Here is a 42492-nt window from a genome sequence, read left to right as displayed (position 1 = left end):
CGGCCGTCGGCTCGGCAGTCGTGGGTGCGACGGTGGGCTCGGCGGTCGTGGGCCCGGCAGCCGTGGGCCCGGCAGCCGTGGACTCGGCAGCCGTGGACTCGGCAGTCGGGGGTCCGACAGTGGGCCCGACAGCCGTGGGCTCGACAGTGGGCCCGGCGGTCGTGGGCTCGGCCGCGGCCGGCGCGTGCGGCGCACCGGCGGAGGTCGCGCTGCCGCCGGGGCCCGCCGCCCCGGCCGCGGACGCGGTACCCGGGTCCCGGCGGACCGACTCCTCCCTCGCCCGGGAACTTGTCCCGGAGATCGTCGCGGCGTCGTCGGGCCGAGCTGCCGCACGGTTCGCCTCCGCCTGGATGGCGGCGGCGTGCTCGGCGGCCGCGCGGTGGGCGCGGGCGCGGGCCAGCAGGACGTCGGACTGCACGGGCAACGGCGCGGTGTCGGCCTCGCGCACGGCCACCGCCTCGGCCACGGTCTGCCGGCGCGGCTGCTCGGCGGGCGGCGCCTCGGCAGCAGCCGGGGCCTCGGCACCGACGGCGACGGGAACGACCTCCGGCGCGGGACGCGGAGCGGGCATCTCGCCGACGGACTCGCCGGTCCAGTCGGCGTGGGTCGGCTCGACCTCCGGTCGCGTCTCCTGGACCTTCCGGGACCGCGCCCTGCCGCGCGCCGCCCGGACCGCGACGATCACGAGGGCGATCACCAGGGCCGCGACCCCGATGCCGAGCGGCACGAGGACGTCAGCCGAGAAGGCCTGCTCCATGGACGCGCACGCTACGCCGATCTACATCACGGTGTGCAACCGTTCTATCCGGAGCGTGACCCCGAGGTCGACCGGTCCGAACTGGTCACGTCCTCGCTCGCCGAGGGCCGCCCGGAGACCGGCGACGAACCGCCGGCCCCCTTCCGCTCCCCGGTGGACGCGCCGTTGCGGGAGTCCTCGGACGCGCCTGACCTGGCGTTTCGCGTGGATCCGGCGCCCTCCGGTGGAGCCGGCTTCGGCCGGACCGCGCCCACCTTGACGGTCTCGGACGCCTCGTCGGCGGGCGCGGCGGCCACGGGCTCGGCCTTCGCCGCGGGCGTGTCACCCGGCGTGTCAGCCCTCGGCGTGCGTGCGGCGGCAGTCGAGTTTTCAGCCGATCCGGTGTCCCCGGATCGCTTCGTGGGCGACAGCGCCGAGACCGCGGAGACCGCAACCGTGCGGTCCGGTTCCACCTGCCGCGCAGACGGGCCGGGCTTCTCGGCGTCCTCTTCGGACGAGGCGAGCGGCACCATGGTGGTGGCCGGCTCGGCCTGCTCCCGCGACTCCGGCCGGCTCTCGCCGCGGGCCTCGGAGGCGGGACGGAACAGGTCCCCGGCGGCCGAGTCCGACCCGGCGCCCGACCCCGCGCCGGTCTCCGGGCGACGCACGGCGGTGGTCTCCTCGGCCTGCGACGGCGCGGCGCCCGGCAGCGGCTGGGCGGCGGCGCCGGCGGCCGGCCCCTCGGCGGGGGCGGCGGGCGCGGGCTTGGGACGCGGGCTGGGCCGGACGGGCCGCTCGCTCCGCGTCTCCTCGCCCGTCGGCGCGGCCGGGGTCCCACTCGAGCCGCTCGTGGTCGCGGCGGGCGGGGTCACGGCGAACCGGGCGGTCGGGGCACCGAGCAGGCCTTCCAGCTGCCCGCGCAGCCGCGTCAGCTCGGCCACGACGGCGTCGCGCTGGCGGCTCAGCTCGGCGAGCTCGGACCGCGCGCTCTCCTGCTCCTTGCGGACCGCCGCGGCCTCGGCCTCGGCGTCCCGGCGGGCGGCGGCGCGGATCTCCTCGGCCTCCTCCTCGGCGGCCTGCAGGATGCTCTGCATCCGCTCGGTGAAGGAGCCGATCATGTCCGGCGACTCGGGGCCGCCGGGGCGCGGGCGCGGCGTGGGACGCGGGCGGGGTCCCGGGGGCGGACCCGGCTGCGGACCCATCGGCGGCATCGGGCCGATCGGGCGCCGGCCCGGGCCCATCCCGGGCTGTGGACCCACGGCGGGGAAGGGATGGCTGCGTACGGCGTCGAGGTCCGCGCGCATGCGGGCCAGGACCCGCTGCAGGCGCGCCACGTGCTCGTCGACCTGCCTGCGGTCGTAGCCGCGGAGCACGACGTCGAACCGCGGGGCACCGAGCGAGCGCTCACCCCCGTCAGCCGTCATGTCCCGACCCTTTCCGTCGCCGCCCGACCACTCACCTCGCCGAGGGTAGGGAGATCCGTACTCGCGTTCAGATGCGTTCACCCTAACGGAGCACGACTCCACCCGGCCAGTCGACTTGCGACAGCAGGCCGTGGAGTACTCACCCTCGCCACCGTCCCACGGCCTCCGACGCGCCTACCATCGGGACCGTGGACACCTCGCTCAAGTCGACGCTGCACCGGCGCGGCCTGCGGATGACGCCCCAGCGCCAGCTCGTCCTCGACGCGGTCCGCGAGCTGGGCCACGCCACCCCCGAGCAGATCTGCCAGCAGGTGCAACGGGCGGCGCCGGCGGTGAACATCACCACCGTCTACCGCACGCTCGACCTCCTCGAGGAGTTGCGGCTGGTCCGGCACACCCATCTCGGACACGGTGCGCCCACCTACTCCGAGCGGGAGCACGAGCACGTCCACCTCGTGTGCCACCACTGCGGCGCGGTGTCCGAGGCGCCCACCGCCCTGATGGAGGCGCTGGCCGACCGGCTGCGGGGGCAGGAGGACTTCGAGCTCGACGTCACGCACGTGGCACTGTCGGGCCGCTGCGCGACCTGCCGGGAGGCCGACCGGAAGCTGGCCGAGGAGCTCGAGCAGAAGGAGACGCGCGCGTGAGCGAGGCCCCCGAGGACACGGCCGGGCAGCCGGACCCCGACGCCGCCGTACCCGCCCACCGCGGCGACCCGCTCGCCGAACAGCGGGCCATGGCCCGGTCGGCCGCCGTGGTCGACCGGTCGCACCGCGGCGTGATCGCGGTACCCGGCGAGGACCGGCTCAGCTGGCTGCACCTGCTGCTGAGCCAGCACGTCAGCGAGCTGCCCGAGGGCGCCGGCACCGAGGCGCTGATCCTCGACGCGCAGGGCCGGGTGCTGCAGCACGCCCTCGTGTCGCACGTCGACAGCACGGTGTGGCTCGACACCGAGCAGGCCGACCTGGCCGGGCTGCTGGCGTACCTGCAGAAGATGGTGTTCTGGTCGAAGGTCGAGCCGCGGGACGCGACCGGCGAGCTGGCCGTGCTGTCCCTGGTGGGGCCGGACACCGCGGCGGTGCTCGCCGCGGCCGGCCTCCCGGTGCCCGAAGACGCGTACGCGAGCGCCGCCCTGCCCGAAGGCGGAGGGTTCGTCCGCCGCATGCCGTGGCCCGGACCCGACGCGGCCGACGTGCTCGTCCCGCGCGCCGACCGGGAGACCTGGTGGACGCGGCTCACGGCCTCCGGGGCACGCCCGGCCGGGGTGATGGCCTTCGAGGCACTGCGGGTCGAGGCGCGGCGCCCTCGCGTGCACCTCGACACGGACGACCGGACCATCCCGCACGAGGTCGACTGGATCCCGTCGGCCGTGCACCTCACCAAGGGCTGCTACCGCGGTCAGGAGACGGTCGCGCGGGTGGCCAATCTCGGCCGGCCGCCGCGCCGGCTGGTGCTGCTGCACCTCGACGCCGGCGACGAGGAGCTGCCGGTGACCGGCGATCCGGTCCTCCGGGAGGGCCGCACCGTCGGCCGTGTGGGCAGTGTCACACAGCACCACGAGCTGGGTTCGGTCGCGCTCGCCCTGCTGAAGCGGTCGGTGCCCGCCGACGCCGCGCTCGTCGCCGGGACCGACGAGCGCGCGTCGCCCGCGGCCATCGACCCGGACTCCTACGTCGCCGACGACGGTGCGCCACCGCCCGGACGCGCGGCCCAGCTGCGGGTGCGCTAACCGTCCCGCTGCCGGAGGGCGACCCCGCCCCAGAACTCGCGCAGCCGCGCGTAGCACTCGGCGGCCTCGTCGAGCTCGCCCGCGCGCAGCAGCCGCAGCGCGCGCCGGACCTCGCCGGCGGAGTCGTCGGCGCGCAGCGCGGCGTCGTCGAGGAGGTCGACGAGCCCGCCGTAGTCCAGCTCGACGATCGAGGTCCGGTCGAACCGCTCGAGCCAGCCGCGGGTCTCGGCGAGCACCTCCGCGGGGCCCTCGTCGCCGACCGCGCCGCGCACCACGCGCTCGGCCTGCCCGGCCCGGCCGAGGGCCTTCGCGATCGGCACCCGCCACCAGACGCGGCGCTGCGCGTCCAGCCTGACCTGCCGTTCCTCGGCGTCGACCAGGGCGAACCACGGCAGCGGGACGGTCCACGCCGCGGTCACGACGTGGGCCGCGGAGTCGCCGAGCTCGGCCACCGCCCGCTCCGCGCGGCGCCGCGCCGCGGCCTCGGGGACCACGAGCGCCGCCGACCGCAGCACCGGGTCCTCCTCAGCCAGGAAGCCGAGCACGGCGGCTGCGGCGCGCGGGCGGGTGTCGAGCGGGCAGACGAACGGCTCGCCGCCCTCGCCGCCGAGGACCAGGACGTCGACCGGGACGCCCGACCCGCCGCCGGCGTCGCCCGGGAGGAGCCGGCCGAGCAGCGTCGCCCGCAGGCACAGCTCGCGCTCCCGGTGCCCCGCCCGGTCCGGCCGGACGGCCCCCCGTGCGAGCCCCGCCCGCACCGCGGCGCCGGACGGGCCGTCGAAGGCGCGCAACGGCTCGTAGACCCGCAGGTAGGAGAGGAACGGCGACGGCACGGTCCGAGATCCTTCCGCACCCGCCCGCGCCGCGGGTACGGGCTCCGTACCTCGGGTGCGATCGCTCGCCCGGGCGACGCGCACGGAACTCGGTCACACCATCGATGCCACGTCGCACGCTCCCGGTGTCGCACGGTACTGTGGAGCCCAGGACAGTGATGACACAGACGGGGCCGCCGAGACATCCGGCCGCCCCTTCCCTGTTGTAAGGGGGACCAGCCATGGGGCGCGGACGAGCCAAGGCCAAGCAGACGAAGGTGGCCCGAGCGCTCAAGTACAGCTCCCCCACGATGGATCTCGATGCGTTGCAGCGAGAGATCGGCAGTGGGACGGCGGTAACCGACGACGACGAGTCGTACGACGAGTACGCCGACCGCTACGGGTCGTACGACGACGACGAGGACGACGAGCGCCGCTAGGTCGGCCCCGACCGCCCACCGCCGGGGCGGGCTGTTCAGCACCACCGCACGACACCGACGCACCTCCCACCCGTTCCCGGACGGGTGGGAGGGCTGCGTCGGGCCGGTGGTGCCCTCTCTCAGGGTCCTGCGGGACGTGAGCCTCCCCACGGTCACCGGCGCCGTTCCCGGGCGGTGGACGCCGCGGGTACCGGTCACGCTCCGCCATGGACGGTTCCGCCGCAGGTCGGAGCGCCTGCGCGGGCCCGGGCCGACACGCCGACGGCCACGCCTCCCGACGGGCGGGCACCGATCTTCACCCGATAGCCTCACGCCGACGAGAAGGCGGTGAGTGATGCGCGGGAACCTGTTCGCGGTGGCGGTCGACCTCGTGGTGCTGACCGTGCGCGATGACCAGCTGCACGTGCTGCTCGTCCGGCGCGGCGAGCGGCCGTACGAGAGCCACTGGGCGTTGCCGGGTGGTTTCGTCCGGGCCGAGGAGGACCTCGGGGACACCGCGGCACGCGAGCTCGCCGCGCAGACCGGCGCGGCGACCCAGGGCGCGGTGCAGGGCCACCTCGAGCAGCTCGGCGGGTACGCGGCGCCGGACCGGGACCCGCGTGGCCGGGTGCTGAGCATGGGGTACCTGGCGCTGCTCCCCGACATCCCGGACCCCGAGCCCGCGAACGGCCCGACGGCGGCGTTCCTGCCCGTCGAGGACGTCTACGGCCTGGCCTTCGACCACGACGCGATCCTCGCGGACGGCGTGGAGCGGGCGCGGGCGAAGCTCGAGTACACGACCCTGGCCGCGGCCTTCTGCCCGCCGGAGTTCACCGTGACCGACCTGCGCCGGGTGTACGAGGCCGTGTGGCGCACCGAGATCGACCCGCGCAACTTCCAGCGCAAGGTCACCTCCACGCCGGGCTTCCTGATCCCGACGGCCACCCGCGTGACGGGCGGCCGGGGCCGGCCGCCGCAGCTCTTCCGCCGCGGCCCGGCCACCGCGCTGCACCCGCCGATGCTCCGCGAGCCCGCCGCCCTCGCCCACACCCACGCCTGACCGCCGCAGTAGGGATCCATAACGCGTCCGGAGCCCCGGTCGGGAACGCAGTAGGGATCCGTAACGCGCGGAGCCCCGTCCAGGAGCGCAGTTCGGATCTTCGACGCGCGCCGGAGAGCGGGCAGGACGTGCGCCGGGAAGCCCCGGGGGCGGTGGCGACCGGGTCGCTCAGAAGCGGGGGTGCTCGCCCACCAGCTGCACCCGGGTGCCGGCCTCGCCGGCGCCCTCGCCCTCGGCGCGCCGGACGTCGCCGAGCACCCAGGCCGGCACGTGCCGGGCGGTGAGGACGGCGAGGGCGCGGTCGACGTCGTCCGGCGGCAGCACCGCCACCATGCCGACGCCCATGTTGAAGGTCTTCTCCATCTCGGCGCGCTCGACCCGGCCGCGGCCCTGGATCAGCTTGAACACCTGGTCCGGCGTCCACGACCCGCGGTCGGCGACGGCGACGAGGCCCTTGGGCAGCACCCGCTCGAGGTTGCGCGCGAGCCCGCCGCCGGTGATGTGCGCGAAGGTCCGCACCCCGGTCTCGGCGGCCAGCGCCAGGCAGTCCCGCGCGTAGATCCGGGTGGGGGTGAGCAGCTCCTCGCCGAGGGTGTGGCCGAACTCCTCCACGTGCCCGTCGAGCGGCATCCGGGCGATGTCCAGCAGGACGTGACGGGCCAGCGAGTAGCCGTTGGAGTGCAGGCCGGAGGACTCCATCGCGATGAGCACGTCCCCGGGCCGGACCCGCTCCGGCCGCAGCATCGTCTCGGCCTCGACGATCCCGACGCCGGTGGCCGACAGGTCGTACCCGCCGGCCTCCATCAGCCCCGGGTGCTCCGCGGTCTCGCCGCCGAGCAGCGCGCACCCCGCCTGCTGGCAGCCCTCGGCGATGCCCTTGACGATCGTGGCGACCTGCGTGGGCACCAGCTTGCCGACGGCGATGTAGTCCTGCAGGAACAGCGGCTCCGCCCCGCAGACCACCAGGTCGTCGACCACCATCGCGACCAGGTCGAGGCCGATGGTGTCGTGCTTGTCCATCGCCTGCGCGATCGCGACCTTGGTGCCCACCCCGTCCGTCGACGCGGCCAGCACGGGCTCGGTGTACTTGCCGAGCTTCGGTGCGAACAGCCCGGCGAACCCGCCGATCCCGCCCATCACCTCGGGGCGGGTGGCCTTCTCGGCGTAGGGCCGGAGCTGCTCGACGGCCTCCTCACCCGCCTCGATGTCCACGCCCGCGGCGGCGTAGCTGGCACGCGGGTCCTGCTCGGGGGTCGACGGAGGGGTCGGCATGGGACGGGCTCTCGTTCCTTCGGGGGAGGTCTCGGACACGGGGGCACCCGCGTCCGCCGGATCGGCGAGGGTGTGCCGCTCCGGCCGCCCGGTCCGCTGGTGGCGTCCCGGGCCGGGACAGGCCTCAGGGCCTGTTCAGGGCTTCCGCAGCACCGTAGCCGACGGAGAGGGGCGCCGGGGTGTCCCGGCCGTTCTCCCGCAGCGGTCCGGGGTCGCCGGAGGCCGCACCCGCGGCGTCGAGCGCCGGGGCCTCGAGGAGGTGCTTGCCCAGCCGGGCCTCCTCGGGCAGCGGGATCGGGTACTCGCCGTCGAAGCAGGCGCAGCACAGCCGGCTGCGGGGCTGCTCGCTGGCGGCGACCATGTTGTCCACCGACACGTACGCGAGCGAGTCCGCGCCGATGGAGCGCCGCACGCCCTCGGTGTCCAGCCCGCTGGCGACGAGCTCCGCGCGGCTGGCGAAGTCGATGCCGTAGAAGCAGGGCCAGCGCACCGGCGGCGAGGCGATCCGGACGTGCACCTCGAGCGCCCCGGCCTCGCGCAGCATCCGGACGAGCGCGCGCTGGGTGTTGCCGCGGACGATCGAGTCGTCCACCACGACCAGGCGCTTGCCGCGGATGACGTCGCGCAGCGGGTTGAGCTTGAGCCGGATGCCGAGCTGGCGGATGGTCTGCGAGGGCTGGATGAAGGTCCGGCCGACGTAGGCGTTCTTGACCAGGCCCTGGCCGTAGGGGATGCCGGAGCCCTGGGCGTAGCCGATGGCGGCGGGGGTGCCGGACTCGGGGACCGGGATCACCAGGTCCGCCTCGACCGGGTCCTCCTCCGCGAGCCTGCGGCCGATCTCGACGCGCGCCGCGTGCACCGACCGGCCGGAGATCGTGGTGTCCGGGCGGGCCAGGTAGACGTACTCGAAGACGCAGCCCTTGGGCTCGGGCGCCGCGAAGTGCGCGCTGCGCATGCCGTCCGCGTCGATGGCGAGCAGCTCGCCCGGCTCGACCTCGCGGACCATCGACGCACCGACGATGTCCAGCGCGGCGGTCTCGCTGGCGACGACCCAGCCCCGCTCCAGCCGGCCCAGGACGAGCGGGCGGACGCCGTGCGGGTCGCGGGCGGCGTAGAGGGTGCTCTCGTCGGCGAACACGAAGGAGAAGGCGCCGCGCACGCGCGGCAGCAGCCGCATCGCGGCCTCCTCGACGCCGGTGTCGGCGGAGGTGGCGGCGAGCAGCTCGGCGACCAGGTCCGAGTCCGTGGTGGCCTGCACGGCGTCGCGGCCCTTGTCCTGCAGCTTCCCGACCTCGTCGCGCAGCTCCGCGGTGTTCACCAGGTTGCCGTTGTGGCCGAGGGCCAGGCCGCTGCCGGTGGCGGTGGTGCGGAAGACCGGCTGCGCGTTCTCCCAGGTCGTGGACCCGGTGGTGGAGTAGCGGCAGTGGCCGACGGCCAGGTGGCCGCGCAACGACGAGAGGGTCTGCTCGTCGAAGACCTGGCTGACCAGGCCCAGGTCCTTGAAGACGACCATCCGGCGGCCGTCCGAGACGGCGATGCCGGCGGCCTCCTGCCCGCGGTGCTGCAGGGCGTAGAGGCCGTAGTACGTCAGCTTGGCGACGTCCTCCCCGGGAGCCCAGACGCCGAAGACGCCGCACTCCTCCTTGGGGGAGTCGTCGAGCTGACGAGGGGTGGGTTCGTCGGAGTGGACGGGGGTCTCGTTCCGGCTGGAACTCAACGCACTCGCTCCTCGGGGCACTCGGTGTCGCAGGCTACTCGATCGTACGCCGCCGCAGGCCCGGAACCCATCCGGCGGGACCGGCGTCACCGAACCACCGGCCCTGACCCAGGTCACACCCGAGCCGCCGCAGCCGGTCCGCCTGCACGTCCGTCTCCACCCACTCGGCGGTGACCTCGAGGCCGAGCGCGTGCGCCATCGCCACCAGCGATCCGACGATGCTCTCGTCGACGGGGTCCGGCCGCTCGTGCCGGAGCCCGTCGATGAACGAGCCGTCGATCTTCAGCGCGTGCACCGGCAGCCGGCGCAGCCAGGCGAGGCTGGAGTAGCCGGTGCCGAAGTCGTCGAGCGCGAGCCGCACCCCCGCGGCGCGCAGCGCCGACAGGGCGTCCATGGAGGCGGGCTCGTCGCCCAGGACGGCCTGTTCGGTGATCTCCAGCTGCAACCGGTCCGGGGCCAGCCCGGTCTCCGCGAGCAGGCTCACGACCTCCTCCACGAAGCCCTGCTCCGGCAGCTGCACCGGGGAGACGTTGACGCTCACGTACGGCGCGTCGATCCCCAGCTCCTCCTGCCAGGACGCCGCCTGCCGGCACGCCTCGCCCAGCACCCACCGGCCGAGCGGCACGATCGCCCCGCTGCGCTCGGCGAGCTCGATGAACCGGCCCGGACCGAGCAGCCCCTGCTCCGGGTGCTCCCAGCGGACCAGGGCCTCGACGCCGCGCACCGAGCGGTCCGCCAGCCGCACCAACGGCTGGTAGGCCAGCCGGAACTGGTCCCCCTCGACCGCCCCGCGCAGGCCGGCGAGCAGCGCGAACCGGGCCGCCTCGCCCGCGTCGCGCTCGGGGTCGAACACCGCCCGGGTGCCGCCGCCCTGGCCCTTCGCCCAGGACAGCGCCACGCCCGCCGCGCGCTCCAGCTCCGACGGGCACTCGGCCGCGGTGCCGCCCTCCGCGATCCCGATGCTCGCCGTGACCCCGATCCACCGGCCCGCGACGTGGAACGGCGCCGCGAGCGCCTCCAGCAGCCGGTCCGCGACCGCGCACACCTCGCCGACGCCCTCGGGGTCGGTCAACAGCACGGCGAACTCGTCGCCCCCGGTGCGGGTGACCAGGTGCGGGCCGGCCGCGGTGCGCAGCCGGGCGGCCAGCGCCGCGAGCAGCGCGTCGCCGACGGCGTGCCCGTGGATCTCGTTGATCCGGCGGAAGTCGTCGACGTCGATCGCGCACAGCCCGACCCGGGTGGCCGAGCCGGCGAACGCCTGCCGCACGGCCTCCTCGGTGATGTCCCGGTTCGGCAGCCGGGTGAGCCGGTCCCGCGAGGAGGCCTCGACCAGCCGGGTGCGCAGCCGGTACCGCTCCGAGACGTCCTCGATCACGCCGATGAGGTGGCTGGGCCGGCCGGTGTCGTCCCGGATCAGCGAGCCGGTGACGTGCCCCCAGACGTACATCCCGGTCGGCCCCGCGAACCGGACGTCGATGCTCACCGTGTCCGGGGTGCCGGAGACCAGGCTGCGGTAGGCGGCGTCGAAGGCCTCGTAGTCGTCCGGGTGGACGAAGTCGGAGACCGGCCGCGGCAGGACCGGGCGCTCCAGCATGCCCAGCATCCGGCAGGCGGCCGGGTTGAGGTCGACGACCTGGCCGTCGAGCGTCGCGATGGCGATCCCGACCGGGCCCTGGGTGTAGATCGTGCGGTAGTGCGCCTCGCTCTCCGCGAGCGCCTTCTCGACGTCCCGGCGGGCCCGCAGCGTGGCCCGCATGAGGTCCTCCTGCGCCTGGTGGGCGCGGAAGCGCAGGGCGCCGGCGAACCCGGCGGCCAGCTCGTCGAGCGCGAGGGACAGCCGCTGCCGGTCCGTCGGGGAGGTCAGGCCGAGCGCGCCCGGCCCGGCCTCGCGCAGAAGCCGGACGGTGCCGGGCAGGACGTCCTCCGGCGCGGCCCCCACCAGGCCCGCCCGGTCCCCGCAGAAGCCCGACGCGGCCAGGTCGGCCCCGATCCCGCGCACGGCCAGCGGCCAGAAGGGCTCGGCCCGCAGCGCGGAGCCCAGCCGGGTGAGCAGCGTCGCGAGCACGCCCGCGTCCTCGACGGCGGCGTTCGGGAGGAGCTCGGCCCAGCGCTCGGCGAGCGAGCGGAGCTCCGGCCCGGGCTGCTCGCCGAGGATCCCGCCGAGCCCGCCGATCGCACCCGCGGCGGCCGTGCGCAGCAGTCCGGACGGCAGGTCGTCAGGGCTCGAGAGGTTACCCGCTGCCACCACGCAGCCACCTCCCGTCACCAGTCGGGCCCGTCCGTGTACCGATCGGGGCAATCTTCGACCTCGCGACGCCGTTTCGCCACCAGGATGGCGCAGGCATCGCCCGTTCGGGGACGCGACGGGCCTCCCGGACGGCGGTCCTCAGCGCAGCGGGAGCAGCGCACCGACCTCCGGGGCGCGTGACCCCGACGCGCTCACGGTGCCCGATCCGACGGCATCCGTCCAGTTCAGACGCCCCGTGGCGAGCGCGAGCCAGGTCCGGGCGTCCGTCTCGACGATGTTCGGCGGGGTGCCGCGGGTGTGTCGGGGCCCCTCGATGCACTGGATCGCCGCATAGGGCGGGATCCGGACCTCGACGCTCCGTCCGGGGGCGCGTTCGGCCAGGGCCGCCAGGGACTCCTTGACGGCCTCCTTGATCACGCCGCGTGGCGGGGCGGCGCCGCCCGCCAGCCACGCGTCGAGCAGGTCCGCCCCGCCCCCGGGGCCGGTCACAGGGTCTCGGCGCCCGCCCGCGCCTCGCGGTCGGCCTCGAAGAGCGCCGGCAGGGTGCCCTCCCACGCCGCGCGCAGCTCGGCGAGCGGCAGGACGGCGACGCCGGCGATCCCCAGCTCGGCGCCCGCCGGCTCGGCCGCGCCCACGACGCCGAGGCGCTCGGCCGGGACGCCGGCCTCGGCGGCCGCCGTGAGCAGGGCCCTGGCGGCCTGGGGGGCCACCGTGACGAGCACCCGGCCGGTGCTCTCGGAGAACAGCGCCACGAACGGGTCCACCGCCTGCGCGGCCGGCAGCGCGACGGACGCGCCGTGCCCGCCGATCAGCGCCGCCTCGACCAGGGCCTGGGCCAGGCCGCCGTCGGAGAGGTCGTGGCTGCCGGTGAGCACGCCGGCCTGCGCCACCAGCAGCTCCGCCAGCCGCTGCTCGTGCGCGAGGTCGACGGCCGGGGGCTCGCCGCCCAGGTGCCCGTGCGCGACGTGCGCCCACTCGCTGCCGCCCAGCTCGTCGGCCGTGGACCCGAGCAGGACGACGACGTCGCCCTCGCGGCGGAAGCCGGACGGGATGCGGGCGGCCACGTCGTCGATCACCCCGAGCACGCCCACCACGGGCGTCGGCAGGATCGCCTGGGTGCCGGTCTGGTTGTAGAAGCTCACGTTCCCGCCGGTGACCGGGATGCCGAGCTGCGCGCAGCCGTCGGCCAGCCCGCGGACGGCCTCGGAGAACTGCCACATGACGTGCGGGTCCTCCGGCGAGCCGAAGTTCAGGCAGTTGGTCACCGCGAGCGGCACGGCGCCGGAGGTGGCGACGTTCCGGTACGCCTCGGCCAGCGCGAGCTGCGCCCCCGCGTAGGGGTCCAGTGCGGCGAACCGGGCGTTGCAGTCGGTGGCCACGGCGATCCCGCGGCCGGTGGTCTCGTCGACGCGGACCACGCCGGCGTCGGCGGGCTGCGCGGCGGCGGTGTTGCCGCGGACGTAGCGGTCGTACTGGTCGGTGACCCACGCGCGGCTGCACAGGTTCGGCGAGGCCGCCATGCGCAGGATCTCGGCGCGCAGCTCCGACGGCGCCGAGGGCCGGGGCAGCGCGGCCGGCGAGTTCGCCACCAGCTCGTCCTGCCCCTTGCCCCGCAGGACCGGCCGCTCGTAGACGGGCCCGTCGTGCGCGACGGTCCGCGGCGGCACGTCGACCACGGTCTCGCCGTGGAAGTCGATGACCAGCCGGTCCCCGTCGGTGACCTCGCCGATCACGGTGGCGAGGGTGTCCCACCTGCGGCACACCGCCATGAACGCCTCGACGTTCTCCGGCTTCACGACCGCGCACATCCGCTCCTGCGACTCGCTGGAGAGGATCTCGGCCGGGGTCATGCCGGTGGCGCGCAGGGGGACGGCGTCGAGGTCGATGTGCATGCCGCCGTCGCCCGCGCTGGCCAGCTCGGAGGTGGCGCAGGAGAGGCCGGCGCCGCCGAGGTCCTGGATGCCGACGACCAGGCCGGCGTGGAACAGCTCCAGGCAGCACTCGATGAGGACCTTCTCGGTGAACGGGTCGCCCACCTGGACGCTCGGCAGCTTCTTGCGGCCGGTGCCCTCGCCGAAGGTCTCGCTGGCCAGCACGGACACGCCGCCGATGCCGTCGAGCCCGGTGCGCGCGCCGAACAGGATGATCTTGTTGCCGGTGCCGGACGCGAACGCCAGGTGCAGGTCCTCGGTCCGCATCGCGCCCACGCACAGGGCGTTGACCAGCGGGTTGCCGGCGTAGCTGGGGTCGAAGACGACCTCGCCGCCGACGTTGGGCAGACCCAGGCAGTTGCCGTAGCCACCGACCCCGGCGACCACGCCGGGCAGCACCCGGGCGGTGTCCGGGGCGTCGGCCGGGCCGAAGCGCAGCGGGTCGCCGACGGCGATCGGCCGCGCGCCCATCGCCATGATGTCCCGGACGATCCCGCCCACGCCGGTCGCCGCGCCCTGGTAGGGCTCCACGTACGACGGGTGGTTGTGCGACTCGACCTTGAACGTGACGGCCCAGCCGTCGCCGATGTCGACCACCCCGGCGTTCTCGCCGATGCCGGCGAGCATCCGCTCGCGCATGGCCTCGGTCGTGGTCTCGCCGAAGTAGCGCAGGTGGACCTTGGAGGACTTGTAGGAGCAGTGCTCGCTCCACATCACGGAGTACATGGCCAGCTCGGCGTCCGTGGGCCGGCGCCCCAGGATGTCCCGGATGCGGGCGTACTCGTCGTCCTTGAGGCCGAGCTCGCGGTACGGCTGCGCCTGGTCGGGCGTGGCCGCCGCGGCCGCGACGGTGTCGAGGGGGAGGTCGGTGACGGTGCGGGCGTCGAGCTCGGTCACGGGTACCAGCGTAAACGCCGCGGGAGACCACCTCCGCGAGCCGTCCGTCACCCCGCGCGGTCACGCGGTCCGTCCGAGCCGCGACCGGCCGGCGGTACCGGCCGTTCGGCCCAGTCCCCGGAGGCCCGGATCCCGGTACCGTCGCTCACGGGTGCGGGAGGAGGCCGGTCGTGTCGAAGGTCGTGCTGCGGGTCGCGCAGGTCGTCGGGGTGCTGGTGCTGGCGGGGATCGCGATCGGCGTGGCCGTCGGGCTGGTGCAGTGGCTGCTCGGGATCGCGCTGATCGTCGCGATCCCGGTGGGCGCCTACTGGATCTACAAGCAGGTCAGGGCGCGCAGGCAGCCCCCGGCACTGGCCGCGGGTGCGCCCGCGACGCTCGGCCGCGCCGCCCCCGCGGACCGGCGTGCCGAGCTGGAGGGGCGCGCGGTGATCGACGCCGCCGGCCGCTGCGGCTGGTGCGGCTCGGCGACGCTGCACAAGGACGAGTTCGGCTTCCCGACCACGCCGCTCAAGTACCACCGCGCCGAGATCGAGGCGATGCTCTGACCGGCGCGGCGGCGCCGCTCAGCTGCCGGGCAGCTTGACCACGCTGACGAAGAAGTGGTCGATCTGCTTGATGGCCTCGATGAAGCCGTCGAAGTCCACCGGCTTGGTCACGTAGGCGTTGGCGTGCAGCTGGTAGCTGCGCAGCACGTCCTCCTCCGCCTGGGACGTGGTGAGCACGATGACCGGGATGGAGCGCAGCTTCTCGTCCGCCTTGACCTCGGCGAGCACCTCGCGGCCGTCGCGGCGCGGGAGGTTGAGGTCGAGCAGGATCAGGTCCGGCCGCGGGCGGTCCTCGTACGGCGGCTCGTTGCGCAGGTAGGCCAGCGCCGCCGCGCCGTCGGTGACGACGTCGAGCCGGTTGTGCAGGTGCTCCTCGAAGGCCTCGCGGGTCATGAGGACGTCGCCCGGGTCGTCCTCGACCAGCAGGACGTTGACGATGCGGGCGGGGTCGGTGAGCGCTTCGCTCATCACGGGGACTCCTTGCTCGGGACCGCCCCGGCGAGGGCCGGGTCGGCGGGGGGCGGGTCGGCCGGGGACACCGGCAGGGTCAGGCGGATGGTGGTGCCGGGCTCCTCGGGCGCGCCGTGGTCGACCCAGATGCGGCCGCCGTGGAACTCGACGATCTTCTTCGCCAGGGCGAGGCCGATGCCGGTGCCGGCGTAGACCTCCCGGCCGTGCAGTCGCTGGAAGATCACGAAGATCTTGTCGGCGAACTCGGGCTCGATGCCGATGCCGTTGTCCGACACCCAGACCTCCCACTCGTCGCCGCGCCGGACGGCGCCGATGCGCACCACCGGCGGCACGTCCGTGCGGTGGAACTTCAGCCCGTTGCCGATCAGGTTCATCAGCAGCTGCTGGACGAGCGAGGGATCGCCGGGGACGGTCGGCAGGCCCTCGTCGATCACGACCTCGCCGCCGGTCTCCTCCACCGCGGAGGCGAGCTGCGCGGCGGCGGCCCGCGCGACCCGGCCGAGGTCGACGGGCTCGAAGCCGGTCGTCGTGCGGCCGACCCGGGAGAAGGCCAGCAGGTCGTTGATCAGCCGCTGCATGCGCTGGGCGCCGTCCACGGCGAACTCGATGTACTGGTCGGCCCGCTCGTCGAGCTTGCCGCCGTAGCGCCGCTGCAACAGCTGGCAGAAGCTGGAGACCTTGCGCAAGGGCTCCTGCAGGTCGTGGCTGGCGACGTAGGCGAACTGCTCCAGGTCGCGGTTGGACCGCTCGAGGTCGCGGGTCCGGTCGTCGAGCTTGGAGTTGGCCTCCTGCAGCTCGTCGACCTCGCGCTGGATGTGGGCGCGCATGGCCTCCACGTCGGCGCCGAGCGCCACGAGCTCGCGGGGCCCGCTGCCGAGGACGTGCGTGCTCACCCGCCCCTCGACGACCTGGCGGGTCTGCTCGGCCAGCCGGCGGATCGGCTTGAGGATGACCTTCCGCAGCCCGAGCGCGGCCAGCAGCAGGAACACCGCGGCCACGATCGTGATGGTGATGCCGACGACGGCCAGGAACGTGATCGCGCCGTCGAGCTGCTGCCGGGCGGTCTGCCGCTCGTCCCGCAGGTCGTCGACCAGGGCGCCGGAGGCGGCCCGGACCCGCTCGAACAGCAGGCGGCCCTGCTGGGCGTCCGGGGTGGGCGCACCCGCGCGGGCGGCGGCGATCGTGGGCTCGGCGTAGTCCCGGCGCCAGGTGTCCGCGGCCGTCTCGACCTCGGTCAGCGCGGTGCCGAGTCCCGCGCCGGGCAGGGTCCGCTCGAGCGGCTGCAGCTGCGCGACCGCGGCCGCCTCGGCCGCACGACCGTCGACGTAGGGGGCCAGGAACTCGTCGGCGGACAGGATGGTGAACCCGCGGACACCGATCTCCTGGTCCAGCAACGCCGACGACAGGTCCTGGCTGGCCGTGACGGCGGGCGCGACCTCGTCGTACAGCACGGTGCGGGCGTCGGCGATCCGGACGACGGCCCAGGCCCCGAGCGCGACGGCGAGCAGCGAGAGCAGCCCGAGGACCGTCGCGCCCACGGTGAACCACCGGCGCAGGGTCCAGCGCTGGGCGGCCTCCTCCAGCGCCGCGGAATCCAGGCGCAGCCGCATCGAGCCCCGGCGGCGGGGCGGTGCGGGGGCGCTCACGCCTCGGCCGCGAGGTCGGACAGCAGGAGCATGGCGACGTCGTCGGCGAGCGGACCGCCGTTGATCCGCTCGACGTGCTCGACCAGCCTGCCCGGAAGCTCGGACATCGGCGTGTCCCGCTCCTTCCCGAGCACCTCGACCAGCCCCTCCTGCCAGAGCAGCTCGTCCGGCCGGACGCCCCGCCCCTCGATCAGTCCGTCCGTGAACAGCAGCAACGCCCACCCCGGGGGCAGCTCCAGGACCTCCGGTTCCCACTTCGCGTCCCGCAGCACGCCGAGCGGCACACCGACCCGGGGGCGCAGCGACACCGGTTCGGGCCGCAGCGAGACGGGCGGCGGGTGACCGGCGGCCCGGATCAGCACCCGGTCGCGGCCCTCGGCGGTCCGGTCGATCCGCAGGGTGCAGACGGTGGTGAACAGGGTGCGCTCGTGCCGCTCGCTGACCAGCACCTCCTGCAGGTTCGGCAGGATCTGCGGCTCGTCGACCCCGGCCAGCACCAGCGCGCGCCAGGACACCCGCAGGAGGGCGCCGAGCGCCGCCTCGTCCGGCCCGTGGCCGGACACGTCGCCGATGATCGCGTGCACCGTGCCGGACGGGCTGCGGACCGCGTCGAAGAAGTCCCCGCCGATCACCGCGCGGGTCCGCCCCGAGCGGTAGAAGGAGCGGCCGTGGACCGAGCTGCCGTCGAGCAGCAGCGAGGGCAACAGGCCGCGCTCCAGGCGCACCGACTCCGCCGCCACGAGCTGCTCCTCGCGCAGCCGGACCATGCTGGCCTCGGCCCGCCGGCGCTCGACGGCGTAGCGGATCGCCCGGATCAGCACCGCGCCGTCGGCCTTGTTCTTGACCAGGTAGTCCTGGGCGCCGACCCCGACCGCGGCGATGCCGAGGTGCTCGTCGTCGAGCCCGGTGAGCACGCAGACCGCGGCCGACGGGTCCGCCTGGAGCACCTCGCGCAGCCCGTCGAGCCCGCTGACCCCGGGGAGGTTCAGGTCCAGAAGCACACAGTCGGCGGCCGGCAGCAGGTTCCGCTCGACCACGGCCCGCACCGACTCGGCCACGGTGACCCGGACGGACGGGTCGACCTCGGCGAGCAGTTCCTGCACGAGGAAGACGTCGCCCGGGTCGTCCTCGACCAGCAGGACCCGGTGGCCGGCGGCTCCGGGCAGGGGTCGGGTCACGAACGGCCTCTCGGTCGGTGGAGCGGACCGCCAGCCTAATGGGCCCGGGACGATCTCAGGCTGCGGGAGCACCCGCGAGCGCGCCCAGGACCGAGGTGAACAGACCGAGGCCCTGCTCGGAGGGTCCGGTGAGCAGGTCGATGGCGTGTTCCGGGTGCGGCATGAGGCCCACGACCCGGCCGTTCTCCGATGCGACGCCGGCGATGTCGGCGACCGAGCCGTTGGGGTTGCCGCCGACGTAGCGGAACACCACGCGGCCCTCGGCCTCCAGGGCCTTCAGCGTCTCGGGCGCCGCGACGAACCGGCCCTCGGCGTTCTTCACCGGGACGAGGATCTCCTCGCCCCGGACGAACCCGCGGGTCCAGGCGGTGTCGGCGTTCTCGACGCGGAGCTTCTGGTCCCGGCAGACGAAGTGCAGCTTCTCGTTGCGGGTCAGCGCGCCCGGCAGCAGGCCGGCCTCGCAGAGGATCTGGAAGCCGTTGCAGATGCCGAGCACGGGCAGCCCCTCGGCCGCGCCCGCGACGACCTCGCGCATGATCGGCGCGAGGCTCGCGATCGCCCCGGCCCGCAGGTAGTCGCCGTAGGAGAAGCCGCCGGGCACCACCACGGCGTCGACCCCGCGCAGGTCGTGGTCGCCGTGCCAGAGGGCGACGGGCTCGGCCCCGGCGTACCGGACCGCACGCGAGGCGTCGACGTCGTCGAGCGTGCCGGGGAAGGTGATGACCCCGATCCGCGTGCTCATACCCTCGTCACCGTCCAGTCCTCGATCACCGGGTTGGCCAGCAGGTCCGCGGCGATGCGGTGCAGGGTCTCGTCGTCGACCGAGTCGTCCACCTCGAGCTCGAAGTGCTTGCCCTGCCGCACCTCGATCCCGGACACGCCGATCCGGGTGAGGGCCCGCGAGACCGCCTGGCCCTGCACGTCCAGGATCTCGGGCTTGGGCATCACGTCCACGACCACTCTCGCCACGCCGTCAAGCCTACGGTGAACAGGGATGACGACGCCGCCCCGGCCGGGTGAGGCTGGTGACATGCGGCTGCTGGTGCTCGGCGGGACGGTGTTCCTCTCACGCGCGGTCGCGGCGGCCGCGGTGGGCGCGGGCCACGAGGTGGTGTGCGCGGCGCGCGGGCGTTCCGGGTCGGTGCCGGCGGGGGCGGAGCTGGTCGAGGTGGACCGCGACGTGTCGCACGCCCCCCTGCGCGGCAGCCGGTTCGACGCCGTCGTCGACGTCGCCACGATGTCGCTGCCGTGGGTGCGCGACGCGCTCGCCGCGGTCGACGCCGGGCACTGGACCTTCGTCTCCTCGATCAACGCCTACGCGGACACCGCGACCCGCGGGCAGACGGCCGCCGCTCCCCTGCTGGCCCCGCGCAGCGACGTGTCCGCCACCACCCCCGAGGACCCCGAGCTCTACGGCACGGTCAAGGTCGCCTGCGAGGAGGCGGTCCGGGCGGCGTACGGCGACCGGGCCCTGGTGGTGCGCGGCGGGCTGATGTGCGGGCCGGGCGACGTCTGGGACCGGTTCGGGTACTGGGCGGCGCGGTTCGCCCGCGGCGGGCGGGCCGTGGTGCCGGAGGTGCCGGGGCATCCCGCGCAGGTCGTCGACGTGCGGGACCTCGCGGAGTGGATCGTGCGCAGCGCCGAGCAGGGGCTCGGCGGGACGTTCGACGGCACCGCGCCGGGCACCACCCTGGCCGCCCTGCTCGACGAGGTGGCCGCGGCCGTCGGCGCACCCGACCTGGAGCTCGTCGGGCGCCCGGCCGAGGAGCTGGCCGCGGCGGGGGTGGGCATCTGGGCCGGACCGCGGTCGCTGCCGCTCTGGCTGCCGGAGTCCCACTGGGGGATCGTCGACCGGGACGTCTCCGCGACCCTCGCGGCCGGGTTCACCGCCCGCCCGCTCGCCGAGACCGCCCGGGCGGCGCTGGCGTGGGAGCGCGAGCTCGGCGCGGACCGGCCCCGGGTCGCGGGCCTCACCGCGGCCGAGGAGGCCGCCCTGCTGTAGCCCGCCCGTGCCCGCCGCCGCGGACGGGAGCAGGGTGGGGGCATGCAGCTCACGCACTACGGCCACGCCTGCGTGCTGGTCGACACCGGCTCCGCCCGCCTGCTGTTCGACCCCGGCGCCTTCTCCACCGGCTTCGAGCCGCTGACCGGGCTCGACGCGATCCTGGTGACCCACCAGCACTTCGACCACCTCGACGCCGACCGGCTCGCGGCGCTGCTGCGCGCCAACCCGGACGCCCGGCTGATCGTCGACGCCGGCACCGCCGAGCAGCTCGACGGCCCGCCCCACGAGACGACCGCGCCGGGCGCCGTGCTCGAGGTCGCCGGTGCGCGGGTCGAGGTCGTCGGGAACGGCGACCACGCGGTGATCCACCCCGACATCCCCCTCGTCCGCAACAACGGCTACCTCGTCGACGACACCCTGCTGCACCCCGGCGACGCCTACGTCCCGCTGCCCGAGGGCCGCGACCCCGTCGACACCCTGCTGCTGCCGACCGGCGCGCCGTGGCTCAAGGCCGGCGACGCCGTGGACTACCTGCGCGCGATGAGCCCACGCACCGCCGTGCCGATCCACGAGGCCGTGCTCGCGAACCCGGCGATGCACTACGGCCTGTTCACGAACCTCGCCCCCGCGCAGACCCGGGTCGCGGTGCTCGACCGCGAACGAGCGACGACCGTCTAGGAGAACCGCCCGGGGAGGCGGCGTGCTGCGCGATCATCACCCGCACCGGAACCCCGAGGAACGGAGCACGCGTGAGCCGCCACATCCAGGTCACCTTCGACGCCCGCGACCCGCGGGCGCTGTCCACCTTCTGGCGCGAGGTCCTGGGCTACGTGCACCCCGGCCCGCCCGGCGTCGAGCTCGCCGCGGGCGCCGATCCGCTGGCGGCCTGGGACGACTTCCTCGCCCGGATCGGTGTGCCCGAGGAGCAGCGCAACTCGCGCTCGGCGATCGAGGACCCGGACGGGCAGGGTCCCCGCCTCTTCTTCCAGCGGGTGCCGGAGGACAAGGTCGCCAAGAACCGCGTCCATCTCGACGTCCGGGCGGCTCCGGGCCTGCAGGGCGAGGAGCGGATGGCGGCGCTCGAGGCCGAGTGCGCGCGGCTCGTCGCGCTGGGGGCGACGCGGATCGGTCGCGCCGAGCCCGAGCCCCCGATGAGCGCGGGGTTCGTCGTGATGGCCGACCCCGAGGGCAACGAGTTCTGCCTGGACTGATCCGACCGGCCCCTTGACCTCGACCCGACTTCAGCTCCGAGGGTGGACGCGTCGACGGTCGGAGGAGGAGACGTGCTGGTCATCAGGGTGGAGGAGTTCGGCGGCCCCGAGGTGCTGCGGCCGGTGGAGGCACCGGACCCGGTCGCGGGACCGGGCGGGGTCGTGGTGGCGGTGGAGGCCGCGGGAGTGCTCACCCTCGACACGATCATCCGGCGCGGGGACGCCGGCCCGCGGTTCGCGACCCCGCTCCCCTACGTCCCGGGGCGCGGGGCGGCGGGCCGGGTCCGGGCGGTGGGCGAGGGCGTCGACCCGGGGTGGCTCGGGCGGCGGGTGCTGGCCGACGTCGAGGGCGGGGCGTACGCCGAGCAGCTCGCCGCGCCGCTGACCTCCGTCCTCCCGGTGCCCGACGGGCTCGACGCGGCCGAGGCGATGGTCATGCTGCACGACGGCGGCACCGCGCTGGCGCTGTTCGGCGACGTCGGCGTCCGGCCCGGCGAGCTCGTGCTGGTGCTGCCGGCGGCGGGAGGGGTGGGCAGCCTGCTCGTGCAGCTCGCCCGGGCGACGGGGGCGCGGGTGCTCGCGGCGGCGCGGGGCACGGAGAAGCTCGCGCTGGCCCGCTCGCTCGGCGCGGACCTCGCCGTGGACTACGGCGAGCCCGGCTGGGCCGACGCCGTCCGGCGGCGGGTCGGACAGGTCGACGTCGTGCTGGACGGGGTCGGCGGCGAGCTGGGCCGGGTCGCGTTCGGGCTGGTCGGCGAGGGCGGCCGCTACTCCAACTACGGCGTCGCGGGCGGCCCGCCGACCGAGGTGGACCCGGCGGAGGCGCGGTCCCGCGGGATCTCCGTGCGTGGGCTGGAGCAGCTCGCCGAGTTCGGCGGCGGCCGCCGGGCCCGCCAGGAGCGGATGCTGCGCGAGGCGGCGCGGGGCCGGATCCGGCCCGTCGTCGGCGGGCGGTTCCCGCTCGCCAAGGCCGCGGACGCGCACACCGCGTTGCAGAACCGTGAGGTCCTGGGCAAGGCCGTGCTGGTCCCCTGAGCCGCGAGTCGGCACTCCCGGGTCACCGAGTCACACCTCCCGGGACATCCCGAAAGGTGGCGTTCGGACGCCCGGGAGTGCCGACTCGCGCCGTGGGGTCTACTTCTGGGCGAACTCCAACCACGCGTACTCGCCGACGTAGCGCTCGAGCACGGTGGCGTCGATGTTGTCCTTCACCCACTGCCGGGCGGCGTCGTCGGCCGCCTCGGCGTCGGACTGCGACTCCCACGCGCTCGTCGAGACGATCTTCCCGTCCTGGACGATGCACCCGTAGGCGAGGAAGCCCGGCTGGGCCTTGAAGATCGGCAGCATCCCGGCCTTCGCCTTGTCGATCATCTCCTGCTCGTCACCGGCGAACGAGTAGATGACACAGCGGCCGTACGGCATGTCCCTCTCCCTTCTCTCCCGGAAGCCGGACAGGGTCCTCCCACGATCGGGGGAGCGCCAGGGCCCTCGGGCCTCGGGCTTCTCAGGCGGTGCGGGCGGCCGGGGCGGTGGCGGACAGCGCGGCGTACGTGGTGGGCCAGGCACCCTCGGCGAGCACCGCGTCGACCGTCCCCAGCACGGTGCGGACCCGGTCGGGCCGGCGGAGGTCCTTGGCGCGCACGCCGATCCGCGCCACCCCGGCCCGCCGGGCGATCCGCACGGCCTCGGCGTGCAGCAGCCGGCAGCGCCACGACTCCGCCCGCCGGCGCTCCTCACCGGACACCACGGCCTCCAGGCGGAAGCCGAGGGCGCGCGCCCGCAGGAGCACGCCGTCGTCGAACAGGTGGACGCCGCCCTCGTCGAGGCACATCCGGAAGCCCTGTCCGCGCACCGCCTCGACGGTGCCGGGCGAGGCGAGCCAGCGCGGCGCGGCGAACACGGCGGTGGTCAGGCCGAGCCCGGTCAGCGCGCGGCGGGCGGCGGTGAGCCGCAGCCCGGCCTCGTGCCGGGGCAGGGCGGCGAACTCGCCCTTGCGCCCGACGCCGCCGCGCCGGGCCGGGTCGGGGGTGTGGTCGTAGCCGTGCAGGGCGAGCGCGTCGGCCCCACGGGTCCGTCCACGCAGCCACGACACCAGTTCGGGCGACGGCGGCCCGTCCGGCGAGGCGGGCTGCACGAGGTGGGTCAGCGGGACGCCGCGCAGGTCCAGGTCGGCGGCCAGCGCGCGGGCGCGGGGCAGGGCGTCGCCCCGGGCGTCGGTGAGCCCGGAGAGCGAGACGACCAGTCGGGCGGGCATGCCCCGAAGGGAACGCGCCGGATGTGAACGTCCGGCGACCCCGGTGTGAGGACCGCGTGATGGTTCCCCGACGCGTGAAGAAGGGATTCGTGGCGCGTCGTGGAACCAGACTGCGGCGGAACCCGGCTCACGATCGCGTTATGGAACCAGACTGCGCAGAAGGCCGGGCCGACCCGTTCACGCCCAGGGCGTGCCGGTGATCCGCTCGTAGACCTCGGCGTACCGGGCCCGCACGGCCGCGACGACCTCCGGCGGCACCTCCGGCCCCGGCTCGGTCTTGTCCCAGCCCGTGGAGAGCGCCCACTCCCGCGCGTACTGCTTGTCGAAGCTGTACTGCGGGCGGCCGGGCTCCCACTGGTCGGCGGGCCAGAACCGGGAGGAGTCCGGGGTGAGCACCTCGTCGCCCAGCACGATGTCGTCCGTCGCGGGGTCGCGGCCGAACTCGAGCTTGGTGTCGGCGAGCAGGATCCCGTTCTTCTCGGTGACCTCCGCGCCCATCCGGTAGACCTCGAGCGTGAGGTCCCGGATCCGGGCGGCGGTCTCGGCGCCGACCAGGTCGACGACGTCCGCATAGGTGATGGCCTCGTCGTGCTGGCCCTGCGGCGCCTTCGACGACGGCGTGAAGATCGGTTCCGGCAGCCGGGACCCGTCCTCGAGCCCGGGCGGGAGCGCGACCCCGGAGACCGCCCCGGTGCGCCGGTAGTCCTTCAGCCCGGAGCCGGTGAGGTACCCGCGCGCGACGCACTCGACCGGCAGCATCTCCAGCCGCCGGCACCGCACGGCCCGCCCGGCGAGCTCCTCCGGGACGTCGGTGGAGCTCAGGACGTGGTGCGGCACCAGGTCCGCGACCTTGTCGAACCACCACAGCGACAGCGCGGTGAGGATCTTGCCCTTGTCCGGCACCGGCGTCGGGAGGATGACGTCGAACACCGACAGCCGGTCCGAGGCGACCAGCACGATGTCGCCCCGGTCGGAGTAGATGTCCCGGACCTTGCCGGAGTGCAGCAGCTTCACAGGATCGCTCCGGGCGTGTAGGCGGCGGCCTCGGGGTGCGCGTCGGTGATCTCCGCGACCTGCGCGACGACCGCGCCGACCTGAGCGGTCGCGGCGCCGGTGAAGGACAGCGGGTCCTTGAGCAGCCCGTCGAGCAGGCCGGCCGGCAGGCCGAGCCGGCGGTCCTCCTGCAGGCGCTGCAGCAGGTCGTTCTCCTGCTGGCCCTGCTCCCGCATCGCGAGCGCGACGCCGACCGCGTGCTCCTTGATCACCTCGTGTGCGGTCTCCCGACCCACCCCGGCCCGCACCGCCGCCATCAGCACCTTGGTGGTGGCGAGGAAGGGCAGGTAGCGGTCCAGCTCGCGGGCGATCACGGCCGGGTAGGCGCCGAACTCGTCGAGCACGGTCAGCGTGGTCTCGTACAGGCCGTCGAGGGCGAAGAAGGCGTCGGGCAGCGCGACCCGGCGGACGACCGAGCAGAACACGTCGCCCTCGTTCCACTGCGCGCCGGCCAGCTCGGCGGCCATCGACGCGGTGCCGCGCAGCACCACCTGCAGCCCGTTGATCCGCTCCGCGGAGCGGGTGTTCATCTTGTGCGGCATGGCGCTCGACCCGACCTGGCCGGGCTTGAAGCCCTCGGTCGCCAGCTCCTGGCCGGCCATCAGCCGGATCGTGGTGGCCAGCGACGACGGCGCCGCGCCCAGCTGCACGAGCAGCGAGCAGACGTCGTGGTCGAGCGAGCGCGGGTACACCTGCCCGACGCTGGTGAACACGCCCGCGAAGCCGAGGTGCTCGGCGACCCGCCGCTCGAGCTCGGCGAGCTTGGCCGCGTCCCCGTCGAGCAGGTCGAGCATGTCCTGCGCGGTGCCGACCGGGCCCTTGATGCCGCGCAGCGGGTAGCGCGCCCGCAGCTCCTCCAGCCGCCGGTACGCGACGAGCAGCTCGTCGGCCGCGGAGGCGAAGCGCTTGCCGAGCGTGGTGGCCTGGGCCGCGACGTTGTGGCTGCGGCCGGCCATGACCAGCTCGGCGTGCTCCGACGCCCGCCGGGCCAGCCGGGCCAGCACCGCGACCGTGCGGTCGCGGACCAGCTCCAGCGACAGCCGCATCTGCAGCTGCTCGACGTTCTCGGTGAGGTCGCGGCTGGTCAGGCCCTTGTGCACATGCTCGTGGCCGGCGAGGGCGTTGAACTCCTCGATGCGGGCCTTCACGTCGTGCCGGGTCACGCGCTCGCGCTCGGCGATCGAGGCCAGGTCGACCTGCTCGACCACACGCTCGTAGTCGGCGATCGCCTGCTCCGGCACGTCGACGCCCAGGTCGCGCTGCGCCTTCAGCACCGCGATCCACAGGCGGCGCTCCAGCACGATCTTGTACTCGGGCGACCAGATCCCGACCAGCTGCGGGCTGGCGTAGCGGGCGGCGAGGACGTTGGGGATGACCACGTTGTGCCAGCTTACGTCGCTACAGAACGCGCAGGAGCGCCGCCCGCGCGGTGGCCCGCGGATCCGGGTCGGCCTCGATCAGCGCGGACAGCACGGCCCCGTCGACGACCTCGACCACCCGCCGCAGCGCGGCAGCGTCGAGCGGGTGCCCGGCGCGGGCGAGGGCCTCGGTGAGCAGCGCGTCGAGCTCGACGCGCAGCGTGCGCATCAGCGGCGCGAGGTAGGGCCGCCGTCCCGCCCCCACCAGCTGCTCGTAGCGCAGCAGCACCGCGTCCAGCCCGCCCTTGCGGGACTCCCGGCCCAGCAGCTGGTCGAGCACCAGCTCGAGCGGGTCCGGCTCGGTGCCGGCGTCGAGCTCGGCGCGGCCGGCCGCGAGCTCCTGCCGGCTGGTGAGCTCGACCGCGGCCGTGACCAGCTCCTCCAGCGAGTCGAAGTAGTACGTGGTGGAGGCCAGCGGGAGCCCGGCCCGGTCGGCGACCGCCCGGTGCCGGACGGCGTCGAAGCCGCCCTCGCGCAGCAGCGCGCCGGCGGCCTCGGCGAGCGCCTGCCTGCGGCGCTCGCCCTTCTCCGTGGTCACGCGGCCAGTCTGCCCTGCCCGGTGCGGCTCACAGCCGAGGCCCGAGCGCCTCGGCCAGCGGCCGGACCCGGTCGGCGAAGGGGACGCCGCCGGAGTCCGCGGCGCCGCGCGAGGTCACCACGACGGTCCCGCCCGAGGCCGTCGGCACCTCGGCGCTCACCCAGCCGACCGCCGTGGCGGTCTGCGCGGGCGGCTCGCCGGGCGGGGTGTAGACGACGGTGAGCAGGCCGCTCCGCGGGCCGTCGGTCACCTCGAGGTTGACCTCCCGGCCGCCGCCGGGCCGGCACGCCATCGTGGTCGGGGCCGGTGTCGCGCCGGCCAGCTCGGGCAGCGCGGCGTCGACCAGCGCCCGCAGCTGCGGGTCCTGCGGGTCCACGCAGTCACCCGAGGTCGGGCCCGACGGGGCTCCCGACGGGGCCGACGGGGCCGGCACCGCGGCACGCGGGGCCGCCGCGTCCGCGGCCCCCGGGCCGGCCTGTTCCGGCGCCGCCGCCTCCGGGGCGGGCGCCGCGGCCGACGTCACCGCGGCCTCGTCACGGGTCAGCACGACCCCCGTCGTCACCCCGCCGGCCAGCAGGATCGCCGCGGCCGCGACGCCCCCGGCGACCAGCACCCGGCGGCGCCGCGCGACCCGCCGCGAGCCGGCGAGCACGTCCGCGTGGTCGAAGCCCGCCTCGGGCGCGTCCTGCACGGCGGCCCGGAAGGCGGCCGCCAGCCGGTCGTCCTCGTTCTCCATCCGGGTCACCTCCTCACCCCGTTCACCCGGCGGCCCGCAGGTCGTCGAGCGTGTCGCCCAGGATCGCCCGCAGTGCCGCCAGCCCGTGCGCGGTCTGGCTCTTCACCGTGCCCGTCGAGCAGCCCAGCGCCTCCGCCGTGGCCGCGACGTCGAGCCCCTCCAGGTAGCGGAGCACCAGGACCGCGCGCTGCCGCGCCGGAACCGCCCGCAACGCGTCGACCAGCGTGGTCCGGGTGGCGACACCGTCGGTCGTCGGGCCGGCGGCGGGCCGGTCCGGCGTGACGTCGACCGGGCGCTCGCGCCGCCACGGCCGGCGTGACTCGTCCACGACCGCGCGGACCAGGGTCCGCCGCACCCAGCCGTCGAGCGCCCGCGGGTCCCGGATCCGGTGCCAGTGTCGGTGCAGCGCCACGAACGCCGACTGCGCGTGGTCGTCGGCCCGGTGCCAGTCCCCGCACAGCAGGAAGGCCGTGCGGCGCACGGCGTCCCGGCGCGCGCGGAAGTACTCCGCGAACGCGCGCTCGGCGGCGTCGTCCACCCGGTGCCCTCCCTCCGTCACGACGGGGACGGTACGGACGGCGACCACGGTTGCACCCCGGGCGCGGACATCACCCGTTCGGCCCAGTGTCGTGACCGTTTCGTGACCCGGCGGGACGGTGCGTGGCGGCTACTGACAGAATCCCGACCCGATGAGGACCCCGACGCGATCCCGGCGCCCGGCGGCGAAGGCCGTCCCCTCGGCCTCCGCCCGGCGGGAGGCGGGCAGGCCGGATCCGGACGCGCCGATCGACCTCCGGTCGGACACCGTCACCCGGCCGACCCCCGAGATGCGCGCGGCGATGGCCGAGGCCGAGGTGGGCGACGACGTCCTCGACGGCGACCCCACGATGCGCGAGCTGGAGGATCGGGTCGCCGGGATCCTCGGCGCCTCGGCCGCGCTCTGGACCCCGAGCGGGTCGATGGGCAACCTCATCGCGCTGATGTCCCACCTGCAGCGCGGCGACTCTTTCCTCGCGCCACGCGGCGCGCACGTCCTGGACGCCGAGCTCGGCACCGCCGCGTGGCTGGCCGGCGGCATGCCCCAGCCGCTCGAGCACGACGCCGGGCCCGGCAAGGTCTCCGCCGGCGCGGTCCGGCTCGCGGCGAGCACCGCCGGGCCGTACTACACGTTGCGCACCCGCCTGCTGTGCCTGGAGAACACGCACAACGCCGCGGGCGGCACCGTCACCCGCCCCGAGGAGCACGCCACGGTCGCCGGCGCCGCCAAGGCCGCCGGGCTCGCCGTGCACCTCGACGGGGCGCGGCTCTGGCACGCGGCGGTGAGGCTCGGCGTGCCGCCGGGCGCGCTGACCGTCGGGTCGGACACCGTGCAGGTGTGCCTGTCGAAGGGCCTGGGTGCGCCCGTCGGGTCGGTCGTCGCCGGCTCCGTCGAGTTCGTCGAGGAGGCCCGGCGGTTGCGCAAGATGCTCGGCGGCGGGGTGCGCCAGGGCGGGGTGCTCGCCGCCGCGGGGCTGGTCGCGCTGGACCGGATCGACCGGCTGGCCGAGGACCACGCCCGCGCCGCCACGCTGGCCGCCGGCCTGCGCGAGCGCGGCTGGCGGGTGCAGGAGCCAGAGACGAACATCGTGCTGGTCGCCGTGGCCGACCTGTCCGGCACCCTCGCCCGGTTCGCCGAGTCCGGGGTGCGGGCCAGCGCCATGGCCGGGAAGGTCCGGCTGATGACCCACGCCGACCTCACCGACGCGGACGTCGGCGCGGCGCTGGATCGGATCGGCCCGCTCGAGCGGGCCGCTCGGCAGCCGGCCGCGTCGGCGCGTCGGGCCGCGCGCTGAGCCGGCGCACGTCCGGCACCGCCCCCGCGTGGCAGGCGCGGGACGCGCCGGCGAGGACGGTCAGCGGCCGGTCCGGCAACCGGCTCGGGCCGCCATGCGCGGCTCCTCGAGCTCCTGCGCCCGGGTCATCCGGCCACTATGACCGCTTCGCCACGAAGGGCCGCAACCGCTCGAGGGCCTCGACGATCGGCTCGGTGGCCCCGGCGAAGGACAGCCGCACGTACCGGTGCCCCTCCACGGGATCGAAGTCGACGCCCGGGGCGACCGCGATTCCGGTCTCGTCGAGCAGCTCGTAGGTCAGCCGCATCGAGTCCTCGGTGAGGTGCCCGACGTCCGCGTAGACGTAGAAGGCGCCGTCGGCGGGCGCGAGCCGCTCGATGCCCAGCTCGGGCAGCCCGCGCAGCAGCAGGTCCCGGTTCACGGCGTAGCGCTGCACGTGCGAGTCCGCCTCGGCGTAGGACTGCGGGGTGAAGGCCGAGACCGCGGCGTGCTGCGGGAGCGCGGGCGGGCAGACGGTGAGGTTGCCCGCGAGCCGGTCCACCGCGCGGCGCAGCCGCTCCGGCACCAACAGCCAGCCCAGTCGCCAGCCCGTCATCGAGAAGTACTTCGAGAAGGAGTTGACCACGATCGCCTCGCGCGAGGTCTCCCAGGCGCAGGCCGTGGCGGGCGAGCCCGCGTAGCCGATGCCGTGGTAGATCTCGTCGCTGACGAACTGGATCCCGCGCTCCTCGCAGTACCGCGCGAGCCCGGCCAGCTCCGCCGGGTCCAGCACGGTGCCCGTCGGGTTCGCCGGGCTGGCCACGATCAGGCCCTTCACCGGCTCGTCGAGCTCCTCCAGCATCGCCACCGTCGGCTGGAACCGGGTCCCCGGCCCACAGGGCAGCTCGACGACCTCGCAGCCCAGCGCGGTGAGGATGTTGCGGTAGCAGGGGTAGCCGGGGCGGGCCATCGCGACCCGGTCGCCGGCGTCGAACGCGGCGAGGAAGGCGAGCAGGAAGCCGCCGGACCCGGCGGTGGTCACGACGACGTCGTCGGGCTCCACGGCGAGGCCGTAGGCGTGCCCGTGGTGACCGGCGATGCCGGCGCGCAGCTCCGGGATGCCGAGGGCGACGGTGTAGCCGAGCACCTCGGTCTCCAGTGCCGCCGCGGCGGCGGCCCGGACGGGGGCGGGTGCGGGGGTGGACGGCTGCCCGGCGGAGAGGTTGATCAGGTCCCCGCGGGTGCGCTGCCGCTCGCCGGCCGCCGCCCAGACGTCCATGACGTGGAAGGGGGCGATGCCGGAGCGGGCCGAGGGGCCGGCCAGCGCGGGGTTCACGGAGGTCACGTCCCCGAGCCTACGAACCCGCGCGGTGCGGTGCCGCCGCCGGGACACCGCACCGCGGACGCGTCCACGACCTGCTCGTCGGTTGCGTTGACGGTCTCGCCGCGACCTGGGCCACGGTGGCGTGAAGCGAGGATCACCGCCCGGGGACGGAGATCTCGCCCTTCTCCGCCCGCAGCGCGATGTCGGTGCGGTGGTGCGAACCCGCGAGGTGGATGCCCTCCACCCGCCGGTAGGCGTCGGCGCGGGCGCCGGCGAGGTCCGGTCCGGTGCCCACCACGGACAGCACCCGCCCGCCCGCCGAGACCACCGCGCCGTCGTCCCGGCGGCGGGTGCCGGCGTGCAGCACACCCTCGGCCTCCGCCCCGGTGATGACGTCGCCCAGCCGCGGTGTGCCCGGGTACCCCTCGGCGGCCACGACGACCGTGACTGCCGCACCGTCGCTCCACTCCAGCGGGGCGTGGTCGGCGAGCGTGCCGGTGGCGACGGCGTGCAGCACCCCGCCGAGCGGGGTGCGCAGCAGCGCGAGCACGACCTGGGTCTCCGGGTCGCCGAAACGGCAGTTGAACTCGATGACCGCGGGGCCGTTCGAGGTCAGTGCGAGCCCGGCGTAGAGCAGCCCGCTGAAGGGCGTGCCGCGCCGCGCGAGCTCGTCCGCCACCGGCTGCACCACGCGCTCGACCAGCTCGTCGACCAGGCCCTCACCCGCCCACGGCAGCGGCGCGTAGGCCCCCATCCCGCCGGTGTTCGGTCCCGCGTCGCCGTCGCCGACCCGCTTGAAGTCCTGCGCGGGGACGAGCGGCACCACCGTCGTGCCGTCGACCAGGCAGAACAGGGAGGCCTCCGGGCCGTCGAGATAGGCCTCGAGCAGGACGGGGTGGCCCTCGTCGAGCAGGTGCATGGCGTGCGCCCGCGCGATCTCCAGGTCCTCGCTGACCACGACCCCCTTGCCGGCGGCCAGCCCGTCGTCCTTCACGACGTAGGGCGGGGCGAAGCCGGCCAGGGCGGCGTCGAGCTTCGCGGGGTTGTCGACCACGACCGACGTGGCCGTCGGCACGCCCGCGGCGGCCATGACGTCCTTGGCGAACTGCTTGGAGCCCTCGATGCGGGCGGCCGCGGCGCCGGGGCCGAACACCGGGATGCCCGCCTCGCGGACCGCGTCGGCGACGCCGGCCACCAGCGGCACCTCCGGCCCGATCACCACGAGGTCGGCCCGCCAGTCCCGGGCCAGCGCCACGACGGCGGCGCCGTCGCGCACGTCGAGCCCGTGCTGCTCGGCCACCGCGGCGGTGCCCGCGTTGCCGGGGGCGCAGGCCAGCGCCGTCACCTGGTGGTCCTGCGCCAGGGCGAGGACGAGGGCGTGTTCTCGGGCTCCGCTCCCGACGACCAGTACGCGCACGGGGCACGAGCCTAGACGGCGCGGCAGCCGGTCCCGTCCCGGCCGCATGATCCCGCTCACCCGTCCGGGGCACGGCGCGCCTGCCCGCCGGTAGCCTCGCGAACTCCGCCCGGCGTTCACGTGCTCGACGCCCGGCGGACGCGCCCCGGTCTTCCCGTCCCCGCAGGCTGGGCGCGAGCGTTTCCCGCCGAAAGGACACCTCCCCGTGCCCACCGCGCTGCTCACCGCTCCCGCGACGCACGTCCCCCTCGTGATCGCCCACCGCGGCGCCTCCGGCCACCGGCCCGAGCACACCCTCGCGGGCTACGAGCTGGCCGCCCGGATGGGCGCCGACTTCCTCGAGCCCGACCTCGTCAGCACGGCCGACGGCGTCCTCGTCGCCCGGCACGAGCCGATGATCGGCGCCACCACGGACGTCGCCGCGCACCCGGAGTTCGCGGACCGCCGCACCGTCCGCACCGTCGACGGGTTCACCGTCGAGGACTGGTTCGCCGACGACTTCACCCTCGCCGAGCTGCGCACCCTGCGGGCGGTCGAGCGGCTGCCGCTGCTGCGCCAGGGGAACACGGTCTACGACGGCCTGTTCCCGGTCCCCACCCTCGACGAGATCCTCGAGCTGCGCGCCCGGCTCTCGGTGGAGCTGGGCCGCGAGATCGGCGTCTACCCGGAGACCAAGAGCCCGACGTACTTCGCCGGGCGCGGGCTGCCCTGCGAGCCGGCGCTCGTCGCGGCGCTGCGGGCGCACGGGCTCGACCGGGCGGACTCCCCGGTGTTCGTGCAGTCCTTCGAGACCGCCAACCTGCGGGCCCTGCACGAGGAGATCCCGGTGCGGCTCATCCAGCTGCTCGACGACGTCGGCGCCCCCACCGACCTCGTCGCCGCCGGCGACCCGCGCACCTTCGCCGACCTCACCCGGCCCGCCGAGCTGGGCGCCATCGCCCGGTACGCCGCCGGCATCGGGCCCGCCAAGGAGCTGGTGATCCCGCCCGGCGGCGAGCCGACCCCGCTCGTGGCCGACGCGCACGCCGCGGGCCTGCTCGTGCACGTCTTCACGTTCCGCAACGAGAACTCGTTCCTGCCCGCCGGGATGCGCCGCGCGGGCCGCGAGGCCGACCACGGCGACGTGTTCGTCGAGTACCGCGCCTTCCTCGCGGCGGGCGTCGACGGCGTGTTCTCGGACTATCCCGACACCGCCGTGGCCGCGTTCAGCCTCTGAGGTGCTCGAGGACCACCTCGGTGGTGGCCTCGGGCCGTTCCTGGTGCGGGAAGTGCCCCGTCCCGGGCAGCACGTGGTGCACGAAGGGCCCGGTGACCCAGCGGGACGAGACCTGCGCCGTGCGCTCCAGCAGGCAGGGATCGTCCGCGCCGTGGACCTGCAGGACGGGCACCTCGGCGGGCCGGGCGACGGCGGCGGCGAAGCGACGGCCCTCCGCCCGGAACTGGGAGCGCAGGGCCCAGCGGTAGTACTCCAGGCAGCAGTGCGCGACCGTCGAGATCCGCATGGCCTCGCGGTTGCGCCGCGCGGCCTCGGCGAAGTCGGGGGTGCCCACCCAGTCCGGGCCCGACCAGGCGCGCATGATCCGCTCGACCCGCGCGCCGTCGTCCGCGCGCAGGGAGCGCTCGGGCCAGCGCGGGAGCTGGAAGCCGAGGGCGTAGCTCGCGGTGGCCCGGAGCTGGCCGCGCGGGTCTCGCACGGCCGATCCCCGGATGGCGAGCGGGTGGGGGGCGTCGAGCACGGTGAGCGTGCGGACGAGCCGCGGGTGCAGCGCGGTGAGCGTCCAGGCGATGATCCCGCCCCAGTCGTGCCCCACGACGTGCGCCTTCGGCTCCCCCAGCGCCCGGATCAGCCCGGCGACGTCGCCCGCGAGCGTCCACAGGTCGTAGCCGCGGGGCGGCTTGTCCGAGTCGCCGTAGCCGCGCAGGTCCACCGCCACCGCGCGGAACCCCGCGGCCGCCAGCGCGACCAGCTGGTGCCGCCAGGACCACCAGAACTCCGGGAAGCCGTGCAGCAGCACGACGAGCGGGCCCTGGCCGGCCTCCACGGTGTGCAGCCGGATCCCGTTGGCCGACACCGACCCGTGCCGCCAGGGCCCGGGGACCCGGACGGACGACGGCTCGGGCCGCGGAGCCTCCCGACCCATCCGGTTCAGCGTCCGGCTCAGCGGGTGGTGGCGTCCAGCTGGGGCGTCCCGTTCGACTGGGCCCTGCCCCGGTGCTGCAGCACCTCGGCCGTCTCCTTGAGCGAGGAGATGGTGCGCTCGGGCTTGCGGATCTTCTTCACCCGCAGGTAGCCGATCAGCGCCGCCAGGCCCGCCGCGACCAGCATGATGCCGAAGACGATGCCGAAGGCGGCGGCGCGGTTGAGCCAGATCGACAGCAGCTCGCCGATGGCGAAGAAGAAGAAGAACAGGCTGAACAGGGCGATCACCAGCGCGACGATGAAGAAGACGCTGCCCTGCACGCCCTTCTTGACCTCGGTCGTCACCTCGGCCTTGGCCAGCTCCACCTCGGAGCGGATCAGCGTCGAGACGTGCGTGGTGACGTCGCGCACGAGGGCGCCGATCGACTGCTCGCCGGAGCCGGGTGCGGGCTCCTTGGACAGCGGGATCGAGGGCAGCACGGGCGGAACGTCCGTGCCGCTGGAGCTGGTCGGGGTGGCCACCGCGGTCCCTCCTGCGTCGTCGAGCGGGTCCGCCGCACCGACGCGGGCCGGGCGGCGAGTGGTCATCGTGCCACGGCGACCTGCGCCGTGCCTGGGCGGATGCGCGGTCCACGGTGGCCTTCCCCGGATCGTGGACGCCGAACCCGAGATCACTCGTCGGGGCGGGCACGGAGCCGCTTGACGGCCCCGCGGCGGGCCTTCGCGTCGAGCCTGCGCCGCTGGGAGCCCTTCGTGGGCCGCGTCGGGCGCCGTGCGGGCGGGTCGGCCGCGGTCGCCGCGCGCAGCGCCTGGGCGAGCCGCTCGCGGGCCGCCTCGCGGTTGCGCAGCTGGCTGCGGTGCTCGCTCGCGACCACGGTCAGCACGCCGTCGACGAGCCGCCCGCCGAGCCGGGCCACGGCCCGTTCCCGCAGGTCCTCGGGCAGGCTGGGTGATCCCGCGACGTCGAACGACAGCTCGGCGCGCGAGTCGGTGGTGTTGACACCCTGCCCGCCCGGGCCGGAGGAGCGGGAGAACCGCCAGTGCAGCTCGCGCGCGGGCACGACGACCCCGCGGCGCACGAACACGCCGCCGTCGAACTCCCCACCCTCGGTCACGCAGGCAGGATGCCCCACCTCACCACCGAGCGAACGGCACTTTCGCTCACACCTGATCAGCGGGAGTGCCGTTCGCTCATGCGGTCAGTCCTCGCCCTTGCCCTCCTTGAGGCCGGTCTGGATCAGGTCCATGACCGCGGAGTCGGCCAGCGTCGAGACGTCGCCGATCTCGCGGTTCTCCGCGACGTCCCGCAGCAGCCGGCGCATGATCTTGCCGGAGCGCGTCTTCGGCAGCTCGTCGACGACCATGATCTGGCGCGGCTTGGCGATCGGGCCGATCTCCTTGGAGACGTGGTTGCGCAGGGCCGCGATGGCCTCCTCGCCCTTCGCCTCGTCCTGGGCCACGTTCCCGCGCAGGATGACGAACGCGACGATGCCCTGCCCGGTCGTCGGGTCCGAGGCGCCGACGACCGCGGCCTCGGCCACCGTCGGGTGGCTGACCAGCGCCGACTCGACCTCGGTGGTCGAGATGCGGTGGCCCGAGACGTTCATCACGTCGTCGACCCGGCCCAGCAGCCAGACCGCGCCGTCGTCGTCGTACTTGGCGCCGTCGCCGGCGAAGTAGTAGCCCTGCTCCTCGAAGCGCGACCAGTAGGTGTCGCGGTAGCGCTCCTCGTCGCCCCAGATCGTGCGCAGCATCGACGGCCACGGCTTGTCCAGCACCAGGTAGCCGCCCTGGCCGTTGCCGACCGGCGTGCCGTTCTCGTCCACGATGGTCGCGTTGACGCCGGGCAGCGGACGCATCGCCGAGCCGGGCTTGGCCGCCGTGACGCCGGGCAGCGGCGAGATCATGATCGCGCCGGTCTCGGTCTGCCACCAGGTGTCCACGATCGGGCAGCGGTCGCCGCCGACGACCTCGCGGTACCACATCCAGGCCTCGGGGTTGATCGGCTCCCCGACCGAGCCCAGGACCTTGAGCGAGGAGAGATCGTAGCGCTGGGGGATCTCCTTGCCCCACTTCATGAACGTGCGGATCAGCGTGGGCGCGGTGTAGTAGATCGTGACGCCGTACTTCTGCACGATCTCCCAGTGCCGGCCCTCGTGCGGGGTGTTCGGCGTGCCCTCGTACATCACCGACGTGGCGCCGTTGGCCAGCGGCCCGTAGACGATGTAGGAGTGCCCGGTGACCCAGCCGATGTCGGCGGTGCACCAGTAGACGCTCTCGCCGGGCTTGTGGTCGAACACCACGTTGTGGGTGTACGCGCACTGGGTCAGGTAGCCGCCCGAGGTGTGCAGGATGCCCTTCGGCTTCCCGGTGGTGCCCGAGGTGTAGAGGATGAACAGCGGGTGCTCGGAGTCGAAGTCCTCCGGCGTGTGCTGGTCCGAGGCGGCCTCGACGGCGTCGTGCCACCAGATGTCGCGGCCCTCGGTCCACGGCACGTCCGTCTCGGTCCGCCTGACCACCAGCACGTGCTCGATCGAGGTGCCCTCGACCGCCTGGTCGGTGTTCTCCTTCATCGGCGCCGGCTTGCCGCGGCGGAACTGCCCGTCGCTCGTGATGAGCACCTTGGCCTCGGCGTCCTCGATGCGGGCCTTGAGCGCGCCGGGGGAGAACCCGCCGAACACCACGCTGTGCAGCGCGCCGAGCCGCGCGCAGGCCAGCATGGAGAACACGGCCTCCGGGATCATCGGCAGCTGGATCGCCACCCGGTCGCCCGTGCCCACCCCCAGCTCCGCCAGCGCGTTCGCCGTCCTGCAGACCTCGCGCTGCAGGTCGGCGTAGGTGATCGTGCGGGTGTCGCCCGGCTCGCCCTCCCAGTGGAACGCGACCCGGTCCCCGTTGCCCGCCTCGACGTGCCGGTCCACGCAGTTGTAGGCGACGTTCAGCTTGCCGCCCACGAACCACTTCGCGAACGGCGCCTCCCAGTCGAGGACCCGTTCCCACCGCGTGCCCCAGGACAACCGGTCGGCCTGCTCGGCCCAGAAACCCTCGCGATCCGCATCCGCCCGCTCGTACCAGTCCGCCGTGGCGTTGGCCTGCGCCGCGAACTCCTCGCTCGGCGGGAAGCTCCGGCTCTCGGTCGAGAGGTTGTCGAGCGTCGCTCCGGACTCGGCCATGTTCTCGTGCCCTCCTCTAGCCGTGGCGCTTCGGCGCACCGGTGCTGAGCGACGGCGCGCACGTCAGGAGAAAACGTAGTGCTCCACATGCGCCTGCGCACCGTCAGTACGGAGAGGCCACCCCCCGGCCGGTCGGGAGTTCCCGGTGGCAGCATGGCCCGGTGCCCGCCCGAACCGACCCGTTGGCCCCGCTGACCGAGCTGCCGGGGGTGGCCGACGCCGTCGCCGCCGCCCGCGCGGCGCTCGTCCCGGTGCACAACCACCAGGTCAACCGGCGCGGCTGGCCCGCCACCTCGGCCGAGGCGGCGCTGCGGGGGGCCCGCGCGTCGGCGGCGCTCGACGGCGCCCCGCTCACCCCGGCCCGCGAGGACCACGTCACCGACCCGGTGCTGGCCGGCGCGGTCCGGGTGGCCGACGAGGCGACGAAGCTGCTCGCGGTGTGGAAGGGGGCGCCGCTGCAGGCGCTGGCCCGGCTGCACGTGCTGGCGGCGACCGACCTGATCCCCGTCGAGGAGCACGAGGCCCGGCTCGGGCGGCCCCGCGAGGGCGCGTCGGCGCGGTTGTCCCTGCTGGCCGACCTGGTGACGGGCGGAACCTCGGTGCCCGCGCCCGTCGTCGTCGCGGTGGTGCACGGGGAGCTGCTCGCGTTGCGCCCCTTCGGGACCGCGGACGGCGTCGTCGCCCGGGCGGCGGCCCGGCTCACCGCCGTCGCGACCGGGTTCGACCCCAAGTCGCTCGCCGTGCCGGAGGTCGGGCACCTGCGGCGGGCCCAGGAGTACCGCGCGGCCGCGGAGGGCTTCGCCGCGGGGACGCCCGAGGGGCTCCGGGAGTGGATCCTGCACTGCTGCCGCGCCTGGGAGGCCGGGGCGCGCGAAGGGATGTCGATCGCCGACGCCCGGGCCTGAGGACGGGAGGGCCCGAGAACGAGAGGGGGCGGTACCCCTCCGCCGTGACGGAAAGGGCACCGCCCACTCGCACGAAGCACCGGGGTCCAGGCGTGCACTACGTGTCGTGCTCCGGCCTCGGCGTCCGGCGTCCCGGTACGCAGGCCCACGACGACATGCCTCCCGCGGCGTGCTGTGCGTGGAGTGCCCGGCGGTCGTGCACGGAGCTCCGGGAGGGGAGATCGGGTGCTTCTCTGCCGCACCGACCTTGGCCTCGCGAAGGTCCGTGAGGCCATTCGTACCCCGTGGGCGGCGCCACTTCAAGGGGTCCCGCGAGGTGCACCGGTTCAGCTCCGCAGGGTGGCGACGACGGCCCTCCGACGGGACCCGGTCGGCGGATGCGCACCCCCGCCGCCGTCGGTCACAATGCCTCCGACCTGCGGAAACGGCTGCCCCGCTCGCGGGTCCGCTGCGCCCACCACCCGGCGCCCCCGGCTGCGGCGAGACCCAGCCCCGCGGCCGCCACCGCCAGCACGGGAGCCCGCGGACGGAGCCGCGCGCGCAGTGAGACCGGGGCCGCGAAGGTCAGGATCGGCCAGCCCCGCTGCTCCGCCTCGCGGCGCAGCGCGCGGTCCGGGTTGACCACCGTGGGACGGCCGACGGCGAGCAGCAGCGGCAGGTCGGTGATCGAGTCCGAGTAGGCCCGGCAGTCGGCGAGGTCGTAGCCGCCCTCGGCCGCGATCGCCCGCGCGGCGACCGCCTTCTCCTCGCCGTAGCAGTAGAAGTCGATCTCGCCCGTGTACCGGCCGTCGCGCACGGCCATGCGGGTGGCCACGCTCCGGTCGGCGCCGATCAGCGCGGCGACGGGCTCCACCACCTCCAGGCCCGAGGCGCTGAGCACCACCACCTCGTCGCCCGCGGCGTGGTGCTCGGAGATCAGCTCGGCCGCCTCCGCGTAGATCATCGGCTGGACGATCTCGTGCAGTGTCTCGGCCACGATGGACCGCACCTGGTCCACCTCCCAGCCGACGGCGAGAGCGGTGATGCGGCGGCGCAGCAGGTCCATCGTGTCCGCGTCGGCGCCGGCGAAGAGCAACAGGAGCTGGGCGTACGCGCTGCGCAGGACGGCCCGCCTGCTGATCAGCCCCTGCCGGCGGAAGGGCCGGGAGAAGGCGAGCGCGGAGGAGCCGGCGAGGATCGTCTTGTCGAGGTCGAAGAACGCGGCGGCCCGCCGCGGGGCCCGGGGAGCGGCCGTCGGCGCGACGGGGGCGGTCGGAGCGGGCACCGGGGAAGCCTGCCAGACCCGGGCCGTGGAACCCGAGCGGGCCGGGACGGCGCCGGTGGCCGGGCACGGAACGGGGCCCGGACATGGGACGGCCTCCGCCAGGGGGGATTGGCGGAGGCCGTCGGGCGGTTCAGCCCCGGGGGGTCGAGCTGAACCCGCTCGGACGCGGTCCGAGCCGACGACAACTGTAACCGCAAGTACGCCCCGGGGCCATGACTGTCTGCCGGGCGTTCGCCCGACGGCGGGAGGGCGACCGGCAGCTGCGGAACGGGCTGCCCGGGCACACCGCAGGTTCGGTGCGGGTGACGGTGGGAACACCCTCGGACGAGCATTTCCGACCCTGTCGTTCGGGCCCGTCACAGGACGTGCCGGGGTGCCGGACCGACCCTCGTCCCACGGCCTCGTCCGGGCGCCCACGCCCCCGCACGATCATGCCCCGGCACCCCGACGGGTCCCGAGGACGTCGGCCGTCCCGAGGCGATCTGTCCACACCCGACCCCGACGATCCACAGCGGTTCGATCGACCCGTCCGCCGGCCCCGCGAGGCCGCAGGCTCGACGCGGCCCGAGGAACGGGGAGCGGCGGAGGGAGCATGCGATGGGCGAGCGGACACTGGTGATGGTCGAGAACCCCGAACTCCTCGACGCCGTGCTCCGGCTGGCGGCGGCCGCCGGCTGCGAGGTGCACCGGGCGGTCGACGCGGCGGACGCGCGGCGGCACTGGGTCACGGCACCGTTCGTGCTGCTCGACGAGGAGTCGGCCCGGCGGTGCGTGCAGGCGGGGCTGCCGCGGCGCACCGACCTGATGCTGGTCGGCCTCGACCGCGCCTCGATCGAGGCGCTGGAGTGCGCGGTCGCCCTCGGTGCGGAGCAGGCCGTCGAGCTGCCGGCCGCGGAGACGCACCTGGTCGCGCGGCTCGCCGCGGCGGCGGAGCAGGGCGAGGCGAGCGGGACCGGCCGGGTGCTCGCCGTGGTCGGCGGGAAGGGCGGCGCGGGCGCGTCCGTGCTGGCCGCCGCCGTCGCCGTCGTCGCCGCCTCCGCGGGCGACCGCACGCTGCTGGTGGACTGCGATCCGCTCGGCGGCGGGCTCGACCTCGTGCTGGGGGCCGAGGAGGTCACGGGCCTGCGCTGGCCCGAGCTGACCATCACGGACGGCCGCGTGCCCGCCTCGGCCCTGCACGCCGCGCTGCCGGCGCCCGCGATCAGCCGGTCCGGCGCGGAGCTCGGCGTGCTGTCCTGCGCCCGCGCCGCGGCCGGGCCGTCCGCCGGTGCGGTCACCGCCGTGCTCGAGGCGGGGCGCCGGGCGGGCGAGACGGTGGTCTGCGACGTCCCGCGCTACCCGACCGACGCCGCCGTCGCGGCCCTCGACGCCGCCGACCTGACCGCGCTGGTCGTCCCGACCGACGTGCGCTCCTGCGCCGCCGCGGGGCGGGTCGCCGCGGTGCTGGCCGAGCAGACCCGCGAGATCGGGCTCGTGGTGCGCGGCCCCTCCCCCGGCGGGCTGGCCCCGTCGGACGTGGTCGCGGCGCTCGAGCTCCCGTTGCTCGCGGCGATGGCACCGGAGCGCGGCCTGGCCCGGGCCGTCGAGCAGGGCGTGCCGCCGGGCCGGAAGCGCGGGGCGCTCGGCACCGCCGCCCGCGAGCTGCTCACCGCGCTGGCCGGCGTCGGCGCGCCGGGCCTGCGGCGGGCCTCGTGAGCGCGCTGGTCGACCGCGTCCGCACCCGCCTCGCCGAGGACGGGCGCGAGCCGACCCCCGCCGCGGTCGCCGACGCAGTGCGGGCCGAGTCCGGCGGGGTCGCGTCGGACCTCGACGTCCTCGCGGCCCTCCGGGTGTTGCGCGAGGAGCTGGTCGGCGCGGGTCCGCTCGACCCGCTGCTCCGCGATCCCCGCACCACGGACGTGCTGGTCTCCGGCGGCGGCACGGTGCTGGTCGACCGCGGGGCCGGGCTCGAGGTCGCGCCGGTCCGGCTGCCGGACGAGCCGGCGGTCCGCCGGCTCGCCCAGCGTCTGGCCCTCGCTGCGGGCCGACGGCTCGACGACGCCAGCCCCTACGTCGACGGCTGGCTCGCCGGCGGTCCCGGCGGTCCCGGCGGTCCCGGCGCTTCCGGCGCGGCCCGCGGGGTGCGGCTGCACGCGGTGCTGGCGCCCGTCGCCGTCGACGGGACCTGCCTGTCGCTGCGTGTGCTCCGCCCCGCCGCGCACGACCTCGCCTCGCTGACCCGGCTCGGCACCCTCGAGCCCACCGCCGAGCAGCTCCTCCGGGCGGTCGTCGCCGCCCGGCTCGCCGTGCTCGTCTCGGGCGGCACCGGCTCCGGCAAGACCACCCTGCTCGCCGCCCTGCTCGGCGCCGTCGACCCGGCCGAGCGGATCCTCACCGTGGAGGACGCACAGGAGCTCCAGCCCCGCCACCCCCAGGTCGTCCGGCTCGTCGCCCGGCCGGCGAACATCGAGGGGGTCGGCGGGGTGAGCCTGCGCGACCTCCTGCGCCAGGCCCTGCGGATGCGGCCGGACCGGGTGGTCGTGGGCGAGGTGCGGGGCGGCGAGGTCTGTGACCTCCTCTCGGCGTTGAACACCGGGCACGACGGCGGCGCGGGCACCGTGCACGCGAACTCGGTGCGCGAGGTCCCGGCCCGGTTGGAGGCACTCGCCGCGCTCGGCGGGATGGAGCGGGCCGCCCTGCACAGCCAGCTGGCCGCGGCGGTGCAGGTCGTGCTGCACATGCGGCGGACCCCGCCCGGCCGGGTGCTCGAGGCCGTCGGGGTGCTCGGGCGGCGGGCCGCGGCGGGGTCCGCCGAGGTCGTCGTCCGGCCGGTGTGGGAGCGCGGCCGTGGCTGGACCGCGGACCGTGACCACCTCGGCCGGCTCCTGGCCGAGCGCGGCGTGCCGGCGCCCTGGGGTGCGTCGTGAGCGCCGCCGTGCCCGCCCTGCTGGCGGTGGCGGTGGTCTGCGCTCCGGGGCCGTCGGCACGGCGCCGGCTGCGGATGCTCGCCCCGGCGCCCGCGGGCCGCGCTCTCGCCGTCCCGCCGCTCCGGCTGCTGGCGGTGCTCGGCGGCGCCGGGTTCGGCCTGGTGCTCGGCGGACCGACCGGGGCGGTGGCCGGCGCCGCGGTGGCGGAGGTGATGCGCCGGCGACGGACGCGCGCCCGGCAGCGCGCGGGGG

41 protein-coding genes and 1 pseudogene are annotated in these 42492 nt (G+C 75.4%); 15 read left to right on the top strand and 27 right to left on the bottom strand.

What is annotated here, in order from left to right:
• Positions 1 to 757, bottom strand: a pseudogene (locus ACFQH9_RS23630) (hypothetical protein); the annotation flags it as partial.
• 44 nt (positions 758 to 801) lie between these two features.
• Positions 802 to 2160 carry a DivIVA domain-containing protein gene (locus ACFQH9_RS23625; protein ID WP_379569046.1) on the bottom strand — a complete coding sequence of 453 codons (1359 nt, stop codon included), beginning with the start codon at positions 2158 to 2160 and terminating at the stop codon, positions 802 to 804.
• Between the two features lie 188 nt (positions 2161 to 2348).
• Between ACFQH9_RS23625 and ACFQH9_RS23620 the strand changes: the two genes are divergently transcribed.
• Together ACFQH9_RS23620 and ygfZ are read left to right on the top strand one after the other, a co-directional pair.
• Complete coding sequence (locus ACFQH9_RS23620) at positions 2349 to 2807, top strand: Fur family transcriptional regulator (protein ID WP_417715128.1); 459 nt, start codon at positions 2349 to 2351, stop codon at positions 2805 to 2807.
• The gene (gene ygfZ / locus ACFQH9_RS23615) at positions 2804 to 3889 is read left to right on the top strand and encodes a CAF17-like 4Fe-4S cluster assembly/insertion protein YgfZ (protein ID WP_379569044.1); all 1086 of its coding nucleotides are present in this window, start codon (positions 2804 to 2806) and stop codon (positions 3887 to 3889) included. Before ACFQH9_RS23620 ends, ygfZ begins: the two co-directional genes overlap by 4 nt.
• Here the strand turns inward: ygfZ and ACFQH9_RS23610 are convergent.
• The gene (locus tag ACFQH9_RS23610; protein ID WP_379569042.1) at positions 3886 to 4722 is read right to left on the bottom strand and encodes a DUF8083 family protein; all 837 of its coding nucleotides are present in this window, start codon (positions 4720 to 4722) and stop codon (positions 3886 to 3888) included. The two genes, ygfZ and ACFQH9_RS23610, sit on opposite strands and share 4 nt — an antisense overlap.
• Positions 4723 to 4943: 221 nt before the next feature.
• Here ACFQH9_RS23610 and ACFQH9_RS23605 point away from each other — a divergent pair, with 221 nt between their 5' ends.
• Both ACFQH9_RS23605 and ACFQH9_RS23600 read left to right on the top strand, forming a co-directional pair.
• Positions 4944 to 5141, top strand: coding sequence for a DUF3073 domain-containing protein (locus ACFQH9_RS23605; protein WP_379569040.1), 198 nt, complete (start codon positions 4944 to 4946; stop codon positions 5139 to 5141).
• A gap of 334 nt (positions 5142 to 5475) precedes the next feature.
• Positions 5476 to 6180, top strand: a complete 705-nt coding sequence (locus ACFQH9_RS23600) for an NUDIX hydrolase (protein ID WP_379569038.1) — start codon at positions 5476 to 5478, stop codon at positions 6178 to 6180.
• 168 nt (positions 6181 to 6348) lie between these two features.
• Here ACFQH9_RS23600 and purM read toward each other — a convergent pair whose 3' ends face one another.
• The 5 genes from purM to purL all read right to left on the bottom strand — a co-directional run bounded on the left by purM (position 6349) and on the right by purL (position 14245).
• Positions 6349 to 7452, bottom strand: coding sequence for a phosphoribosylformylglycinamidine cyclo-ligase (purM, locus tag ACFQH9_RS23595; protein WP_379569036.1), 1104 nt, complete (start codon positions 7450 to 7452; stop codon positions 6349 to 6351).
• Between the two features lie 124 nt (positions 7453 to 7576).
• Complete coding sequence (gene purF / locus ACFQH9_RS23590) at positions 7577 to 9169, bottom strand: amidophosphoribosyltransferase (protein WP_379569034.1); 1593 nt, start codon at positions 9167 to 9169, stop codon at positions 7577 to 7579.
• Positions 9170 to 9203: 34 nt separating this feature from the next.
• On the bottom strand, positions 9204 to 11417 hold the full coding sequence (locus tag ACFQH9_RS23585; protein ID WP_379569032.1) for a putative bifunctional diguanylate cyclase/phosphodiesterase: 2214 nt from the start codon (positions 11415 to 11417) through the stop codon (positions 9204 to 9206).
• 138 nt (positions 11418 to 11555) lie between these two features.
• Entirely contained in the window at positions 11556 to 11906 is a 351-nt protein-coding gene (locus ACFQH9_RS23580; protein ID WP_379569030.1) for a sterol carrier family protein, read from the bottom strand.
• Positions 11903 to 14245 carry a phosphoribosylformylglycinamidine synthase subunit PurL gene (gene purL / locus ACFQH9_RS23575; RefSeq protein WP_379569028.1) on the bottom strand — a complete coding sequence of 781 codons (2343 nt, stop codon included), beginning with the start codon at positions 14243 to 14245 and terminating at the stop codon, positions 11903 to 11905. Before purL ends, ACFQH9_RS23580 begins: the two co-directional genes overlap by 4 nt.
• A 170-nt stretch (positions 14246 to 14415) precedes the next feature.
• Here purL and ACFQH9_RS23570 point away from each other — a divergent pair, with 170 nt between their 5' ends.
• Positions 14416 to 14790, top strand: coding sequence for a hypothetical protein (locus ACFQH9_RS23570; RefSeq protein WP_379569026.1), 375 nt, complete (start codon positions 14416 to 14418; stop codon positions 14788 to 14790).
• An 18-nt stretch (positions 14791 to 14808) separates the two neighbouring features.
• Here the strand turns inward: ACFQH9_RS23570 and ACFQH9_RS23565 are convergent, their stop codons facing one another.
• Genes ACFQH9_RS23565 through purS form a run of 5 tightly spaced genes read right to left on the bottom strand, consistent with a single transcriptional unit; the run spans position 14809 to position 19054 of the window.
• Positions 14809 to 15258 carry a response regulator gene (locus ACFQH9_RS23565; RefSeq protein ID WP_379569024.1) on the bottom strand — a complete coding sequence of 150 codons (450 nt, stop codon included), beginning with the start codon at positions 15256 to 15258 and terminating at the stop codon, positions 14809 to 14811.
• Positions 15258 to 16907: a sensor histidine kinase gene (locus tag ACFQH9_RS23560; RefSeq protein WP_379569022.1), complete on the bottom strand. Its 1650-nt coding sequence runs from the start codon at positions 16905 to 16907 to the stop codon at positions 15258 to 15260. The genes ACFQH9_RS23565 and ACFQH9_RS23560 overlap by 1 nt, the downstream gene beginning before the upstream one ends.
• Complete coding sequence (locus ACFQH9_RS23555) at positions 16904 to 18085, bottom strand: PP2C family protein-serine/threonine phosphatase (RefSeq protein WP_379569020.1); 1182 nt, start codon at positions 18083 to 18085, stop codon at positions 16904 to 16906. Before ACFQH9_RS23555 ends, ACFQH9_RS23560 begins: the two co-directional genes overlap by 4 nt.
• Positions 18086 to 18140: 55 nt before the next feature.
• On the bottom strand, positions 18141 to 18827 hold the full coding sequence (gene purQ / locus ACFQH9_RS23550) for a phosphoribosylformylglycinamidine synthase subunit PurQ (RefSeq protein WP_379569018.1): 687 nt from the start codon (positions 18825 to 18827) through the stop codon (positions 18141 to 18143).
• Positions 18824 to 19054 carry a phosphoribosylformylglycinamidine synthase subunit PurS gene (gene purS / locus ACFQH9_RS23545; protein WP_379569016.1) on the bottom strand — a complete coding sequence of 77 codons (231 nt, stop codon included), beginning with the start codon at positions 19052 to 19054 and terminating at the stop codon, positions 18824 to 18826. The genes purQ and purS overlap by 4 nt, the downstream gene beginning before the upstream one ends.
• A gap of 25 nt (positions 19055 to 19079) precedes the next feature.
• Here purS and ACFQH9_RS23540 point away from each other — a divergent pair, with 25 nt between their 5' ends.
• The 4 genes from ACFQH9_RS23540 to ACFQH9_RS23525 all read left to right on the top strand — a co-directional run bounded on the left by ACFQH9_RS23540 (position 19080) and on the right by ACFQH9_RS23525 (position 22336).
• Positions 19080 to 20087: an NAD-dependent epimerase/dehydratase family protein gene (locus ACFQH9_RS23540; protein ID WP_379569014.1), complete on the top strand. Its 1008-nt coding sequence runs from the start codon at positions 19080 to 19082 to the stop codon at positions 20085 to 20087.
• A gap of 42 nt (positions 20088 to 20129) precedes the next feature.
• Positions 20130 to 20768: an MBL fold metallo-hydrolase gene (locus tag ACFQH9_RS23535; protein WP_379569012.1), complete on the top strand. Its 639-nt coding sequence runs from the start codon at positions 20130 to 20132 to the stop codon at positions 20766 to 20768.
• A 71-nt stretch (positions 20769 to 20839) separates the two neighbouring features.
• Positions 20840 to 21301, top strand: a complete 462-nt coding sequence (locus ACFQH9_RS23530) for a VOC family protein (RefSeq protein ID WP_379569010.1) — start codon at positions 20840 to 20842, stop codon at positions 21299 to 21301.
• A 72-nt stretch (positions 21302 to 21373) separates the two neighbouring features.
• Positions 21374 to 22336 carry a zinc-binding dehydrogenase gene (locus ACFQH9_RS23525; protein ID WP_379569008.1) on the top strand — a complete coding sequence of 321 codons (963 nt, stop codon included), beginning with the start codon at positions 21374 to 21376 and terminating at the stop codon, positions 22334 to 22336.
• A 99-nt stretch (positions 22337 to 22435) separates the two neighbouring features.
• Here the strand turns inward: ACFQH9_RS23525 and ACFQH9_RS23520 are convergent, their stop codons facing one another.
• The 7 genes from ACFQH9_RS23520 to ACFQH9_RS23490 form a co-directional block, all read right to left on the bottom strand.
• Positions 22436 to 22723, bottom strand: coding sequence for a hypothetical protein (locus ACFQH9_RS23520; RefSeq protein WP_379569006.1), 288 nt, complete (start codon positions 22721 to 22723; stop codon positions 22436 to 22438).
• Between the two features lie 82 nt (positions 22724 to 22805).
• Positions 22806 to 23555 (bottom strand): DUF2334 domain-containing protein, encoded by a 750-nt coding sequence (locus ACFQH9_RS23515; RefSeq protein WP_379569004.1) that lies wholly within the window; start codon positions 23553 to 23555, stop codon positions 22806 to 22808.
• Positions 23556 to 23732: 177 nt separating this feature from the next.
• On the bottom strand, positions 23733 to 24569 hold the full coding sequence (locus ACFQH9_RS23510) for a phosphoribosylaminoimidazolesuccinocarboxamide synthase (protein WP_379569002.1): 837 nt from the start codon (positions 24567 to 24569) through the stop codon (positions 23733 to 23735).
• Positions 24566 to 25987, bottom strand: coding sequence for an adenylosuccinate lyase (gene purB, locus ACFQH9_RS23505; RefSeq protein WP_379569000.1), 1422 nt, complete (start codon positions 25985 to 25987; stop codon positions 24566 to 24568). The genes ACFQH9_RS23510 and purB overlap by 4 nt, the downstream gene beginning before the upstream one ends.
• Positions 25988 to 26006: 19 nt before the next feature.
• Positions 26007 to 26564, bottom strand: a complete 558-nt coding sequence (locus ACFQH9_RS23500) for a TetR/AcrR family transcriptional regulator (protein WP_379568998.1) — start codon at positions 26562 to 26564, stop codon at positions 26007 to 26009.
• A gap of 28 nt (positions 26565 to 26592) precedes the next feature.
• Positions 26593 to 27300: a hypothetical protein gene (locus tag ACFQH9_RS23495; RefSeq protein ID WP_379568996.1), complete on the bottom strand. Its 708-nt coding sequence runs from the start codon at positions 27298 to 27300 to the stop codon at positions 26593 to 26595.
• Positions 27301 to 27322: 22 nt separating this feature from the next.
• Positions 27323 to 27838 carry a SigE family RNA polymerase sigma factor gene (locus ACFQH9_RS23490; protein ID WP_379569099.1) on the bottom strand — a complete coding sequence of 172 codons (516 nt, stop codon included), beginning with the start codon at positions 27836 to 27838 and terminating at the stop codon, positions 27323 to 27325.
• Positions 27839 to 28127: 289 nt separating this feature from the next.
• On the opposite strand from ACFQH9_RS23490, the gene ACFQH9_RS23485 reads away from it, so the two are divergent.
• The gene (locus tag ACFQH9_RS23485; protein ID WP_379569097.1) at positions 28128 to 29132 is read left to right on the top strand and encodes a threonine aldolase family protein; all 1005 of its coding nucleotides are present in this window, start codon (positions 28128 to 28130) and stop codon (positions 29130 to 29132) included.
• A 136-nt stretch (positions 29133 to 29268) separates the two neighbouring features.
• On the opposite strand, the gene ACFQH9_RS23480 is transcribed toward ACFQH9_RS23485, so the two are convergent.
• Positions 29269 to 30390, bottom strand: a complete 1122-nt coding sequence (locus ACFQH9_RS23480) for a pyridoxal phosphate-dependent aminotransferase (protein ID WP_379569095.1) — start codon at positions 30388 to 30390, stop codon at positions 29269 to 29271.
• A 199-nt stretch (positions 30391 to 30589) separates the two neighbouring features.
• On the bottom strand, positions 30590 to 31852 hold the full coding sequence (purD, locus tag ACFQH9_RS23475; protein ID WP_379568994.1) for a phosphoribosylamine--glycine ligase: 1263 nt from the start codon (positions 31850 to 31852) through the stop codon (positions 30590 to 30592).
• Between the two features lie 205 nt (positions 31853 to 32057).
• Here purD and ACFQH9_RS23470 point away from each other — a divergent pair, with 205 nt between their 5' ends.
• Positions 32058 to 33068, top strand: a complete 1011-nt coding sequence (locus ACFQH9_RS23470) for a glycerophosphodiester phosphodiesterase (protein ID WP_379568992.1) — start codon at positions 32058 to 32060, stop codon at positions 33066 to 33068.
• Here ACFQH9_RS23470 and ACFQH9_RS23465 read toward each other — a convergent pair.
• From ACFQH9_RS23465 to acs, 4 genes are all read right to left on the bottom strand, one after another.
• A complete protein-coding gene (locus tag ACFQH9_RS23465; RefSeq protein WP_379568990.1) occupies positions 33058 to 33993 on the bottom strand; it encodes an alpha/beta fold hydrolase in 936 nt (311 codons plus the stop codon). The genes ACFQH9_RS23470 and ACFQH9_RS23465 overlap by 11 nt on opposite strands.
• Before the next feature lie 17 nt (positions 33994 to 34010).
• Positions 34011 to 34580, bottom strand: coding sequence for a phage holin family protein (locus tag ACFQH9_RS23460; protein ID WP_379568988.1), 570 nt, complete (start codon positions 34578 to 34580; stop codon positions 34011 to 34013).
• A gap of 83 nt (positions 34581 to 34663) precedes the next feature.
• Positions 34664 to 35107 carry an alternative ribosome rescue aminoacyl-tRNA hydrolase ArfB gene (gene arfB, locus ACFQH9_RS23455; RefSeq protein ID WP_379568986.1) on the bottom strand — a complete coding sequence of 148 codons (444 nt, stop codon included), beginning with the start codon at positions 35105 to 35107 and terminating at the stop codon, positions 34664 to 34666.
• Between the two features lie 84 nt (positions 35108 to 35191).
• On the bottom strand, positions 35192 to 37165 hold the full coding sequence (gene acs, locus ACFQH9_RS23450; protein ID WP_379568984.1) for an acetate--CoA ligase: 1974 nt from the start codon (positions 37163 to 37165) through the stop codon (positions 35192 to 35194).
• 161 nt (positions 37166 to 37326) lie between these two features.
• Between acs and ACFQH9_RS23445 the strand changes: the two genes are divergently transcribed.
• Entirely contained in the window at positions 37327 to 38070 is a 744-nt protein-coding gene (locus ACFQH9_RS23445) for an oxidoreductase (RefSeq protein WP_379568982.1), read from the top strand.
• A gap of 400 nt (positions 38071 to 38470) precedes the next feature.
• On the opposite strand, the gene ACFQH9_RS23440 is transcribed toward ACFQH9_RS23445, so the two are convergent.
• A complete protein-coding gene (locus ACFQH9_RS23440) occupies positions 38471 to 39334 on the bottom strand; it encodes an HAD family hydrolase (protein WP_379568979.1) in 864 nt (287 codons plus the stop codon).
• 597 nt (positions 39335 to 39931) lie between these two features.
• Between ACFQH9_RS23440 and ssd the strand changes: the two genes are divergently transcribed.
• The 3 genes from ssd to ACFQH9_RS23425 all read left to right on the top strand — a co-directional run.
• Complete coding sequence (ssd, locus tag ACFQH9_RS23435) at positions 39932 to 41029, top strand: septum site-determining protein Ssd (RefSeq protein ID WP_379568977.1); 1098 nt, start codon at positions 39932 to 39934, stop codon at positions 41027 to 41029.
• Entirely contained in the window at positions 41026 to 42240 is a 1215-nt protein-coding gene (locus ACFQH9_RS23430) for a TadA family conjugal transfer-associated ATPase (RefSeq protein ID WP_379568974.1), read from the top strand. Before ssd ends, ACFQH9_RS23430 begins: the two co-directional genes overlap by 4 nt.
• A partial coding sequence (locus ACFQH9_RS23425; RefSeq protein ID WP_379568972.1) for a hypothetical protein occupies positions 42237 to 42492 on the top strand: 256 nt, incomplete at its 3' end. The genes ACFQH9_RS23430 and ACFQH9_RS23425, both read left to right, overlap by 4 nt.

The sequence above is a fragment of the Pseudonocardia lutea genome (assembly GCF_042658055.1).
Lineage (GTDB): Bacteria > Actinomycetota > Actinomycetes > Mycobacteriales > Pseudonocardiaceae > Pseudonocardia > Pseudonocardia lutea.
This window is presented reverse-complemented; position numbering and strand designations above follow the sequence as displayed.

Bases quoted from the DNA above. Each gene is read 5' to 3' on its own strand.
- ACFQH9_RS23625 (WP_379569046.1), bottom strand. From the start codon at position 2,160: ATGACGGCTGACGGGGGTGAGCGCTCGCTCGGTGCCCCGCGGTTCGAC.
- ACFQH9_RS23605 (WP_379569040.1), top strand. From the start codon at position 4,944: ATGGGGCGCGGACGAGCCAAGGCCAAGCAGACGAAGGTGGCCCGAGCG.
- ACFQH9_RS23600 (WP_379569038.1), top strand. From the start codon at position 5,476: ATGCGCGGGAACCTGTTCGCGGTGGCGGTCGACCTCGTGGTGCTGACC.
- purM (WP_379569036.1), bottom strand. From the start codon at position 7,452: ATGCCGACCCCTCCGTCGACCCCCGAGCAGGACCCGCGTGCCAGCTAC.
- ACFQH9_RS23565 (WP_379569024.1), bottom strand. From the start codon at position 15,258: ATGAGCGAAGCGCTCACCGACCCCGCCCGCATCGTCAACGTCCTGCTG.
- purQ (WP_379569018.1), bottom strand. From the start codon at position 18,827: ATGAGCACGCGGATCGGGGTCATCACCTTCCCCGGCACGCTCGACGAC.
- ACFQH9_RS23540 (WP_379569014.1), top strand. From the start codon at position 19,080: ATGACGACGCCGCCCCGGCCGGGTGAGGCTGGTGACATGCGGCTGCTG.
- ACFQH9_RS23535 (WP_379569012.1), top strand. From the start codon at position 20,130: ATGCAGCTCACGCACTACGGCCACGCCTGCGTGCTGGTCGACACCGGC.
- ACFQH9_RS23520 (WP_379569006.1), bottom strand. From the start codon at position 22,723: ATGCCGTACGGCCGCTGTGTCATCTACTCGTTCGCCGGTGACGAGCAG.
- ACFQH9_RS23515 (WP_379569004.1), bottom strand. From the start codon at position 23,555: ATGCCCGCCCGACTGGTCGTCTCGCTCTCCGGGCTCACCGACGCCCGG.
- ACFQH9_RS23495 (WP_379568996.1), bottom strand. From the start codon at position 27,300: ATGGAGAACGAGGACGACCGGCTGGCGGCCGCCTTCCGGGCCGCCGTG.
- ACFQH9_RS23485 (WP_379569097.1), top strand. From the start codon at position 28,128: ATGCGCGCGGCGATGGCCGAGGCCGAGGTGGGCGACGACGTCCTCGAC.
- ACFQH9_RS23480 (WP_379569095.1), bottom strand. From the start codon at position 30,390: ATGGACGTCTGGGCGGCGGCCGGCGAGCGGCAGCGCACCCGCGGGGAC.
- ACFQH9_RS23465 (WP_379568990.1), bottom strand. From the start codon at position 33,993: ATGGGTCGGGAGGCTCCGCGGCCCGAGCCGTCGTCCGTCCGGGTCCCC.
- ACFQH9_RS23460 (WP_379568988.1), bottom strand. From the start codon at position 34,580: ATGACCACTCGCCGCCCGGCCCGCGTCGGTGCGGCGGACCCGCTCGAC.
- acs (WP_379568984.1), bottom strand. From the start codon at position 37,165: ATGGCCGAGTCCGGAGCGACGCTCGACAACCTCTCGACCGAGAGCCGG.
- ssd (WP_379568977.1), top strand. From the start codon at position 39,932: ATGGGCGAGCGGACACTGGTGATGGTCGAGAACCCCGAACTCCTCGAC.